Origin of the sequence: Kitasatospora sp. NPDC093806 (genome assembly GCF_040683335.1) — a bacterium.
In the GTDB taxonomy this organism is placed as follows: domain Bacteria; phylum Actinomycetota; class Actinomycetes; order Streptomycetales; family Streptomycetaceae; genus Kitasatospora.
On the sequence record NZ_JBFBDO010000028.1, the window covers coordinates 1 to 55,700 of the forward strand.

Here is a 55,700-nt window from a genome sequence, read left to right on the forward strand (position 1 = left end):
ACGTTGTCGAGGGCGACGACGCGGGTCTCCCCCTCCCCGTAGACCTTGTTCAGGCCGGTGGCGCGGGCGGCCGCCCGGCCGGTGCGGACGGCGGTTGCGGTCGACGTGGTCACGGGGGTGCTCCTCGGGGTCTGCGGGGAAGGGGGACGGTGCACCTCCATGCTCCGCGACGTGATCATGGTTTTCCGTCGCTCCGCCGGACGGTTGGCCTGACCACCGCTGGGCGTACGTCCAGGTGACGCCCTCCTCCTGGGGTATGACACCGCCCCTGATCGGAACCCCGGTGGCCGGATCGGAGGGGTTCCGTGGCCAAATCACGAACTGTTCGTCAGATGGCAAGGAAACATGACAACTTCCCTGGCTCGGAACATGCGAAAGGGGAGGCCGGGCGACTAGGCTCAGGGGTGGCCCGCACGGGGGCGGAGCTCCGTTCTCCGACCCGCCGACGCGGCCGGATCCACAGGACGCCCGGATGGTGGAACGCAGACACGGGCAGCTTAAAACTGCTTGGCCGTGAGGCCGTGCCGGTTCGAGTCCGGCTCCGGGCACCGAATGACCTGCGGGGACGCCGACCCGGCGTCCCCGCCGGACGTCTCCCGCCGGATCCTCCTCGCGGCGGATGTTGATTTTTTTGCCAAGCCATTACCCTTGTGGTTCGGGCGGTGCAGTGCCGCCACGGAGGGAATGAGCAATGAGAAGCAGCAACCCGGTCTTCTCGCGGGAGGGGTCCTTCACCCGCGAGTCCGGCTACGCGGGTTTCGGGACCACCCAGACCCCGCAGGCCGGGAGCCCGTACGCCGACAACCCGTACGGCAACAACCCGTACGGCAACAATCCCTACGCCAACAGCCCCTACGCCCAGCAGCCGCAGGGCCAGGCGCCGCTGACCGACGAGCAGCTGGCCGAGATGTACGCCGCGCCGTCCGCCGGTCCGCTGGCGACGGGTCGGATGACGCTCGACGACGTGGTCGCGCGCACCGCGATGACGCTGCTCACCCTGGTCGCCGCCGGCGGCCTGGCCTGGTTCGCGCTGCCGGACCGCGCCATCGGCCTCGCCATCGGCGCCTCGCTGGTCGCCATGGTGCTCGGCCTGGTGATCTCGTTCAAGCGCAGCGTCAGCCCGCCGCTGATCCTGCTCTACGCGGGTCTGGAGGGCTTCGCGCTCGGCGCGATCACCAAGTTCTTCAACACGATCTGGCCGGGCATCGCGATCCAGGCGGTGCTGGGGACGGCGGCGGTTTTCGCGGCGATGCTGATCGCCTACAAGACCGGCCGGATCCGGGTCACCCCGCGGTACACCCGGATCGGCATCGCGATCGCCATGGGCTTCGTGCTGCTGCTGATGATCAACATGGTCGCGTCGATGTTCGGCGCCGACATGGGGCTGCGCTCCGGCCCGCTGGGCATCGTGGTCGGCCTGATCGGCATCGGCCTCGGCGCGTTCTTCCTCTCGCTGGACTTCGCGGCCATCGAGGAGGCGATCGCGCACGGTGCCCCGCAGAAGGAGTCCTGGCGGGCCGCCTTCGGGCTCACCCTCTCGCTGGTCTGGATCTACGTCGAGATGCTGCGGCTGATCGCGATCCTGCGCGGCGACGACTGACGTCCGCCGTCACCCGCGCCTCGCGCGCACACTGCCGCCGGGCCCCGGAGCCACCCGCTCCGGGGCCCGGCGGCTTTTGGCTAGGCTCAGCGGCATGTTCGAAGCAGAGCCCTTGACCGAAGCCGTCGACGCCCTGGCGGACCGGTTCCGCGCGATGCCGCAGAGCCGGCTGCTCGGCGCCGTCCCCGGCCACCCCTCGCGGGCGGCGGCCGGGCTGGCGCTGGCCCGCCGGCTGGCCGGGGCGGCGCAGGAGGCCGAGGCGGCCGCGGCCACCGGGGCGGCGGGCGGCGCCGGGCCGGTGCGGGAGCTGCCGGACGCCGGGGCGTTCGCGGTCGGCGACCAGCTCGCGGTGACCGGGCACGACCTGGCGGCGGCGCTGGCCGTCCGGCCGGCGGCGGAGGCCGCGGCGGTCCGGGCGGCGGCGGTGCGGTGGATCGCGGAGACGGCCGCGCTGCTCTGAGCGGCGGGCGCCCCGTCCGGTCCCGGACACGACGAAGGCCGGCCTCGGTAACCCCAGGGCCGGCCCTTGCGCGCGTCGGCGCGTCGGATCAGATGCTGGCCACCACCCGGTCGGCGAGCACGTACACGGCGTCGTCGTCGGTGGAGAAGGTCAGCGAGTAGGAGCCGGAGAACCGGGAGCCGCCGAGCAGCCGGACGTCCTCCCCGGCCCGGACGGCGTCGATCAGCCGGTACGCGGCCTCCCGGTCGCCCGGGGCCACGCAGAGCGTGGTGCCGTCGGCGAAGGCGTAGACGTCCAGGGTGCCGAGCGGGCCGGGGCGGACGTCGATCAGCGCGATGCCCTCCTCGGCGAGCGCGGACAGCCGGGTGTCGGTCCACTCCCGGGACGGTGCCTGGCTGGGCACGAAGTCGGGGTGCGAGGGGTGGCGGCGCGGGTCGGGGGTGGCCACCGGGGCCTCCTCGACGGCCGGCTCGGCGTCCAGCAGCCCGGCCTCCAGGCCGGTGGCCAGCAGGTCGGCCTCGCGGCGGGCGCGGGCGCCCTCGGCGGTCTCGCCGGCCGGGTGGCCGGCCGGGTGGCCGGGCCGCAGCGGGGCGCCGCCCTCGGGGCCGCCGTCGACACCGGCGTCGGCCGGGTGGACGCCGCCCTCGCTGATGAGGTCCTCCAGCGCGGAGCGCAGCGCCTCGCCGAACTCCGGGTCCATGGTGCCGGCGTTGTCGGCGGCCTCGTCCGGTCCGGTCGGCCGGGGGAAGAAGAGCGGCCACTCGTCGGTGGTGCTGAAGACGCTCGCGAACGGGGAGTCGAACAGCGGCGCGTCCTCGGCCGCGCGGGCCTCCTGCTCGGCCCAGAACGCCCGGGCCTCGGTGATCTCCCGCTCGCGGTCGGCGGCCAGCGCCTCGGCGACGGCCCGGCGTATCGCGGCCTCGTCGACGGCGGGGGCGGCGGCGTTCCGGGCCTCCTGCGCGTCCCGGGCGTCCCGGGCGTCCAACCGCCGGGAGATTGACCGGAGGTGGAGCAGTACGGCGGTCGACACGGCGATCAGGATCAGCAACAGGAAGGTGTAGACGGCGCTCACGGAACGTACTCCTAGCGAGGAGCGGAACGGGGTTACGTCTCCACACTGCCGCATCGGATGCTGTTACCGCAGTGGCGAATGTCCAATTTGTCTGTGACTTTCGCTCTTGTCCCCAAATTGTTAGGTAGCAACGCTCTACGCTGCGGAGTTGATCCGCTCCGCACCGTCGATTTCCGGTCCGGAAGCGAAAGAAAAGAGGGCCGGATCGACCTCTCGGTGTGATCCGGCCCTCAATTACGCTGCGTCACTCCAAATGGGTGGTCTGGACCCTTCGGGGTTGACGCGGCCGACCCCGGCCGGTCGGCCCGGGGTCAGCTGAGCCGCTCGATGACCATCGCCATGCCCTGGCCGCCGCCGACGCACATGGTCTCCAGGCCGAACTGCTTGTCGTGCCACTGCAGGGAGTTGATCAGCGTGGTGGTGATCCGGGCGCCGGTCATGCCGAAGGGGTGGCCGACCGCGATGCCGCCGCCGTTGACGTTCAGCTTGTCCAGGTCGATGCCCAGGTCGCGGTAGGACGGGATCACCTGGGCGGCGAACGCCTCGTTGATCTCGACCAGGTCGATGTCGTCGATGGTCAGACCGGCCCGCTTGAGCGCCTGCTTCGAGGCCTCGACCGGGCCGTAGCCCATGATCTCGGGGGAGAGCGCGCTGACGCCGGTGGAGACCACCCGGGCGAGCGGGGTGAGGCCGAGCTCGCGGGCCTTGGTGTCGGACATGATCACCAGGGCCGCGGCGCCGTCGTTCAGCGGGCAGCAGTTGCCGGCGGTCACGGTGCCGTCCGGGCGGAAGACCGGCTTCAGGCCGGCGACGCCCTCCAGCGTGACGCCGGCGCGCGGGCCGTCGTCCGCGCTGACCACGGTGCCGTCCGGCAGCGTGACCGGGGTGATCTCGCGCTGCCAGAAGCCGGCCTTGAGGGCGGCCTCGGTGAGGTTCTGCGAGCGGACGCCGAACTCGTCCTGCTCGGCGCGGGTGATGCCCTTGAGCGCGGCGAGGTTCTCGGCGGTCTGCCCCATCGCGATGTAGGCGTCCGGCAGCAGCCCGTCCTCGCGCGGGTCGTGCCACTCGCCGCCACCCTGCTCCGCGCGCTGCTTGGTGCGGGCCTGGGCCTCGTCGAACAGCGGGTTCATGGTGCCCGGCATGCCGTCCGAGGAGCCGTTGATCGTGCGCGAGACGGTCTCCACGCCGGCGGAGATGAAGACGTCGCCCTCGCCGGCCTTGATCGCGTGCAGCGCCATCCGGGTGGTCTGCAGCGAGGACGCGCAGTACCGGGTGATGGTGGCGCCGGGCAGGTAGTCCATGCCCATCTGGACGGCCACGATGCGGGCCAGGTTGTGGCCCTGCTCGCCGCCGGGCAGACCGCAGCCGAGCATCAGGTCGTCGATGTCGCGCGGGTCGAGCTCCGGGACCTTGGCGAGCGCGGCCTGGATGATGTGCGCGGTCAGGTCGTCCGGGCGGACGTCCTTGAGGGAACCCTTGAAGGCCCGGCCGATCGGCGAACGGGCGGCGCTGACGATGACGGCTTCGGGCATGAGGTGCTCCTCGCTGGGTGACGACGGACTGGCGTCCGGGAGGAAAGTTACCGTCTGGTAGATCAGGCGTCACCGGCCCCAGCGTGTGAGCTGGCCGACGTATTCCCGGCACCCGGCGCGGACTCCCCGCCGGACTCCGCACCGGGCGTCCCAGCTGCCCCGGGCGGCTCCTCCGCCACCCCCGGACCGGCCACCCAGGAGCCCGGCAGGCCGACCCGCAGCCGGTGCCGCAGCAGCGCCCAGCGCCGGCCCGCGCCCTCGGCGCCGACCGCCGCCACCTCGGTGCCGGAGCGGCCCGCCGCGGCCGCCGCGGCCACCTCCACCGGCAGCACCGTCCCGCCGGGGGCCGGGCCGGCCGGCCGCTCCTCCTCCGGCCAGAGGTCCAGCGCGGCGCAGAGCGAGGGCAGCACGGCCATCGCGGCCGTCGCGTAGCCCTGGGCCGAGGGGTGGTAGCGGTCGGCGGCGAACATCTCCGGGCGGGCCGCGAACTCCGGTCCGAGCAGCGAGCCCAGCGAGACCGTCCGGCCGCCCGCCTCGACCACCGCGATGGTCTGGGCGGCGGCCAGCTGGCGGCTCAGCCGGCGGGCCACCCAGCGCAGCGGCGGGCGGACCGGCTTGATCGTCCCGAGGTCCGGGCAGGTGCCGACCACCACCTCGCAGCCGTTCGCGCGCAGCGCGGCGACCGTCTCGCCGAGCTGGCGCACCGCGAGCTGGGCCGGGCTGTGCCGGGTGACGTCATTGGCGCCGACCATGATCACGGCGATGTCCGGCCGCTGCCGCAGGGCCGGCTCCAGCTGTCCGGCCAGGTCGCCGGAGCGGCCGCCGGAGAAGGCCACGTTGACCAGCCGGACCGGGCGCTCGGCCACCGAGGCGAGGCCGGCCGCCAGCAGCGCGCCCGGGGTCTCGCGGGCCCGCAGCACGCCGAGGCCGGCGGCGGTGGAGTCGCCGAGGAAGGCCAGCACCAGCGGCGGCTGCGGCTCGGCGGTGGAGTCGGCGAAGGCCTCGCCGTAGACGCCGTCGGCCTTCGGCGGGTCCCCCTCCAGGACGCCGATGGCCTGCACGGCCAGTTTGCTCTCGGTCAGCAGCAGGCCCACCAGGCCCACCCCCAGTACGCCGAGCCCGCCGCCGCCGTACGCCGCCGCGGTGGCGATCCGGCGGGCGACCCGGGCCCGCGACTCCTGTGCCCCTGGCATCCGGTGCCCCCTTCGCGTCCTCGTGCCGCCCCCGCGGGGCGCCGTTCCCGATGCGTGTACACCCCTAGTACCCGCGATGGCGCCGGCCTACGACGGGGGTGGGCCGTTCGTGGGGCGCACGGGCCAGCCGGGGCCATTGGTACGGCCTAGGCTTTGCAGTACCGAATGCACTCGCATGCCCACAGACCGGGAGGACCCCCGTGCGGTACCACAACTCGATCATCGACCTGGTCGGCAACACGCCGCTGGTCAAGCTGAACAAGGTCACCGAGGGGATCAGCGCGACCGTGCTCGCGAAGGTCGAGTACTTCAACCCCGGCGGCTCGGTGAAGGACCGGATCGCGATGCGCATGATCGAGGCCGCCGAGGCCTCGGGCGCGCTGAAGCCCGGCGGGACCATCGTCGAGCCGACCTCCGGCAACACCGGTGTCGGTCTGGCGATCGTGGCCCAGCAGAAGGGCTACAAGTGCATCTTCGTCTGTCCCGACAAGGTCTCCACCGACAAGATCAACACCCTCCGCGCGTACGGCGCCGAGGTGGTCGTCTGCCCGACCGCCGTCGCCCCCGAGCACCCGGACTCCTACTACAACGTCTCCGACCGCCTGGTCCGCGAGACCCCGAACGCCTGGAAGCCGGACCAGTACTCCAACCCGGACAACCCGGCCTCGCACTACCACTCCACCGGTCCGGAGCTGTGGGAGCAGACCGAGGGGAAGATCACCCACTTCGTGGCGGGCGTCGGCACCGGCGGCACCATCTCCGGCACCGGCAACTACCTGAAGGAGGTCTCCGGCGGCAAGGTCAAGGTGATCGGCGCCGACCCGGAGGGCTCGGTCTACTCGGGCGGCACCGGCCGGCCGTACCTGGTCGAGGGCGTCGGTGAGGACTTCTGGCCGACCGCCTACGACCGCGGCGTCGCGGACGGCATCGTCGCCGTCTCCGACAAGGACTCCTTCCAGATGACCCGCCGCCTGGCCAAGGAGGAGGGCCTGCTGGTCGGCGGCTCCTGCGGGATGGCGGTCGTCGCCGCGCTGGAGGTCGCCAAGGGGCTCGGCCCGGACGACGTCGTCGTCGTGCTGCTGCCGGACGGCGGCCGCGGCTACCTGTCGAAGATCTTCAACGACGACTGGATGGCCGACTACGGCTTCCTGCCGTCCGCCACCGACGAGGCGCACATCGGCGAGGTGCTGGCCCGCAAGGACGCCATCGAGCACGAGGGCATCCCGCAGTTCGTCCACATGCACCCCAACGAGACGGTCGCCGAGGCGGTCCGGGTGCTGCGCGAGTACGGCGTCTCGCAGATGCCGGTGGTCTCGCCGGGCGCCGGGCACCCCGACATCATGGCCGGCGAGGTGATCGGCTCGGTGGTGGAGAAGCTGCTGCTGGAGGGCGTCTTCGCGGGCGACATCCAGCTGACCGACACGCTGGACAAGGTGATGTCCAAGCCGCTGCCGGTGGTCGGCTCCGGCGAGACCGTCACCAACCTGATGTCGGTGCTGGAGAAGGCCGACGCCGCGGTGGTGCTGGTGGAGGGCAAGCCGCAGGGCATCGTCACCCGCCAGGACCTGCTCGGCTTCCTCACCGGCAGCCGCGCCGGCCACTGAGGCCACGCCGGTCACTCCCCCCGACCGGGTGGCTGAGGAACCGTACCGCCCCGGTTCCGTTTCCGGGCGAACTGGTACACCGGCGTCACCTGCGCGCAGCACGCGCTTAACAACGCTGCGGCATCGTGGTGGTCACGGCAAGACGCCGAGCGAGGCGACGGTGACCGTCCGGGAGCGGCTCCCCGGCGGGTACGGATCGCCTCCGGGCACGACGGCCGGCCCTGACCCGGCCGGCGGTGTCCCTTGTCGTGGGAGGCGCCGTCGTCCCGCCCCTGCCCGGCCCCGGCCGGTCGTCAGGGTGCGGCGGCTCCCGCGGCAACCGCGCCGCTTGGCGCGTCTCCGCGGCTCCCGGGTGGGGGAGCCGGCGGAGGCGGCAGGGCCGGTCCTTCATCGAAGGGCCGGCCCTTCCCGTACGCTCGCTCGCATGACCAGCACTGACACGACCGACCAGGACGCCCCGCGCTACGTCCGGCTCCACATCGAGCTCATCGCCGAGATCACCGACGAGGGTGCGCTCAAGGCCGCGGCCCTGGAGCAGGTGGCCGCGGACGAGTACCTCGACGACGACGAGCGCGCGCAGTCCGTCGAGGCCATCGAGGTGGACCCGGCGGGCTCGCTCGCCCACTTCATCGACCCGGTGGCGCTGCTCGGCGACGTCCCGGGCGTCGAGCTCGCCTCGGCGACCTGGGAGTCGGCGAAGACCGACTTCGACCCGGAGGGTGACGAGTGGGACGAGTACGCGGTGGAGGAGCCCGCCGAGTAGGGCTCGTCCGAGCGGGGTTCGTCCGCGACAGCCTGTGACCGCCCGGTCTGCTTTCCGCAGGCCGGGCGGTTTGTCCTATTTGGCGGTAGCTTTCGTCTTCTCATACGATCGCTAGCCGTTGGTGATGGAACCGTGAACGCACGGATTGCGTTTCTCTATCCGTAATGCCCGGATGATCAGCAGGGAGTGGGCGACGTGACGGCACGGGAAGGTCAGGGCCGGGCGACCGGAGGCAGCTGGAGCCGGCGCGGGGTACTGGCGGGCCTGATCGGGGCCCCGGTCCTGCTGCTGGCCGCCTGCAACGACACCAAGGGCACCGAGAACGCCGGCGGCGGCAACGGCGGCTCGGGTAACCCGGGCGGCGGAGCGACCGGCGGCGCCGGCCAGGCCACGCCCAGCGTCACCGCCACCCCGAAGACCTCGGCCGCCGTGATCACGGTCACGCCCGCCGACGGCGCCGCCGCCGCCAGCTTCAGCGACCCGGTCCGGGTCACCGTCACCGGCGGCACGCTCGGCACGGTCAAGGTCACCGACTCCACCGGCAAGGCGCTGGCCGGCGAGCTCTCCGCCGACGGCACCTCCTGGGCCTCCGCCGCGGCCCCGGCCAGCGGCACCAAGTACACCGTCGCGGCCGCCGCCACCGACAAGGACGGCCTGGAGGCCGACGCCAACGCCGTCTTCACCACGGCGACCCCGGCCAACACCTTCGTCGGCTACTTCACCCCCGAGGACGGCTCGACGGTCGGCGTCGGCATGCCCGTCTCGATCAACTTCAGCAAGCCGGTCACCGACCGCAAGGCCGTCCAGCAGGCGATCACCGTGATAGCCGAGCCGGGCGTCGAGATCGTCGGGCACTGGTTCTCCAGCACCCGCCTCGACTTCCGGCCGCAGCAGTACTGGGCCAAGGGCACCAAGGTGACCGTCAAGCTCCGGCTCAAGGACGTCCAGGGCGCGAAGGGCGTCTACGGCACCCAGTCCAAGGACGTCCGCTTCACCGTCGGCCGCGCCCAGACCAGCGTCGCCGACCTCGCCACCAAGAAGCTCACCGTCACCACCGACGGCCAGGTCAGCGCCGTCTACGCGATCTCCGGCGGCTCGCCCGAGTTCCGCACCTGGGGTGGCAAGATGGTGATCACCGAGCAGTACCAGCAGACCCGGATGAACTCGCAGACCGTCGGTCTGGGCAGCGAGTACGACATCCCGGACGTGCCGCACGCCCAGCGGCTCAGCACCTCCGGCACCTTCATCCACGGCAACTACTGGTCCCCGGCCTCGACCTTCGGCAGCCAGAACACCAGCCACGGCTGCGTCGGCCTGCGCGACGTCAAGGGCGGGCAGGACCAGAACGCCGACGGCTACAAGTTCTTCAAGAGCTCGATGATCGGCGACGTGGTCGAGGTCGTGAACTCCGGGGACAAGACCGTCGTCCCGTCCAACGGCCTCAACGGCTGGAACATGGGCTGGGCCGAGTGGAAGGCCGGCAGCGCCCTCTGACGCTCCGGCCCCGGGCTCCTCGACGCCCGCGGGGTCCCGGGCACGGGCCACAACGCGACGGCCGAAAACCGCCGGACTCGCGGCGGCCGCGGCGGGAGGGTGGAGGCATGACCACGACCTCCACCGCACCGTCCGCCCCGTCCGCCCCGCCCGTCCTGACCGTCCGGCCGATCGACCCCGCCGTGCACCGCGCCCTGCTGGTCCGCGACGACGCCGGCCGCCCGCCGGTGCGCTCGGTCGACGAGACCGGCGGCGCCCCGCTGCGCTGCTGCCTCACCCGGGCCCTGCCCGGCGACCGGATCGCCCTGGTGGGCTACGCGCCGCTGCGCCGCTGGGCCGCCGAGACCGGGGCCGACCCGGGCCCGTACGACGAGCTCGGCCCGGTCTTCGTGCACGACGGCCCGTGCGCCGGGCCGGCCGGCGCGGGCGACTGGCCGGACGGCTTCCACGGCGCCGAGCGGGTGCTGCGCGCCTACGACCGGCACGGCCACATCCTGGGCGGGGTGCCGGTCCTCCCGGAGACCGCCGAGGCGGGCGCGGCAGCGCTGCTCGCCGACCCGGAGGTGGCGGTGGTGCACGTCCGCGCGCTGCACTTCGGCTGCTTCATGCACGAGGTGCGGCGCGGCTGAGCGGCTGGCGCCCGGGGCGGTCGGTGCCGGGGCGGTCAGCGCTTGGCGTAGTCGACGTAGCCCTGCCAGTCCAGGACGACCGCCGGCTCGTCGCCGACCACCCAGGCGTCGTGACCGGGCGCGCAGAGCATGAAGTCGCCGGGGCCGAACTCTTCCTCCTGGCCGTCGTCCATGACGACCTTCAACCGTCCGGACAGGACGTAGCCGGCGTGGGAGGCCTGGCAGCTGTCCGTCCCGGCGAGCGGCTTGACGTGCTGCGACCACTGCCAGCCGGGCTGGAACACCGCCCGTCCGACGCCCCCGCCGTCCAGGTGGACCAGGCGCATCTCGCCCTTGTCCGCCTCGAACGGGCGGACCTCGTCGGGATCGGTGTCGAAGTTCCTGCGGATGAGACCGGCCATGAGGGGCTCCTCGGGGACGAGGGCGGCCGCGCCACCGGGACAGGTGGCGCGGCCGCCCAACCGGTCCTTCCAGTCTGCGCCCGCCCGCGGTTCCCGGAAACCCGGGGGCTCAGCCCTCGGCGGGCGTGCGGGCCACCCCGATCGGGCAGCTGGCGCCGGTGCCGCCGAGGCCGCAGTAGCCGTTCGGGTTCTTGGCGTCCGAGAGGTACTGCTGGTGGTACGGCTCGGCCGGGTAGAACGGGCCGGCCGGCGCGATCTCGGTGGTGATCGCGCCGAGGCCGAGCGCGCGCAGCTCCGGCTGGAAGGCGTCCCGGGTGGCGGTCACGGCGGCGGCCTGGGCCGCGGAGTGGGTGTAGACGGCGGAGCGGTACTGGGTGCCGACGTCGTTGCCCTGGCGGTTGCCCTGGGTCGGGTCGTGCGCCTCCCAGAAGGTCTTCAGCAGCCGCTCGTAGGAGACCACCGCCGGGTCGAAGACCACCCGGACCGCCTCGGTGTGCCCGGTCAGCCCGCTGCACACCTCCTCGTACGTCGGGTTCGGGGTGTACCCGCCCTGGTAGCCGACCAGCGTCGTCCAGACGCCGGGCAGCCGCCAGAACGTCCGCTCGGCGCCCCAGAAGCAGCCCAGCCCGAAGTCGGCCACCTCCAGCCCGGCCGGGTACGGGCCGGTGAGCGGGTGGCCGAGCACGGTGTGCGGCTCGCGCAGGGTGAAGGACGGGGTCTCCCGACCGGGCAGCGCCTGGTCGGCGGGGACGAGCGAGGTCTTGTGGCGGTTGAACAGCACGGCCTGCTCCATCGGTTCGGGGGCGGTTGCGGGAGGTTGCGCAGGGTTCAACGCGGTCGGCCGCCCGGGGATTCCAGGCCGTTCCCGGCCGTTCCCGGGCTTGCGCGCGGCACCCCGCCGTTCGCCGACTACGCTCGGAGCATGACCGAGCACCAGCTTCCCCAGGGCTTCGAGACCCTCGCCATCCACGCGGGTCAGGAAGCAGACCCCCAGACCGGGGCCGTCGTCACGCCGATCTACCAGGTGTCCACCTACAAGCAGGACGGGGTGGGCGGCCTGCGGGGCGGCTACGAGTACAGCCGCAGCGCCAACCCGACCCGCACCGCGCTGGAGGAGTGCCTCGCGGCGCTGGAGGGCGGTTCCCGCGGCCTCGCCTTCGCCTCCGGCCTGGCGGCCGAGGACACCCTGCTGCGCACCATCCTCAAGCCCGGCGACCACATCGTCATCCCCAACGACGCCTACGGCGGCACCTTCCGGCTCTTCGCCAAGGTGCTGACCCGCTGGGGCGTCGAGTTCTCCGTCGCCAACACCCAGGACCTGGCGACCGTCCGCGAGGCGCTGCGCCCCAACACCCGCGCGGTCTGGGTGGAGACCCCGTCCAACCCGCTGCTGGGCATCACCGACCTGACCGCGCTGGCCGAGATCGCGCACGGCGCGGGCGCGCTGCTGGTGGTCGACAACACCTTCGCCAGCCCGTACCTGCAGCAGCCGATCGCGCTCGGCGCGGACGCGGTCGTGCACTCGACCACCAAGTACATGGGCGGCCACTCGGACGTCGTCGGCGGCGCCCTGGTGCTGGCCGAGGCCGGCCTGGGCGAGGAGGTCGCGTACCACCAGAACGCGATGGGCGCGGTCGCCGGCCCGTTCGACTCCTGGCTGGTGCTGCGCGGCATCAAGACCCTCGGGGTCCGGATGGACCGGCACAGCGCGAACGCCGAGAAGGTCGCCGAGCTGCTGGTCGGCCACCCGAAGGTCAGCCAGGTGCTGTACCCGGGCCTGGCCGAGCACGCCGGCCACGACATCGCCGCCAAGCAGATGAAGGCCTTCGGCGGGATGGTGTCGTTCCGGGTCGACGGCGGCGAGGAGGCGGCGGTCGAGGTCTGCAACCGGACCGAGCTGTTCACCCTCGGCGAGTCGCTGGGCGGCGTCGAGTCGCTGATCGAGCACCCGGGCCGGATGACCCACGCCTCGGTGGCCGGTTCGGCGCTGGAGGTGCCGGCCGACCTGATCCGGGTCTCGGTCGGCATCGAGTCGATCGACGACCTGCTGGCCGACCTCAAGCAGGCGCTGGGCTAGCTCGCCGTCACGCGCCCTGCCGGCCCGCCGTGTACGACTCCATCGAGTGGTTGAAGCGGGCCAGCAGGGCGCAGAACGCCTGCTGCTCCTCGCGCGGCCAGTCGGCGACCAGCTGACGCGTCAACTCGGTGCGTCCGGCCCGGACTTCGGCCAGCCGGTCGGCGCCGAGCGGGGTCAGCGCGAGCCGGACGGCGCGCCGGTCGGCCGGGTCCTGCACCCGGCCGACCAGGCCCGCCGCGACCAGCGGGGCGACCTGCCGGGTGACGGTGGAGGAGTCGACGCCGAGCGCGTCGGCCAGGGCCTTGACGTTGGCGGGCCCGAGCCGTTCCAGCCGTTCGAGCAGCAGATAGGCCGCCCGGACCAGGGCGGCCACCCCGTCGGAGCCGCGGACCTGTTCCATGCGGCGGGCGAACACCGCCAGTTGGTACTGGAGCTGGGTGTGCACGGGGTCGGTGAGGCCGGAGGCCTGGGGCGAGGTCGTCGTCATCGTGGCTCACGATCGTCGTGCGGTGAGAGAGACACGCCCTAGCAGCGTACGCGGGCCGGGCGGGCCCGGGAACAGGTCCGACGCCCCGGCGTCCGAGCGCCTACGCTGCTGCCATGCAGAGCTGGCCGATCACCCTCGACGACGTCCGCGGTGCCCAGAAGATGCTCGTCGGGGTCGCCCGGGTGACGCCGATGGAGGGCAGCCGGCACCTGTCGGCGACGGTCGGCGCGCCGGTCCACCTGAAGTGCGAGAACCTCCAGCGCACCGGCTCGTTCAAACTGCGCGGGGCGTACGTGCGGATCGCGGGCCTCTCGCCGGTGCAGCGGGCCGGCGGGGTGGTCGCGGCGAGTGCCGGGAACCACGCCCAGGGGGTGGCGCTGGCCGCCGCGCTGCTCGGGGTGCGGTCGACCGTGTTCATGCCGGTGGCCGCGCCGCTGCCGAAGATCGCGGCGACCCGGGAGTACGGCGCCGAGGTCCGGCTGCACGGGGCCACCGTGGACGAGGCGCTGGCGGCGGCGCAGCGGTTCGCCGAGGCGAACGGCGCGGTGTTCATCCACCCCTTCGACCACCGGGACGTGGTGATCGGCCAGGCCACCGTCGGGCTGGAGATCCTGGAGCAGTGCCCCGAGGTGCGGACCATCCTGGTCGGGGTGGGCGGCGGCGGGCTGCTCGCCGGGATCGCGGCGGCGGTGAAGCCGCTGCGGCCGGACGTGCGGGTGATCGGGGTGCAGGCGGCGGGCGCGGCGGCGTACCCGCCCTCGCTGGCGGCCGGGCGCCCGGTGTCGCTGGAACGGTTCGCCACGATGGCGGACGGGATCATGGTCGGCCGGCCGGGGGACATCCCGTTCGAGATCGTCAACACCCTGGCGGACGGCGTCCGGACGGTCTCCGAGGACTCGCTCTCCCGGGCCCTGCTGCTCGGGCTGGAGCGGCTGAAGCTGGTGGTGGAGCCGGCCGGGGCGAGCCCGGTGGCGGCGCTGCTGGAGCGGCCGGACTCCTTCGAGGGGCCGGTGGTGGCGGTGCTGTCCGGCGGCAACATCGACCCGCAGCTGATGCAGCGGGTGCTGCGGCACGGGCTGGCGGCGGCCGGCCGCTACCTCTCGCTGCGGGTGCGACTGGCGGACAAGCCGGGTTCGCTGGCGGACCTGCTCGGGGTGCTGACCAGGGTGGACGCCAATGTGCTGGACGTGGCGCACGTGCGGGTCGATCCGCAGCTCGGGCTGACCGAGGTCGAGGTGGACCTGCACCTGGAGACCAAGGGGCCGGAGCACTGCGCGGCGGTGCTCGGGGAGCTGCGGGACGCGGGGTACGTGGTCTCCCGGTAGTGGTCTCCCGGTAGCGGCCTCCCGGTGGCGGCCTCCCGGGACGGCGGCGAGGGTTCTCCCGGGGTTCCGGTTTTGATTCTTGACGCGATATATCGCGTACTGCCATCCTCGCGATACATCGCGTTCCGCCACGGTGTGGCGACAACCGGGTCGCTTGCGTGCCCGAAATCTGGGCAAAGTGTGACAGAACGCCCATATCGTCCGAGGAGATGAGGCAGGCCCATGGCGCCAGCCATCCAAGCCGAGAACCTGGTGAAGACCTTCGGAGACGTCCGCGCCCTCGACGGCGTGAGCCTCGACGTCCCCGAGGGCACGGTGCTCGGACTGCTCGGCCCGAACGGGGCCGGCAAGACCACCACCGTGCGCGTCCTCACCACCCTGCTCCGCCCCGACTCCGGCCACGCGGTGGTCGCCGGCGTCGACGTCCTCAAGCACCCCAACCGGGTCCGCAGCCTGATCGGGCTCTCCGGCCAGTACGCCGCGGTCGACGAGTACCTCACCGGCTTCGAGAACCTCCAGATGGTCGGCGAGCTCTACCAGATGCCGGTCCGCGAGGCGAAGACCCGGGCGCTCGAACTGCTGGAGTGGTTCAACCTCACCGAGGCCAAGGACCGCATCGCCAAGACCTACTCCGGCGGCATGCGGCGCCGGCTCGACCTGGCCGCCGCCCTGGTGGTCCGCCCGCCGGTGATGTTCCTGGACGAGCCCACCACCGGCCTCGACCCGCGCAACCGGCTCGCCCTGTGGGAGGTCATCGAGACCCTGGTCGAACAGGGCACCACGCTGCTGCTCACCACCCAGTACCTGGAGGAGGCCGACCGGCTCGCCCACGACATCGCCGTGGTCGACCACGGCCGGGTGATCGCGCGCGGCACCGCCGACCAGCTCAAGGCGCAGATCGGCGGCGAGCGGATCGAGGTCGTCGTGCACCGGCCCGACCTGGTCGCCGACGCGGTCGCGGCGCTCTCCGGGTACGCGCTCGGCGAGCCCGCCGTCGAGAAGAACACCCGCCGGATCACCGTGCCGGTCAGCGGCGGCGCCCGGGTGCTCGCCGACGTGATCCGCGAACTCGACGCCCGCTCGATCGAGATCGACGACATCGGCCTGCGCAGACCGACCCTGGACGACGTCTTCCTCTCGCTCACCGGCCACCACACCGAGGCCGACGAGGAGGGCAACGGCGCCGCCGCGGGCAAGGGCAGACCCGGGGCCGGCGGGGACAAGCAGGCCGTCGCGGCCGGACGGGAGCGCTGAGATGACGACCGCCACCGAGCACGCCATCGGCGGTGCGGTGCCCAAGCAGCGCCGGGGCGCGGCCGCCACCCTGCACGACTCCTGGGTGGTCGCCAAGCGCAACCTGCGCCGGATGACCCGGATACCCGAGATCGTGGTGTTCGGCCTGATGCAGCCGGTCATGTTCGTGCTGCTGTTCTCGTACGTTATGGGCGGGGCGATCCAGATCCCCGGGACGCAGGCCAGCTCCTCGACCTACATCCAGTTCCTGATGGCCGGCATCTTCGCCCAGACCGTCACCTTCGCGACGGCCGGCGCCTCGGCCGGCATCGCCGAGGACATGTCCAAGGGCCTGGTGGACCGGTTCCGCTCACTGCCGATGGCCCGCTCCGCGGTGCTGGTCGGCCGCACCCTGGCGGACCTCTGCCAGACCGCGTTCACCCTGGTGGTGCTGGCGCTGGTGGCGCTCGCGGTCGGCTGGCGGATCCACGAGGGGCTGCTGTCCGCGCTGGGCGCGTTCGGGCTGCTGCTCCTGCTCGGCTACGCCTTCTCCTGGATCGGCGCGCTGATCGGCCTCTCGGTGCGCAGCCCCGAGGCGGCCACCTCGGCCGGGCTGATCTGGCTCTTCCCGCTGACCTTCATCTCCAACGCCTTCGTGCCGGTCAGCTCGATGCCGGGCTGGCTGCAGGGGATCGCCTACTGGAACCCGTTCAGCGCCACCGTGCAGGCCTGCCGGGACCTCTTCGGCAACCAGGTGGGGCCGGTGGACGACGTCTGGTCGATGCAGCACGCGGCGCTGACCTCGGTGCTGTGGTCGATCGTGATCATCGCAGTGTTCGCCTGGCTGTCGGTGCGCAAGTACCGCTCGGCCGCCGCCTGAGCCTTTCGGCGGGTACGCGCGAGGGCGGCCGTGGATGTGCTCCACGGCCGCCCTCGGTGCGTGCGGGGGTGATCAGCCGCCGTAGGGCTTGACCTCGACGATCTTGACCATGGCCTGCTTGCCGTTCGGCAGCTCGTAGGTGGCCTCGTCGCCGATCGTCTTGCCGTCGATCGCGCGGCCCAGCGGCGACTGCGGCGAGTAGATGTCCATCTCGTCGTCGCCGGCCACCTCGCGCGAGGCGAGCAGGAACTTCATCAGGTCGTCCTCGTCGCCGTCGAAGGCGACCGTCACGACCATGCCGGGGGCGACCACGCCGGAGTCCGCGGGGGCCTCGCCGACCTTGGCGCGCTCCAGGAGCTGGGTGAGCTGGCGGATCCGCAGCTCGTACTTGCCCTGCTCCTCCTTGGCCGCGTGGTAGCCGGCGTTCTCCTTGAGGTCACCCTCCTCGCGCGCGGCCTCGATCTTCTGGGCGATCTCGATCCGCCACGGGCCGGTCAGGTGATCCAGCTCGGCCTTGAGCTGGTCGTAGCCGGACTGAGTGAGCCAGGTCACGTTCTCGCTGGTCTGGGTCACGGGTGCTCCTCGTAGGTGCTGGGGCTGTGCTGAGGGTGTGAGTCGTCAGCGCGTCGGGTGGTGCTGATATCGGTCTTAACTACAAAGCAACGCCCGCTCCCGTACCAGCTGGTGCGGAAGGGGCGAAACCACGAGCCTAACAACTCCGGCCGACAATCGGGAGGGTCGTTGGCGCGCCATTGACGACAGCGTTGCGCCAAGGTGTACAGGTCCGGTGGCCGGGCCTCCCCTACGGATGCCCGCTCGCCCCGGCGAATATGCGCGGCTACTTCGGGGTGCAGCCCAGCAGCTCGGCCGTGGTGCCGCGGGCGGTCGTCCGCAGGCTCACCACCGCGTCGTAGCCGGAGCCGTCCGCCGGGACGGGGAAGTCGGCCACGCCGACCACCGCGCCGTTCTCGGCCTGCGAGCGGACGGTGCAGCTGCCGGCCGTGCCGTCGGTCTTGCGCACCGACAGGTGCAGCTGGACCTCGGTGTCGGAGACCGCCTGGAAGGTCGGCACCGCGCCGTTGATCTTCGTCTCGCGGATCAGGTAGGAGCCGCCCAGCCAGGCGATCAGGCCCAGGCCCAGCACCGCGCAGACCACGCCGATCACCTTGAGCCGGCGGTCGGTCTCGCGGTCGCCGCGCCGGCCGTAGCGCCCCTCGGGCAACTGCGGAACCGTGGTGCCAGCGGTCATCGGGCTCAGTCCTCTCGTGGGGAGGGGGCCGCGCGGGTGGTGCGGGGGAATGCGGTGCTCCTCCAGTCCGTCACTATAGGAGGGGCACGCCCGCGGCCGGTCCGGCGGGGGCGGGGCTCGGCCGTGTCGGCGCCGCGCGCGGCGGCCCGGCTCCGCGGCGACGCGGCCCCATGAGCGGATCGGACAGTGGGCGGACCGGCTTGCGCGGGACGCCCGGACATTGTGGAAGGAACGCACGCGTTGACTGAGCAGTTGCGACTGATGGCGGTGCACGCCCACCCGGACGACGAGTCCAGCAAGGGCGCGGCGACCATGGCCATGTACGTCGACCGGGGGGTCGACGTGCTCGTGGCCACCTGCACCGGGGGGGAACGCGGGTCGGTCCTCAACCCCAAGCTGCAGGGTGATCCGGCGATCGAGGAGAACATCCACGAGGTCCGGCGCAAGGAGATGGACGAGGCCCGCGAGATCCTCGGGGTCAAGCAGGCCTGGCTGGGCTTCGTCGACTCGGGCCTGCCCGAGGGCGACCCGCTGCCCCCGCTGCCCGAGGGCTGCTTCGCCCTGGTGGACCTCAAGGAGGCGGCCGAGCCGCTGGTCCGGCTGATCCGGGAGTTCAAGCCGCAGGTCATCACGACCTACGACGAGAACGGCGGCTACCCGCACCCCGACCACATCATGACCCACAAGATCACCATGCTGGCCTTCGACGCCGCCGGCGACCCCGACGCGTACCCGGAGGCCGGCGAGCCCTGGCAGCCGCTGAAGCTCTACTACAACCACGGCTTCCCGATGGGCCGGATCCGCGCCCTGCACAAGTACCTCAGCGAGAACGGCCACGACTCCCCGTACGGCGAGTGGATCGAGGGCTGGGAGAAGAGCGGCCGCAAGGAGCGCGAGATCACCACCCGGGTCCGCTGCGACGACTGGTTCGAGACCCGGGACCGCGCGCTCATCGCGCACGCCACCCAGATCGACCCGGACGGCCCGTGGTTCCGCGTCCCGCTGGAGGTCCAGCGCGAGGTGTGGCCCACCGAGGACTACGAGCTCGCCCGTACCCTGATCGACGTGGACCTGCCCGAGGACGACCTCTTCGCCGGCCTGCGCACCCCCAGCCTGGCGGCCGAGGCCGCCGACACGCGCGACTGAACCACCCCCCGACGGCCCGGCTCCCCGTGAGCCGGGCCACCATAGAGATATGAGCGCCCCCGTGAACCTCACCCACCTCGCCGCCGAACTCGCCGTCGACGACGCCAAGGTCACCCCCGGCCTGCTGGGCTTCCTCGTCTTCGCCGTCCTCGGCGTGGCCACCTGGTTCCTGGCCAAGTCGATGAACCGGCAGTTCAAGAAGGTCGACTTCGTCGAGGAGCCGGAGCCCACCAAGGAGTGAGGTCCCGCCCCCTCCCGCCGCGCCGATGCGCGAGGATGGGGGCATGCCGAACCGCCTCGCCGACGCGACCTCGCCGTACCTGCTGCAGCACGCCGACAACCCGGTCGACTGGTGGCCGTGGGGCCCCGAGGCGTTCGCGGAGGCGGCCCGGCGCGGGGTGCCGGTGCTGCTGAGCGTGGGGTACGCGGCGTGTCACTGGTGCCATGTGATGGCGCACGAGTCCTTCGAGGACGCGGGGGTGGCGGCGTACCTGAACGAGCGGTTCGTCGCGGTGAAGGTCGACCGGGAGGAGCGGCCGGACGTCGACGCCGTGTACATGGAGGCGGTGCAGGCGGCGACCGGGCAGGGCGGGTGGCCGATGACCGTCTTCCTCACCCCCGACAAGGAGCCGTTCTACTTCGGCACCTACTTCCCGCCCGAGGCCCGGCACGGCATGCCCGCCTTCCGGCAGGTGCTGGAGGGGGTCCACGCGGCCTGGCGGGACCGGCGCGAGGAGGTCGGCGAGGTGGCCGCCCGGATCCGGGCCGACCTCGCCGAGCGGGCCTCGGTGTACGCGGTCGGCAGCGGTGTGCACCAGCCGCCCGGGGAGGCCGAGCTGCACCAGGCGCTGGTCGCGCTCAGCCGCGACTTCGACGAGCGGCGCGGCGGCTTCGGCGGGGCGCCCAAGTTCCCGCCGGCCATGGCGATCGAGTTCCTGCTGCGCCACCACGCCCGGACCGGTTCGGCGGCGGCCCTGGAGATGGCCGCCCGCACCGGCGAGGCGATGGCCCGCGGCGGCATCCACGACCAGCTCGGCGGCGGCTTCGCCCGGTACGCGGTCGACGCCGGCTGGGTGGTCCCGCACTTCGAGAAGATGCTGTACGACAACGCGCTGCTGCTCCGCACCTACCTGCACCTGTGGCGGGCGACCGGCTCCGCGCAGGCCCGCCGGGTCGCGCTGTCGACGGCCGACTTCCTGCTCCGCGAACTGCGCACCCCCGAGGGCGCGTTCGCCTCCGCGCTGGACGCGGACAGCCTCGACGAGGAGACCGGCGCGAGCGCCGAGGGCGCCTACTACGTGTGGGAGCCCGGCCAGTTGGTCGACCTGCTCGGCCCGGCCGACGCGGCCACCGCCGCCCGGCTGTTCTCCGTCACCCCCGGCGGCACCTTCGAGCACGGCACCTCCGTCCTCCAACTCCTCGCCGACTCCGAGGACTTCGCCGAGTGCGAGGCCATCCGCACCCGCCTGTTCGAGGCCCGGGCGGCCCGCCCGGCCCCCGCCCGGGACGACAAGGTGGTCGCCGCCTGGAACGGGCTCGCCATCGCCGCCCTCGCCGAGACCGGCGCCCTGCTGGAGCGGCCCGACCTGGTCCGGGCCGCCGAACGCGCCGCCGACCTGCTGCTCGCCGTCCACCTCACCCCCGACGGCCGGCTGCTGCGGACCTCCCGGGACGGCCGCCCCGGCACCAACGCGGGCGTGCTGGAGGACTACGCGGACACCGCCGAGGGCTTCCTCGCGCTGTACGCCGTCACCGGCGAGTCCGAGTGGCTCCAGCTGGCCGGCGGGCTGCTCGACACCGTGCTCAAGCACTTCGCCGACGAGGCGACCGGCGCGCTGTACGACACCGCCGACGACGCCGAGGAGCTGATCCGGCGCCCGCAGGACCCGACCGACAACGCCACCCCGTCCGGCTGGACCGCCGCCGCCAACGCGCTGCTCACGTACGCCGCGTACACCGGTTCGGCGCGCCACCGGACCGCCGCCGAACGGGCGCTCGGCATCGTCGGCGCCCTCGCCGGCCGCGCCCCGAGGTTCATCGGCTGGGGCCTGGCCGCCGCCGAGGCGCTGGCCGACGGGCCGCGCGAGGTCGCGGTGATCGGCCCCGCCGGGCACCCGGCGACCGCCGCCCTGCACCGGGCCGCGCTGCTGGGCACCGCCCCCGGCGCGGTGGTCGCGTTCGGCGAGCCGGGCGCGGGCAGCGACGACGTCCCGCTGCTGGCCGGCCGGCCGCTGGTCGACGGGGCGCCCGCCGGGTACGTCTGCCGGCACTTCGCCTGCGACGCGCCGACCACCGACCCGGCGGCGCTGGCCGCGAAGCTGGGGGCAGCGGTGGAGCAGGCGGGGTAATTCGCTGGTGGGGGCGCCGGGCGGCGGGCGAGGATGGGACATGACCTGGACCATCGGCACCTCCCTCGACGACTTCCGGGCCCGGGCCGGCGACTTCCTCGCCGCCAGTCCGGCCGAGAACACCGTGCTGCTCACGATCGTGAACCAGCTGGCCCGGCGCGGGCCGCACTACTTCGGGGAGGGCGCGCCGGTCTTCGGCTGGTGGCGCCGGGAGCCGGGCGGGCCGGTGGAGGGCGCCTTCCTGCAGACCCCGCCGTTCGAGCCGCGGCTGGGGCGGATGCCCGCGTCGGCCGCGGCCGAGCTCGCCGCCGAGTTGGCGGCCGGGGGTGTGGAAGCGGCCGGCCTCGGCGGGGTCGCCGGCGGCGAGGCGCAGGTGCGGGCCTTCGGCGCGGCCTGGACGGCCGCCACCGGGGTCACCGGCACCGTCAAGGTCAGCGAACGGCTCTACCGGCTCGGCGAGTTGACCGGACCGCCGCGGCCGCCGGCCGGCTCGTCCAGGATCGCCGGGGCGGCCGATCGCGCGCTGCTGATCGAGTGGATCGAGGAGTTCGCCGCCGAGGCGGACGTTTTGATTCCCAAGGTCGCGACCGTGGTGGACAACCGCACCGCCGCCGGTCAGCTGCACCTGTGGGAGGACGGGGGCCGGCCGGTCGCGCTCGCCGCAGTCAGCTCGGTGCTCGCCGGGATGGCCCGGATCGGCCCCGTCTACACCCCGCGCGAGTGCCGCGGCCGCGGCTACGCCAGCGGCGTCACCGTCGCGGCCTCCGCGGCCGCGCTCGCCGGGGGAGCGGCGGAGGTGCTGCTCTACACCGACCTCGCCAACCCGACCAGCAACTCGATCTACCAGCAGATCGGGTACCGCCCGGTGGAGGACTGCCTGAAGTTGGAGTTCGGGGTGCACCCGGGCTGAGCCACCCGGCACGTGCTACTCCCAGTCCCAGCGGATGCCGAGGATGCACGGGTGGATGGCGGTGGCGACGAGGTGGACGCAGTGGTGGCCGTCGAGGGTCAGCTCCTCGGTCTCGTGCGGCTTGTCGGCGGGGGAGCGGCGGGCGAAGCGGCGGCAGCGGACCGGGAGGGCGGCCGGGTGGAAGGTGATCTGGAGGACGTACTGGCCGGCGCCGGAGTGGAAGCCGCGGACGTACTCGTTGCTGGGCGCGGGTGACGGGGCGTCGTCGAAGCCGTAGCCGAGCAGGTGGGTGTCCCCGGCCCGCAGTCTGCGGTCGAGGAGGAGTTCGGCGACCAGCAGGTCGTGGGCCTGGTCGCGGCGGATCCGGCCGGGGCGGCAGTTCTCCTCGGCGCGGACCCCGACCCGGGTGATGTCGCTGCCGGGGTCGCCCTGGTGGATGGCGAGGTAGCGGTCGACGCCGTCGCGGTGGGCGCGCAGGGCGTGCTGGGAGTCGCGGCGCTGGAGCTGGCGGTCGGCGCCGATCCGGATCCGCTCGATGTGGGTGATGGTGTGCAGCCCGGTGTCGCGCGGGCTGGCGAGGGTGGTGAGCAGGCGGTCGACGGCGGTGGGCGGGGTGATGAGGTCGCGGTAGGGGCGCACCGGCGGGCCGGCCGGGTCGGCGGGGGTGCCGCGGCGGGGGCCGAGCAGCCGGGTGAGGGAGTGCGCGGGGAGCTCCAGGACCTGCTCCAACTCGCGGACGGCGCGCAGCGATTCGGGGCGTTCGGGACGGCGGTGGCCCTGCTGCCAGTAGCTGAGGCTGGTGACGCCGATGTGGACGCCGCGCAGCGCGAGGTGTTCGCGGACCCGGTGGAGGGCGAGGCCGCGGGTGGCGATGGCGGTGCGCAGGGCGAGGTGGAACGGGCCGGTGCGCAGCGCGTTGGCGAGGTCGGGGTGGTCGGTCCGCTGCATGGCGGCCTCCTCGGGGGGCGGACGGGGCGGGCCCGGTTGGTCGTGAATATTCACATGTGGAGGGGGGTTTGTCACCGGTCGGGGCGTTGCGGGCGGGGGTTCCGGGGCCGGTGTTCACATCGGGGGCGGCCCGTTCACACCCGGGTGGGCGGGGTGCCGAGGGGCGTTGACCGGCCATGTCAACGGCGCGATGCTCGGTGACGCGATCCGGACCGCACCCCCACACCTCACGACTCCTCTGCCTGTCGCAAGGAGGAAATCCCCCATGTCAGTCGCACGGACACGCCTGCGCCGCACCGTCTCGGTGCTCGCGCTCGGCGTCCTCGGCCCGGCGCTCAGCGTCGCGGCCGTCAGCCCGGCCCAGGCCACCCCCACGGCCCTCGCCGGCACCACCGCCCTCGTCGGCAACAGCGCCCCCGCCGGTACGACCGCCCAGGTGCGGCCCGCCGCCGCCCCGGGTGCCACGGCCGATCTGGCCGGCACGTTCAAGAAGCTCAACATCACCATGCAGCAGCAACAGCAGACCAACTGGTGCTGGGCGGCGAGCGGCAACACCATCGCCACCTGGTACGGCTACAGCTACAGCCAGAACCAGTTCTGCAACGCCGCGTTCGGCCGGGCGACCAACTCCGGCTGCCCCAACAACCAGGCCACGCTGGGCGACGTGCAGAACGCGCTCAGCTGGATCGGCATCAACCCGGGCTCGTACGTCTCCGGGTACCTGCGCTACAACACGGTGCAGACCGAGGTGAACGCCGACCGGCCGGTCGAGACCCGGATCCAGTGGAGCTCGGGCGGCGGCCACATGCACGTCCTGTACGGGTACGACACCGGCAACAACTGGGTCTACTGGGGCGACCCGTGGCCGTCCAACTACCGCTACAACTGGGCGGACTACAACTACTACGTGTCGAACGGCACGTTCTCCTGGACCCACTCCCTGTACCGGATCGGCGCGTGAGGGGCGACATGAGCAGCAGCATCCGCAACCGCGCCGCCGTCCGGGGCCCCCTGGTCCGGAGTGCCGCCGCCGTCCTGCTGGCCGCCGGGCTCGGCCTGGCGGTCGCCCCCGCCGCGTCCGCCGCCGACCCGGCCGGTACGCCGGCGCCGGTGCCCGCCGCCGAGCTGGCGCAGGCCCGCGAGGCGGTGCAGAGCCCGGCCGTGCTCGACCAGTTGGGCCGCTTCTTCGCCCGCAAGGGCGTCCCGCCGACGGCGAAGCTGACCGTCGGCGCGGACGAGGAGGCGCGGGCGGCGAGCGCGGCCGCGCCCCGGCTGGCCGGGGACACCGTGCCGGTCTACACGCTGGACGCGGCCTTCGTGGCCGGCAGGCCAGGCGCCGCGGTGGCCCGGGCCGAGTTCACCGCGAGCCGGGTGGTCGCGGCGGACGGCCAGGTGGCCTCGGTGTGGACGGTCAAGCAGGGTGACGCCTGGCGGGTCGTCAACATCGCCACCGGTGGCGACGAGAGCGACTACGCGGCACGGGCGGCGAGCGGCGGCGGGACGGCGTTCCGCGAACCGCAGCTCAACGCCTGGTACGTGCTGCGGGACGGCCGGGTGCTGCCGCTGGACGAGGAGGCGCGCCGCTCGGTGGGCGACGCCGGGGTGACCCTGGCCGCGTACCAGCGGCTGGTCGGCCAGCGGTATGGCGACAAGCTGCCCGGCTCGGCGTACGACCGGGCGGGCAAGGGTGGCGGCTACCAGGCGGACGCCGCCGGGGAGCGGCCGACGGGCGGCGGTGGCGCGCTGCCCGCCGTGACGGCGGCCGCGGCGCTGGGCGTCACCGCGCTGGCCGGCGCGGGTGCGGCGCTCCGCCGGCGGACCGCCCTGCGGCGCGGGTAGCGCGCGGCGGGGTGACGGCGGCGGGGCCCGGTGCGGCGACCGGGTCCCGCCGTCCGGCTGTCGCGGGCCGTCCCTGCGACGTCGGCCCTACAGCTCGGTGAAGCCCTGCTCCAGGATGGTGAAGGTGCGCTCGACCAGGTCGGTGATGTCCTCGGTGCCGTCGCTCTCGGCCCAGCACAGCACGGTCTCCGTGGTGGCCGCGCTGAGGGCGGCGGCGGTGATCCGCATCGCGTAGGTGGGTTCGGCGAGGCCGGCGCGGCGGGTCAGCACGTGGAGGAAGAGCTGCTGCGGGTCGTTGGCGGTGTCGCGCATCCGGGCGCGCAGCGCGGGGACCTCGGTGATCAGCCGCATCCGGGTCAGCAGCTCGTCGCGTTCGTGCTGGAGCAGCTCCCGGATCAGGCCGATCATGGCCTCCCGGCAGGAGCGCAGAAACGGTTCGTCAGAGGGTCGGGCCAGCAGCGCCTCGATCATCGGCGGGTCGTACTCGTCACTGAGGACGAGGTCCTCCTTGGTGGCGAAGTACCGGAAGAAGGTCGACTGGGACACCTCGGCGGCGGCCGCGATCTGGTCCACCGTGGTGTTGTCGTAGCCCTGCTCGGCGATCAGCCGGTACGCCTCGCGGCGGATCGCCTGGCGGGTCTTCAGCTTCTTCCGCTCGCGCAGCGACAGCGGCGCCTCCAGCATCGCCTGGACCGGGTTGTCCGGACCAGCCGGGGGTGCCACTGTCGGCCGCGTTGCGCTCATGTCTTCGATTATCCGTGATCGGCCGCGGGCTCGACGGGGGCCACCGGCCCGGCCCCGGCGTCCGTCCCGCTCTCGCTCCCGGCCTCGGCGCTGGTTGCGGCCTCGGCCCCGGTCGTGGACCCGGCCCCGGTCGCGGCCCCGGCCTCGGCGCCCGGTTCGACGGACGGCATCCGGAGCGCGACCAGCACCGCCGACAGCACCGCGATCACCCCGGCGGCGAGCAGCACCACCGTCATCCCGTGCACGTAGGCCGAGTGCGCGGACGCGCTCAGCGCCGGGTTCCCGCTCGCGGCGGCGACCGCGTCGGCGGCGACCACCGACTGTCCGGCCCGGTCGGCGGCCCCGGCCGGGAGCCCGCCGGTCTCCAGCGCCCCCCGGTAGGAGCCGGCCAGCAGGCTGCCGAAGACCGCCACCCCGATCGCCCCGCCGACCTGGCGGAAGGTCTGCATCAGCCCCGAGCCGACGCCGGCCCGGGCGGGCGGCAGCGTGAGCAGGGCGCTGGCCTGCGCGGTGATCAGCGACATCCCCATGCCGACGCCGAGCAGGACGAGCCAGACCGCCGCGAGGCCGTAGCCGTCGGAGACCTCCGTCCGGCTGCCGAGCAGCAGGGCGGCGGCCAGCAGGGCCAGGCCGAGGACGATCACCGGCCGCGGGCCGGTCCGGGCGACCAGCTTGTCGCTGAGCCGGGCGGCCACCATCAGGCCGAGCATCATCGGCATCAGCCGCAGGCCGGTGCCGAAGGCGTCGGCGCCGAGCACGCTCTGGAAGTAGAGCGGCAGCACGAAGAACGCGCCGAACAGCACCACCGACACCAGGGTCGCGGCCAGCACCGACCAGCGGAAGGTGCGGTCGGCGAGCAGGCCGAGGTCGAGCATCGGATCGCGCCGGCCGCGGCTGCGCAGGACCAGCGCGGCGAGCGCGACCAGCGAGCCGCCGATCGTGCCGAGCACCAGCGGGTCGGCCCAGCCGCGCTCGGGGCCCTCGATGATGCCGTAGGTGAGCGCGGACAGGCCGCCCGCGCCGAGCAGGGTGGCGGGCAGGTCGATCCGGGGCGCGGCGGGGTTGCGGGTCTCCGGCAGCAGGACGGTGCAGGCGGTGATGCCGATCGCGACCAGCGGCAGGTTGATCGCGAAGATCGCGCCCCACCAGTAGTGCTGGAGCAGGAAGCCGCCGATCAGCGGGCCGAGTGGGGTGCCGACGGCGAGCGAGGCGGCCAGGATCGCGGTGGCGCGGCGCTGTTCGGCGGGCGGGAAGAGGCTGGGGATGACCGCCATCGACATCGGCATCACCAGGGCGCCGGCCAGGCCCATCGCGGCGCGGGCGGCGATCAGGGTGTCCGGGCTGTCGGTGAGCATGCCGACGCCGGAGGCGAGGCCGAACAGCGCGAGGCCCAGGGTGAGCGTGAAGCGGCGGCCGAACCGGTCGCCGATCAGCCCGGCCGGGAGCATCACGGCGGCGAAGACCACGGTGTAGGAGTCGACGATCCACTGCTGCTGCCCGGTGGTGGCCTGTAGCTGCGAGGCCAGGGTGGGCAGCGCCACGTTGAGGACCGTCATGTCGAAGCTGATCACCAGGACGCTCAGCGCGACGGCGACCAGGGCGAGCCAGCGCCGCGGGTCGGGGGCCGAGGCGGATGGCCCGGCCGGTGGTCCGGTCGGTGGCCGGCTGGATGGCTGGCTGGATGGCTGGGTGGGCACGGAAACCTCCGGAAGCCTGCGAGGGAGTTCCTGTCAAATGACAGTAACTCCCAAAAGATGGCCACCGTCAATGACGAATGCGGGTACCAACTCGGCTACGCTCCGTGATGTGTCCTGGAAGTGCGCGTTCCGCACGGGGAATTGACGCAACGTTGATCTGTCGTTCGCCGCTTTCGGGCGGTTGCGGGTGACTGACGGTAGATACGATGTGGCGGTCGGTCAGTGCGGGCCGAAGCGTGCCGAGAGCGGAGAAGGGGTGGGGCGGCAGGAGCCGACCACGAGCCCGGCGCAGGAAGAAGGGGAAGCCGAGATGGCTGATCGGGAGTCGGGTGCCCAGGTCTGGGGTGCCGCAGTGGTGGTGGCCTCGGCGCTGGCCGTGGTCGCGGCGTATCTGATCAACGGCGCCGCGCTGGTGCTGGTGGTCGCCGGGGTCGAGGTGCTGCTGCTGATGGTCTACGTCGGCCGGCGCTGGCGGTTGCTCCACCAGTCGCCCGAGCCGGAACGCCGGCCCGCGCCGCGCGGGCACCGTACGGCCGCCGGCCTGGTGGACGCCGCGCACTGCGAGCGCTGCCGGCGGGCCCGGGCGGCGATCGACGCGCGGCAGGCCGGGCTCCACGCGCGCGGGCAGCGGACCCACGACCGGTTCGACCGGCTGCACGAGCGGCGCTCGGAGCGCCCGTACGAGCACCCGGTCCGGGAGTGGACGGCGGAACGGGCGGCCGTCCGGTCGCACGACCGGCCGACCGCCCGTCATGGGGCCCCGGGCTCAGCCGGCCGTGCTGTAGGCCACCAGTGAGACCCCGACGTACTGGGTGATGAACGCGCCGAGGGTGAAGGCGTGGAACACCTCGTGGAAGCCGAACCAACGCGGTGACGGGTTCGGCCGCTTGAGCCCGTACACCACGCCGCCGACGCTGTAGAGCACGCCGCCGACGATCATCAGCACCAGCACGGCGACCCCGCCGGCGTGCAGGAAGTCCGGCAGGAAGAACGCCGCGGCCCAGCCCAGTGCGAGGTACACCGGCGTGTACAGCCAGCGCGGCGCGCCCACCCAGAAGACCCGGAACGCGATCCCCGCCAGCGCACCGCCCCACACCGCCCAGAGCAGCACCTGCCGGGCGGCGCCGTCCAGCAGCAGGATGGTGAACGGGGTGTAGGTGCCCGCGATGATCAGGAAGATGTTCGCGTGGTCCAGCCGGCGCAGGATCGCGTCGCCGCGCGGCCCCCAGGTGAAGCGGTGGTAGACCGCGCTGACCCCGAACAGCAGCCAGGCGCTGGCCGAGTAGATCGCGCACGCGATCCTCGCCGGGCCCGGGTCGGCCAGGCAGATCAGCACGATCCCGGCGGCGACGGTGGCGGGGAACATCCCGGCGTGCAGCCAGCCGCGCCACTTCGGCTTGCTCTCGACGGGCTCCGCGCGCTCCAGGGACTCAGCAGTCATGAGCCGCATGCTACCCGCTACCTACGGATCCGTAGGTTACTGCGGCGTAGGAAGTGGCGCTCGTCACGACTTGGACGTTTTGGAGTGTTCGACGGGGGTCGGAAGGCTCCGGGGAGGGGCCCGGAGAGTCCTGTTACTCGCGAGTAGATATCCTTACTGTAGTAAAAGATGCGTCAATTTCGCCATGGCGCCGTATTCGGGCCCAGGGCCCGGAGCTACGCTGCAAGCACCCTCAACCCCCGCTACGCCGTCTCCCCGCCGGGATGGCGTGAAACGGAGCGATCGTGTCGAACGAGAACTCGGCTGCTCTCAGCGCCGCGCCCACCCGCCACCAGCGTCTGCTGGCCTGGGTGAGCGAGATCGCTGAGCTCACCCAGCCGGACCGCGTCGAATGGTGCGACGGTTCCGAGGCGGAGTACCAGCGCCTCGCCGACCTGCTCGTCGCCCAGGGCACTTTCAAGAAGCTCAACGAGGAAAAGCGACCCAACTCCTACTACGCCGCCTCGGACCCGACGGACGTGGCGCGCGTGGAGGACCGCACCTACATCTGCTCCGAGCAGGAGAAGGACGCCGGCCCGACCAACAACTGGAAGGCCCCCGCCGAGATGCGGGAGCTCTTCCAGGGGGAGCAGGGGCTGTTCCGCGGCTCGATGAAGGGCCGCACGATGTACGTCGTGCCGTTCTCGATGGGCCCGGTCGGGTCCCCGCTGGCCGCCTACGGCGTGGAGATCACCGACTCCGCCTACGTCGCCGTGTCGATGCGCGTGATGACCCGGATGGGTCAGGCCGTGCTCGACCAGCTCGGCGAGGACGGCGAGTTCGTCAAGGCGGTGCACACCGTCGGCGCCCCGCTGGCCGAGGGTCAGGCGGACGTCCCGTGGCCGTGCAACAGCACCAAGTACATCTCGCACTTCCCGGAGAGCCGGGAGATCTGGTCCTTCGGCTCGGGCTACGGCGGCAACGCCCTGCTCGGCAAGAAGTGCTACGCGCTGCGCATCGCCTCGACCATGGCGCGCGACGAGGGCTGGCTGGCCGAGCACATGCTCATCCTCAAGCTCACCCCGCCGTCCGGTGAGGTCAAGTACGTCGCGGCCGCCTTCCCGTCCGCCTGCGGCAAGACCAACCTGGCGATGCTCCAGCCCACCATCCCGGGCTGGAAGGTCGAGACGATCGGCGACGACATCGCCTGGATGCGCTTCGGCGCCGACGGCCGCCTGTACGCCATCAACCCCGAGGCCGGCTTCTTCGGCGTCGCGCCCGGCACCGGTGTCGACACCAACGCCAACGCGATCGACACCCTCTGGGGCAACACCGTCTTCACCAACGTCGCGCTCACCGACGACGGCGACGTCTGGTGGGAGGGCCTCACCGACGAGAAGCCCGCCCACCTGATCGACTGGCGCGGCAACGACTGGACGCCGGAGTCCGGCACCCCGGCCGCCCACCCGAACGCCCGCTTCGCCGTCCCGGCCGCGCAGTGCCCGACCATCGCCCCGGAGTGGGAGGACCCGGCGGGCGTGCCGATCTCGGCGATCCTGTTCGGCGGCCGCCGCGCCACCGCCGTCCCGCTGGTGACCGAGTCCTTCGACTGGCAGCACGGCGTCTTCCTGGGCGCCAACATCGCCTCCGAGAAGACCGCCGCCGCCGAGGGCACCGTCGGCGAGCTGCGCCGCGACCCGTTCGCGATGCTGCCGTTCTGCGGCTACAACATGGGTGACTACTTCGCCCACTGGCTGAAGGTCGGCGCCCAGGCGGACGCCGCCAAGCTGCCGAAGATCTACTACGTCAACTGGTTCCGCAAGAACGCCGAGGGCAAGTTCGTCTGGCCCGGCTACGGCGAGAACAGCCGCGTGCTGAAGTGGATCGTCGAGCGCCTGGAGGGCACCGGCAACGGCGTCGAGACCCCGATCGGCGTGCTGCCGACCGTCGAGGGCTTCGACCTGGACGGCCTGGAGCTGTCCAAGGAGGACGTCGACCTGCTCTTCACCGTCGACGCCGACATCTGGCGCCAGGAGGCCGCGCTCGTCCCGGCCCACCTGGAGCTGTTCGGCGAGCACACCCCCACCGAGCTGTGGGACGAGTACCGAGACCTGGTCGCCCGCCTCGGCTGAGCCTGAGCCTCAGCGAGTGCGCGACAACCGTCGGCGCGTGGCACGAACCGCGCGCCGGCGGGCGACCGGACGGCCGGAGCCCCGCCGGACGATCTTTCCCCGACCAAGGAGATCGCCCGGACCGGGACTCCGGCCGTAGCCTTTCCCCGGCCGCCCGCCCGCCCGTCCGTCAGGGCTGGGCGTAGCCGCTCAGGAAGGTGCCGATCCGGGTGACCGCGTCGGTGATCTCCTCCGCCCGCGGCAGGGTGACCAGCCGGAAGTGGTCCGGCTCGGGCCAGTTGAAGCCGGTGCCCTGCACCAGCAGGATCCGCTCGGCGCGCAGCAGGTCGAGCACCATCCGGGCGTCGTCCTTGATCTTGAAGACCTTCGGGTCCAGCCGGGGGAAGGCGTACAGCGCGCCCTTCGGCTTCACGCAGCTGACCCCGGGGATCTCGTTGAGCAGCCGCCACGCGGCGTCCCGGGACTCCAGCAGCCGGCCGCCGGGCAGCACCAGGTCCTTGATCGACTGCCGGCCGCCGAGCGCGGCGGCCACCGCGTGCTGGGCGGGCATGTTGGCGCAGAGCCGCATCGAGGCGAGCACCGTCAGACCCTCGACGTAGCTGCGGGCCCGGGTGCGGTCGCCGGAGAGCACCATCCAGCCGGAGCGGAAGCCCGCCACCCGGTAGGCCTTGGACATGCCGTTGAAGGTGACGCAGAACAGGTCGGGGGCCAGCGTGGCCAGCGGGACGTGCTCGGCGTCGTCGTAGAGGATCTTGTCGTAGATCTCGTCGGCGTAGATCACCAACTGGTGCCGGCGGGCGATCCCGACCAGCCCCTCCAGCACCTCGCGCGGGTAGACCGCGCCGGTCGGGTTGTTGGGGTTGATCACCACCAGCGCCCTGGTCCGGTCGGTGACCTTGGCCTCGATGTCGGCGAGGTCCGGGTACCACTCGGACTGCTCGTCGCAGCGGTAGTGGACGGCGGTGCCGCCGGCCAGCGAGACGGAGGCCGTCCACAGCGGGTAGTCCGGCGCCGGGACGAGCACCTCGTCGCCGTCGTCCAGCAGCGCGGTCATCGCCAGCTGGATCAGCTCGGAGACGCCGTTGCCGAGGAAGACGTCCTCGACCGTCAGGCCGTGCAGTCCGCGCTCCTCGTAGTGCATCACCACGGCGCGGCGGGCCGACAGCAGGCCCTTGGAGTCGCCGTAGCCGTGCGCGGAGGAGAGGTTGCGCAGGATGTCCTGGAGGATCTCCGGCGGCGCGTCGAAGCCGAACAGCGCCGGATTGCCGGTGTTGAGCTTCAGGATGCGGTGGCCCTGCTCCTCCAGCCGCATCGCCTCGTCGAGGACCGGGCCGCGGATGTCGTAGCAGACGTTGGCGAGCTTGCTGGACTGGATGACCTGCATGCCTGCCTACTTTAGGGGCACGAACGGGCGGCCCGGCGGGTGTTCCTGGACACCCGCCGGACCGCCCGGAGGTCACCGCTCAGCCGCCCCTTCGATCGGGAGGCGGATGGCTCAGCTCGCCTTCCAGATCAGCGGCTGGGTGTCCAGAACGCTGCCGAAGACGAGGAACTGCGGCGGCGTGCCGTCCGGCACGAGATACACCGCACACTGCTGCTGGCTCTGGCCGTCGGCCAGCGCGCCGGGCTTCTTGCCGGCGTCGCACTGCGGGATCGACTTCATGATGACCGGGGCCGGCAGGATGCCGGTCGACTTGGGGTCGACGCTGACCTTGAAGCGCATCATGAAGTACTCGTCGACCAGCGGGGCGCCGGTCTTGTTGGTGAAGTTCACCGTCACGTAGTACGGCGTCTTGCCGGCGGTGTCGGCCGGCTTCCAGTTGAACGGGGCGATCTCGGCGGCGGTGCCCTTGACCACCGAGACCGGGGTGACGTCGGCCTTGGTCTTGCCGAGGTAGCTGCCGGTGGTGGTGAGCGGCAGCGGGTTCTCGTAGGTGATCTTGCTGCCGCCGCCGCTCGCCCCGCCGATCGGGTTGCCGCTGGTGGCGGCGGTCGGGACGGCCGCGGGGGTGGTGCCGCCGGTGCCGCCACCGGTCGCCGCGCCACCGCCGGTGGCCGCACCGCCGGCCGCGGCCGGGGTGGTGGCCGGAGCGCCGGTCGGGGCGGCGGCCCCGGTCTCGGCCGCGGTCGGCGCCGCGGGCTGGGCGGCGGGCTGGGTGGCGACGACCGCCGGGTCGGAGTTCTCCGGCCCGCAGGCCGTCAGCGCCAGCGCCAGCGCCGCGACCGGGACGGCCGCGCGCAGAGTGTTCCGATACTTCGTCAAGGTGTGTCTCCCCCGTGGATGATGTGCTCGGTGCGGCGCCCGTTTCGACGGCGCCGCCAGTGTCGGACGCGGACGGTGCCCGGCCGGTTCCGCTGTGGAACCCGCGGGATCCTACCGTCACCGGGCGAGGAGGGGGAAAGCCGTGATCGCGAGCGCGGTCGGCGCGGTGCTGGCCGGACTGCTGGTGGCACCGGCGCTGCGCGGCCTGGTGGTGCGGTACGCCGTGCCCGAGGGCGAGCCGTGGTGCCGGGCCTGCCCGTCCTGCGGGCGGGAACTGCGCGGCCTGCCGCCGACCGGCGGCTGCCCGGGCTGCCGGACGCCGCTCGGCCCCGGTGCCTGGCGGGTGGAGGCGGTCACCGCGGCGGCGGCCGCCGCCGCGCTCGCCGCCGACCAGCCGGGCGACGCGCTGCTGCTGCTCTGGCTGGCCGGCCCCGGGGTGGTGCTCGGCTTCACCGACGCCCGGGTGCACCGGCTGCCGTACCCGCTCACCTGGACGCTGGCGGCGGGCCTGGCGGTGCTGCTGGCGGTGCTGGAGCTGTCCGACGGCAGCCCGGGCGGGCTGCTGCGCTCGCTGCTGGTGGCGCTGGCCGCCGGGGCGCTGTTCGAACTGCCGGTCTGGCTGGGGGTGATGGGACCGGGGGACACCGTGCTGGCGCTCGGCCTCGGCGCGCTACTCGGCCGCTACGGCTGGTCCGCCGCGCTCACCGCGCTGGTCGTCGCCGTCCTGCTGGCCGGGCTCTGGTCGGTCGGCGTGCTGCTGACCGCGCTGGCCCGCCGCCGCCCGGTGCGCGGCCGGGAGGTGCCGCTGGGCCCGTTCCTGCTGATCGGCACCCTGCTCGCGGTGCTCGCCCAGCCGTAGTTTCCCCTGGGGGAAAGCGGACGGGCCCGCCGTACCGGTCGGGTACGGCGGGCCCGGCGCCGGCGCGCAGGCCCCACCCTCAAGGAGCGGCGCGCCGTGGGGGATTACGGCATCTGGTGGACGAACGGGCCGACCGTGTTGGAGAAGGCGTTCCCGTTGACGGAGTCCCAGTTGGTGGACCAGGTCATCGCGCCGCGGATGGTCGGCCACTTGGCCGGCGGGACGAAGCTCCCGCAGTTCTTGCCGGTGGCCAGGCAGTCCAGCGCGTTGTTGACGACGCTCGGCGCGACGTAGCCGCCGCCGGCCGCCTTGCCGGAGGCCGGGACGCCGATGCCGACCTGGTCGGGCCGCAGGCCGCCCTGGATGTGGGTGCAGACCTGCGAGGTGATGAAGTCGATGGTGCCCTGGTTGTAGACCTTGCCGTCGCAGCCGTTCATGCCGCCCGAGTTGTAGAACTGGGTGTTGACGACGGTCAGGATGTCCTTGGTCTTCAGCGCCAGCTGGAAGTAGGAGCCGGCGGTGGAGTACATCCCGATGGTCTCCGGGGCCATCGTCAGGACGAAGTTCGGGCCGACCTTGGCCTGCAGGGCGTGCAGCGCGTCGGCGAGGTAGGTCGGGTTGAGGCCGTTCTCCAGGTCGACGTCGAGGCCGTCGAAGCCGTAGTCCTTGATCACCGCGGCGGCGGTCTCGACGAAGGCGGACGCGGCGGTGGCGTCGTTGACCTGGATGGCGCCGTTCTGGCCGCCGATGGAGATGACGACCTTCTTGCCGGCGGCCTGCTTGGCCTTCACGTCGGCGCGGAACTGGGCGTCGGTGTAGCCGCCGAGCCCGGCCGAGAGCTCGGCGTCCAGCTTGAAGGTGACGGCGCCGGGGCGGTTGGCGACGGAGTCGGCGAAGGAGACCGCGATGATGTCGTACGCGCTCTGGACGTCGCTCAGCTTCTGGAGGTTGTTGCCCTTGTTGTCGAAGTTGTGCCAGTAGCCGGTGACCACGTGCTTCGGCAGGCCGGTGACCGGCGGGTTGGTGCTGGTCGGGGTGGCCGTCGGGGTCGCGGTGGGGGTCGGGGTGGCCGTCGGCGTCGCGGTGGGGGTCGGGGTCGCGGTGGCCGTGGGGGTGGCGGTCGCGGTCGGGGTGGCCGTGGCGGTGGGCGTCGGCGTCGGGGTGACGGTCGGGCTCGGGGTGGAGGTCCCGCCCGGGCCGCTCAGCACGACGTCGTCGGCGAGGTAGGCGCTCTGGCCGTACCAGCCGTGCAGGTAGACGGTGACGCTGGTGGCGTTGGCCCCGGTGGTGAAGGTGGTGGAGAGCTGGTTCCAGCTGTTCTGGTTGGACCAGCTGCTCGGGTCGGTGCCGCCGGTGCCGCGCGCGCCGAGGTAGACGTACGGGCCCTGGACCCAGGCGCTCAGGGTGTAGCTGGTGTTGGGCAGCACGCTGATGGTCTGGGTGCACTCGGCGGTGTCCCCGGCGCCCGGGGTGGCCTGGAGGGCGCCGGTGCCGGAGTGGACCGGGGTGGTGACCGCGCTCGCGGCGCCGGTACAGGCCCAGCCGCCCAACGAGCCGTCGAAGCCGCCGTTGGCGACCAGATTCCCGGCGGCCGCGTTGGCGCCCCCGGCGAAGAGGGCGAGACCGGTACCCGCCAGGGCGAGTGCGGTGGCGCCGGCGGCGAGGGCCGGGACGGGGCCCCGCCGGCGCCGGTGCGCGGCGGACTGGTTCAGCGTACGGGCCATGGAGGTGCGCTCCTGTGGGGGAGGAGCGGCCGCCGCGGTGGGGGGCGCGGCGGCCGCGTGTGGGGGAGGGGAGTTCCGCGAAACCGGCTTGCTCGGGGCGGCGGTTCGGGTGTCCGTTCCGCCCTGGCACAAAAGCTGGACTAGACCATTGGCGGTCGTCAAGCATTGAACCGTCGGCTTACGGATTCTTTAAGGAATGAGACCGTTCCGTATCCTTGGCACCTGGCATGTGCCGGAGGCCTCCGCCGCGCCCTTCCGGCCACCTCCGGCGGGCCGGTCGGGACCGGCTCCGCACAGGACCGTGACCCTCCCGCGACCTGCGGCTTTCCCTGCCGAGACGACGCGGGAGTAGGCTGCGCCGGGGGTTCTCAAGCACCCGGTGAAGTGAGCACGGAGGGGCCGAAAACCATGGGTCTGCGCGATGTCGTCGAACGCACGCCGGGTCTGCGCGTCCTGCTGGACGGGATGTACGGCCTCTACGGGCGCCGGGTCGAGGTGCACCTCGCCCGCACCCCGCACCACATCGGCGTGATCCTCGACGGCAACCGCCGCTGGGCCAAGGCGACCGGCGGCTCCACCGCGTACGGCCACCAGCGCGGCGCCGACAAGATCAGCGAGTTCCTCGGCTGGTGCGACGAGACCCACGTCAAGGTCGTCACGCTGTGGATGCTCTCCACCGACAACCTCTCCCGCCCCGCGGACGAGCTGGTCCCGCTGCTGGGCATCATCGAGGACGCCGTCACCAACCTGGCCGCCGCCCGCCGCTGGCGGGTCAACCCGGTCGGCGCGCTGGACCTGCTCCCGCAGCACACCGCCGACGTCCTGAAGAAGGCCGCCGAGCAGACCGCCGGGATCGACGGCATCACCGTCAACGTGGCCGTCGGCTACGGCGGCCGGCACGAGATCGCCGACGCCGTCCGCTCGCTGCTCCAGGAGCACGCCGGCCGGGGCACCTCGATCGAGGAGCTGGCCGAGATCCTCGACGTCGAGCACATCGCCGAGCACCTCTACACCAAGGGCCAGCCCGACCCGGACCTGGTCATCCGCACCTCGGGCGAGCAGCGGCTGTCCGGCTTCCTGCTCTGGCAGAGCGCGCACAGCGAGTTCTACTTCTGCGAGGCGTACTGGCCGGCCTTCCGCAAGGTCGACTTCCAGCGGGCGCTGCGCGCGTTCGATCAGCGCAACCGGCGGATGGGCCTCTGACGGGGAGCCGGGGCGTCCCGGGACGGCGGGGCCGCCGCCCCGCGCGGACGGGACCGCGGCGGGATTGACCACCGTAGGGCTGGCCTACCCGGCGGCGGGGCGAGGCCAAACGTTCACCGGCAATGATCCGTCAGTTCGCCGGGGACGCGAATGCACCGCCCCCCGCCTGGGAATACTCCGATCAGACCGGCTCCGAGGCCACCGGGGCAGCGGGGGCCGGCATGCCGCGGATGACGCAGGGTCATCCGCCCTGGAGGCCTAGTGGTCAGTTCCAAGAGCCGCCGGACACCAGACCGGCGCACGTACGTTCTCGACACCAGCGTGCTCCTGGCGGACCCGCTCGCCATGACCCGCTTCGAGGAGCACGAGGTGGTCCTCCCGGTGGTCGTGGTCACCGAGCTGGAGGCCAAGCGGCACCACCCGGAGCTGGGCTACTTCGCCCGCCAGGCGCTGCGCCTGCTCGACGACTACCGGATCCGGTTCGGGCGCCTCGACGAGCCGATCCCGGTCGGTGAGCTCGGCGGCAGCATCCGGGTCGAGCTCAACCACTCCGACCTGTCGATACTGCCGGCCGGCTACCGGTCCGGCGGCGGCGAGGCCGACACCCGGATCCTGGCGGTGGCCCGCAACCTGCAGGCCGAGGGGTACGACGTCACCGTCGTCTCCAAGGACCTCCCGCTGCGGATCAAGGCGTCCTCGGTGGGCCTGCTCGCCGAGGAGTACCGGGCCGAGCTGGCGATCACCTCCGGCTGGACGGGCATGTCCGAACTGCACGTCCCGGCCGACGACGTGGACGCGCTGTTCGCGGCCGGCCACGACGCCGGGGTGCACGTCGAGGGGGCCGCCGAGCTGCCGGTGCACACCGGGCTGGTGCTCACCTCCGAGCGCGGCAAGGCGCTCGGCCGGGTCACCGGCGACGGCCGGGTCCGGCTGGTGCGCGGCGAGCGCGAGGCGTTCGGCCTGCGCGGGCGCAGCGCCGAGCAGCGGGTCGCGCTGGACCTGCTGCTCGACCCGGAGGTCGGCATCGTCTCGATGGGCGGCCGGGCCGGCACCGGCAAGTCCGCGCTGGCGCTGTGCGCCGGCCTGGAGGCGGTCCTGGAGCGGCAGCAGCACCGCAAGGTGATGGTCTTCCGGCCGCTGTACGCGGTCGGCGGCCAGGAGCTCGGCTACCTCCCGGGCAGCGAGACGGAGAAGATGAGCCCCTGGGCCCAGGCCGTCTTCGACACCCTCTCGGCCGTCACCACGCCGGACGTGATCGAGGAGGTCATCGCCCGGGGCATGCTGGAGGTCCTGCCGCTCACCCACATCCGAGGGCGTTCCCTGCACGACGCCTTCGTGATCGTGGACGAGGCGCAGTCGCTGGAGCGCAACGTCCTGCTGACGGTGCTGTCCCGGATCGGCCAGGGGTCGCGGGTGGTGCTCACCCACGACGTGGCGCAGCGGGACAACCTGCGGGTGGGCCGGTACGACGGCGTGGTGGCGGTGGTGGAGAAGCTGAAGGGGCATCCGCTGTTCGCGCACATCACGCTGACCCGCTCGGAGCGTTCGCCGATCGCGGCCCTGGTGACGGAGATGCTGGAGGACGTCCACCCCTAATCGGGGCATAGCGGACAAAACCATCAAATCCCCGGACGGGGCCCGTTCCTGACGGAGCGGGCTCCGTCCCTTTCATCACATCGCGTGTCTTTCTGTCCGGCGAACGCCGGTACGGTGAATGTGACATCCGCCACGCAACGGGGAATTGCGTCGACAGTGCCCCGTGCGGCATGGTGAGGGTTCTGTCAGGCCCCGCGTACGGCATGGCAGGGCTTCCGGGCGACCGGGGGTCCGGCCCGGACGGTCCACCAACTCCGGTCAGTGGACGCACAATTGAAGACGAGCCGTACGCCGCCCGATCACAACGCCCGGCCGCTTCACCTCGGCCGGACGCCGGGTCAGTACCTCCCGTGACCAGCACCGTACGGAGGGCAGTGCCAAGGGGCATCTTGCGTCCGTACGGTCACGCGTGGGCGATGCTGGAAGGAATCCATGTGACTCGGATCTCGGTCCGGGGAGTTGCTGTCGTCTCCGCCACCGCCGTCACCGCTGTCGGTGCCGTCGTGGGCATGGCGTCGGGCAGCGAGGGCAAGGCGACGCAGACGGTCGACGTCGCGGGCGCGACCCTGCTTGCCGAAGTCCCCTCCGGCGCCCAGGCGCAGACCATCAGCGACAACATCGGCACGCAGGCGTCCGCCCAGCAGGCCGCCGCCGACGCCGCCGCCAAGGCCGCCGCCGAGCAGAAGGCAGCCGAGGAGGCCGCGCGCCAGCAGGCCGCCGCCGAGGCCCAGGCGAAGGCCGACGCCGCCGCCAAGGAGGCCGCCGACAAGGCCGCCGACAAGGCCGCCAAGGCCGAGGCGGACAAGGCCGCGAAGGCCGCCGAGGAGAAGCGCAAGGCCGACGAGGCCGCCGCCAACCGCTCCAAGGCGCGCTCGGCGATGGCCGCCACCGACAGCGCTCCGTCCGCTCCGGCGGTCTCGGTCAGCCCTGGCTCGGTGCAGGAGACCGCCCAGCAGATCATCGGCAACGACGCGCAGTTCCAGTGCTTCAGCCAGATCGTGAAGCGCGAGAGCGGCTGGGACTACACCGCGACCAACAAGAGCTCCGGCGCGTACGGCCTGGTCCAGGCGCTGCCCGGCACCAAGATGGCCTCGGCCGGTGCCGACTGGCGGACCAACCCGGCCACCCAGATCAAGTGGGGCCTCAACTACATGAACAGCCGCTACGGCAGCCCCTGTGGCGCCTGGTCGTTCTGGCAGTCGCACCACTGGTACTAGGAACGCCCACCGCGGCCCCCGAGCACAACGTGCTCGGGGGCCGCGGTGTTTCTCGTCGGACGTTCGTCTACTCCGGCGGGCCGCCCCGCCCGGGCTGCGCTGACCAGTGCGCCCACGGGCGGTGCGGTCCTGGGTGCGGACGCGGGGACGGGGAGGGGTCCTGGTAGCTCCCCGCACCGGCCGGTCCGCCGACGGATGGCTCCGGTTCCCGACCGACTCCTCCCCGCTGGCCGACGCCTGAAACCACCCGGGACGTGCCGTTTTGTCCCGAAAACGGCCGTCGGACCGGTGGTCGCCACCGGGAAGATCCGGCTCGTGCGGCGGACTCACCGCGCCCCGGCCGGGTAGCGTCATCCCTGACGGCCGTGGCGCGACCCACGGCGTGCCGCCGGACCGGGCGGCTCCGGCGGGGAGAAGTGGTAGCGAGCATGGCGCGGGGCGGAAAGGCCTTCAAGGCCGTGGCCAAGGGAGTGGCCGTGGTGGCGAGTGCGGCCGCCGTGATCGAACGGCGCCGGCGCGCCGCGATGGCGGCCGACTTCCACGAACCCGCGCTGCCCGCGGACCCGTCACCGGTGCCCGCCGAGGCCCCGGCTCCCACGGCCCTGCCCGGCCCGCGCGAGGAGTCCGCTCCGGCCGCCGCGCCGGCCCCGGCTCCGGCCGCGGTCCCCACCGCCCCCGCCGTCCACACCTCGCACGGCCACTTCGGCCGGCCCGCCACCCCGGCCGAGGCGGTGCCCTGGGGACTGCGGGTCGCCGCCGAGTCCACCTGGCGGCTGCTGCTGCTCGGCGGCGCGCTGTACGTCGTCTTCTACATCGTCGACATGCTGCGGCTGGTCGCCTTCGCGGTGCTCGCCTCGCTGCTGATCTCCGCGCTGCTCGAACCCACCGTCTCCTGGCTGCGCCGGCACGGCGTCCCGCGCTCGCTGGCCGCCGGCGGGGTGTTCATGAGCGGCCTGGCCGGCATCGGCCTGGTCGGCTGGTTCGTGGTCTGGCAGGTCAGCACCAACCTGGAGACCGTCACCAGCAAGGTGAAGGCCGGTGTCGACCAGCTCCGGGACTGGCTGATCACCGGGCCGCTGCACCTGACCGAGCAGCAGATCACCGACTTCGCCAACCAGATCACCAAGGCGATCAGCACCAACACCGAGCAGATCACCTCCGCCAGCATCACCGGCGCGCAGATCGCCGTCGAGGTGCTGACGACCGTGCTGCTGGCCTTCTTCACCACCTTCTTCCTGCTCTACGACGGCGAGCGGATCTGGAACTGGGCGCTGCGCGGCCTGCCCCGGCACTCCCGCTACGCGATGGCGGGCGCGGGGCCGAAGGCCTGGGCGACGCTCACCGCCTACGTCCGCGGCACGGTCTGCGTGGCCTTCATCGACGCGGTCTGCATCGGCATCGGGATCCAGCTGCTCGGGGTGCCGATGGCGCTGCCGCTCGCGGTGATCATCTTCCTCGGCGCCTTCGTCCCGCTGGTGGGCGCGCTGGTCACCGGGACGGTCGCGGTCCTGATCGCCCTGGTCACCACGACCCCGTGGACGGCGCTGATGGTGCTGGTGGTGCTGATCGCCGTCCAGCAGATCGAGGGCCACATCCTCCAGCCGCTGATCCTCGGCCGCGCCGTCCGGGTCCACCCGCTCGGCGTCGTCCTCGGCGTGGCCGCCGGCTCGATCATCGGCGGCATCGGCGGCGCCATCGTCGCCGTCCCCCTGATCGCCGTCACCAACACCGTGGTCACCCACCTCCGCCGCCGCAACGAGGCCGGCCAGGCCGTCTTCACCGCCCTCGAAGCCGCCCGCGAAGCCGCCACCCGCACCCCACCCCCGACCCCCTAGCGCCCGAACACGCGAACGGGCCCCGGCCGCGGACTGGGGAGTCCGGGGAGCGGGGCCCGTTCGGGTGGGGCTGGGGGTCAGGCGGTGGCGGTGGCGAGGGCGGCCTCGGAGTCGAGGACGCCGGCCACGGCCTGGAGGACGGCGGCGATCTTCATCGAGGCCTGGATGACCTCGCGGTCGACGCCGGCCTTGCGGAGGACGGCCTCGTGCGAGTCGAGGCACTGGCCGCAGCCGTTGATCGCGGAGACCGCGAAGCACCACAGCTCGAAGTCGATCTTCTCGACGCCCGGAGTGCCGATGATGTTCATCCGCAGGCCGGCCCGCATGCTGCTGTACTCCTTGTCGGAGAGCAGGTGCAGCGTCCGGTAGTAGACGTTGTTCATCCCCATGATCGCGGCCGCGCCCTTGGCGGCGGTGTACGCCTCCGGGGAGAGGTTGGCCTTGGCCTCGGGCTCCAGCTCGCGCAGCACCGCGGGGCTGCGGGTGGCCATCGCGCAGGAGAGCACGGTGCCCCAGAGCTGCTGGGCGGGGAGGTCGGAGTTGCCGATGACCGAGCCCAGGTTGAGCTTGAGGTCCTTGGCGTAGTCCGGGAGGGCGGACTTCAGGTCGTCGAGGGCCATGGGTCAGCCCGCCAGGAGGGCCTGGGCGTCGAGGGTGTCCTCGCCCTTGTTCCAGTTGCACGGGCACAGCTCGTCGGTCTGCAGGGCGTCCAGCACCCGCAGGACCTCCTTGGGGTTACGGCCGACGGAGCCGGCGGTCACCATGACGAACTGGACCTCGTTGTTCGGGTCGACGATGAAGACGGCGCGCTGGGCGGTGCCGTCCGCGGCCTCGACGCCACAGGCGCGCATCAGGTCGTGCTTGATGTCGGCCAGCATCGGGAAGGGCAGGTCGGCCAGGTCCTTGTGGTCCTTGCGCCAGGCGTGGTGCACGAACTCGGAGTCGCCGGAGACGCCGTAGATCTGGGCGTCACGGTCGGCGAACTCCTCGTTCAGCTTGCCGAACGCGGCGATCTCGGTCGGACACACGAAGGTGAAGTCCATCGGCCAGAAGAAGACGACCGACCAGCCCTTCCGGTCCTCCGACGAGTAGTCCTTGAACTCCAGCTTGTCGGCGGACGGGCCTTCAACGCCCTTGAGGGCCCAAGCGGGGAACTGGTCACCGATCGTAAGCATGCGTGCTCTCCTGGTAAGGGGTTGGAAGGTTTGTCCGGTTTGCGGAGCAGGCTCAACCATTCCACATCGTGGACTGATCAGGGAAATAGCTACACTCGATGTGTCCGATCGGAGGTTGTTATCAATACCCCCACGCCCCCCTCCGGCCCCGCTCGTCGCAGGGCCCCCGCCCGTAAACCCGACGCGACTGTGGCGAGCGCCACGTCGCGCAGCCCCCGCACGCCCACCGTCGCCCAGCTCAGGGCCTTCGTCGCGGTGGCCGAGCACCGGCACTTCCGGGAGGCCGCGGCGGCCACCGGGACGAGCCAGCCGGCCCTGTCCGGGGCGGTCGCGGCGCTGGAGGAGTCACTCGGCGCGCAGCTGGTCGAGCGTACGACGCGGAGGGTGATGATCACTCCCCTGGGGGAGCGCGTGCTGGAGCACTCGCGCCGGGTGCTCGCCTCCCTGCAGGCCCTCACCGAGGAGGTGGAGGCCGCCCGCCGCCCGTTCACCGGGCCGCTGCACCTGGGCGTCATCCCGACCGTCGCGCCGTACCTGCTGCCGACCGTGCTGCGGCTGGTCCGCGACCGCTACCCGGAGCTGGAGCTGCACGTCCACGAGGAGCGGACGCCCTCGCTGCTGGAGGGGCTGGCCGCCGGACGGCTGGACGTGCTGCTGCTGGCGCTGCCGGCCGGCGGGTCCGCGCCGACCCGGGACGTCCCGCTGTTCGACGAGGACTTCGTCCTGGTCACCCCGCCCGACCACGAGCTGGCCGGCCGGGTCGACGTGCCGCGCGACGTCCTGCTCGACCTGGACGTGCTGCTGCTGGAGGAGGGCCACTGCCTGCGCGACCAGGCCCTCGACATCTGCCGCGAGGTCGGCGCCGACCCGGGCGGCTCCACCACCCGGGCGGCCGGGCTCTCCACCCTGGTGCAGCTGGTGGCCGGCGGCCTCGGGGTGACCCTGCTGCCCGCCACCGCGCTGGACGTCGAGGCGGGCCGCACCGACCGGCTGGCCGCGGTGCGGTTCGCCGCCCCGTCGCCGGGCCGCCGGATCGGGCTCGCCACCCGGCCGGGGTCGGCCCGCGGCGGCGAGTACGACCGGTTCGCGGCCTCGCTGCGCGAGGTGCTGGCCGAGCTGCCGGTCCGGATCGTGCACCCGTAGGACCGGCCCCGGGGGGTCAGGGCTGCGCGGCGGTGCCCAGGCAGAGGCCGATCGTGGTGGCCACCAGCAGGTCGAGCGCCCGGAGGGACTCCTCCCGGGACTGCTCGCCGGTGGCCTTGAACACCAGGTAGCGCTCGGTCAGCCCGTCGAACCCGGCCAGGAAGTGCACCGCGATCTCGTGCGCGGGCAGCGCCAGCGGCTGCGCGTGGGCGGCGGAGAGCCCGGTGAGCAGTTCGGTGGCGGTGGACTCCATCTCGTGCTGGAGCGCCCGCATGATCTCCTGCAGGTCCGGGTCGCGCATCGCCAGCGCGGCGAACTCGTTCATCAGCGCGCACTTGTCGCTCTCGCCGACGGTGCTGTCCCAGAGCGCGTAGACCATGGTCCGGATCTGCTCGCCGAACGGGCCCTCGGCCGGTGCGGAGGCCCGCACCTGGGCGATGACCTCGCTGGTCAGCTGCTCGATGACGGCCCGGTAGAGGTCCTTCTTGGTGCCGAAGGTGTAGTGCACCGTGGCCTGCGCCACGCCCAGCTCGGCCGCGATCGCGCGGGTGCTGCCCGCGGCGATGCCCTCGCGGGCCATCAGGTCGATGGCGGCCTGGACCAGTTGGGGGCGCCGTTCGGAGGCGGGGACGTGAGCCATTGGGCCAGGGTATCGCCATGTTCGGGCAACCAGATCGAACGATCTCGTCGAACGTTCGCGTCGTTCGACTTTGTCACCTGACAATGTTGCGCGTACGGTGGTGGGACGACGGTGGGACGACCACCGGGGACGACCGCGTCCCGCACCACCGCCTGCCCGAACGACCCGATCGAAGGTGCACGCATGGCCACGTACCTGTACCGCCTGGGCCGCCTCTGCTTCCGCCGACGGCGGACCGTCCTCGCCGTCTGGCTCGCCCTGCTGATCGCGGTCGGCGGTGCCGCCGGGGCCTTCGCCGGCAAGACCAGCGACGAGTTCAAGGTCCCCGGCACCGAGGCCCAGGCCACCCTGGACCGCATCCAGGGCACCTTCCCCGAGCAGGGCCACGGCTCCGCCCAGGTGGTCTTCGCCACCGACGGGCCCGGCGGCATCACCGCCCCGGAGACCGCCAGGGCCGTCACCGAGGCGGTCGGCCGGATCGCCGCCGTCCCCGGCGTCGCGGCCGCCCCCGACCCGTACGCCACCCAGGCGCTCTCCCCGGACGGCAAGGTCGCGCTCGGCCTGGTCTCCTTCGACCGCAAGCTCGGCGACATCACCGACGAGCAGCGCGACGCGGTCAAGGCGGCCGCCGAACCGGCCCGCGCGGCCGGCCTCACGGTCGCCTTCGGCGGCGACGCCTACAACAAGATGGCGCAGGTCGAGGGCGGCGAGGCGGTCGGCCTGGTGGTGGCCGGCCTGGTCCTGGTGATCACCCTGGGCTCGCTGGTGGCCGCCGGACTGCCGCTGCTCACCGCCCTGGTCGGGGTCGGTGTGGCGATGGCCGGCCTGCTCGCCCTGTCCGGCTCGTTCGAGATCATCTCCACCGCGCCGGTGCTGGCGCTGATGGTCGGCCTCGCGGTCGGCATCGACTACGCCCTGTTCATCGTCTCCCGGCACCGCCGCCACCTCGCCGAGGGCCTGGAGCCGGACGAGGCCGCCGCCCGGGCCAACGCGACCGCCGGCAGCGCGGTGGTCTTCGCCGGCCTCACCGTCGTCGTCGCGCTGGCCGGCCTGGCCGTCGCCGGCGTGCCCTTCCTCACCGTCATGGGCCTGGCCGCCTCCGGCGCCGTGGTGGTCGCGGTGCTGGTCGCGATCACCCTGCTGCCCGCCCTGCTCGGCTTCGCCGGCCGCGCCATCGACCGGCTGCCGGTCTGGCGGCGCGCGCTGACGGCCGCGGGGCCGAAGACCCCGGGACGCGCCACCCTCGGGGAGCGCTGGGGCGCCTTCGTGGTGCGCCGTCCGCTCGCCGTGCTGCTGGCCGGCCTCGCCGCCCTGGTCGCCCTCGCGGTGCCCGCCGCGAGCCTGACCCTCGGTCTGCCCGGCGGCGGCTCACAGGCCAAGGGCACCGACGCCCGCACCGCCTACGACCTGGTCGACCACAGCTTCGGCCCCGGCTTCAACGCCCCGCTGGTGGTCGTCGTCGACGCCACCGGCGCCGAGCGGCCGGACCAGGCGGTCGAGGGCGTCGCCGCCAAGCTGACCGCCCTGCCCGGCGTGCGGACCCTGCTGCCGCCGACCGTGGACCAGGCGAGCCGCACCGCGCTGCTCCCGGTCATCCCGAAGACCGGCCCGGACCACGCCGACACCCGGCAGCTGGTCACCGACATCCGCGACCAGCGCGACGCCCTGAAGGCCGAGACCGGCGCGCGGATCGACGTCACCGGCACCACCGCCGCCAACATCGACGTCTCCGCCAAGCTCGGCGACGCGCTGCCGCCGTTCGTCGCGGTGATCGCGGGCATCGCGATGGTGCTGCTGGCGCTCGCCTTCCGCTCGATCCTGGTGCCGCTGAAGGCGGTGGCCGGCTTCCTGCTCTCCATCACCGCCTCGCTCGGCGCCGTCGTCGCGGTCTACCAGTGGGGCTGGCTGGACGGCCTGATCGACGTGCCGAAGGTCGGCCCGGTGGTCAGCTTCGTGCCGATCCTGCTGATCGGCGTGCTGTTCGGGCTGGCGATGGACTACGAGCTGTTCCTGGTCTCCGGGATGAAGGAGCACCACGTGCACGGCATGGCGCCGCGCGAGGCGGTGGTGGCCGGGGTGCGCAACGGCGCCCGGGTGGTCACCGCGGCCGCGCTGATCATGATCGCGGTGTTCGGCTCCTTCGTCTTCGGCCACGACCCGATCGTCCAGCCGATCGGCTTCGCGCTGGCCGTGGGCGTGCTGGTCGACGCCTTCCTGGTGCGGATGGCCCTGGTGCCGGCCGCGATGGCGCTGTTCGGCAAGGCCGCCTGGTGGTTCCCGAAGAGCCTGGAGAAGGTGGTGCCGCGGGTGGACATGGAGGGCGAGCAGCTGATGGCCCGGCTGGAGCGGTCGGCGGCGGAGGAGCCGTCGGCGAAGGTGCCCGAGCGGGTCTGAGTACGGGTCGAGCGTCCGACGGCTCCCGGCCGGAAAGCCGGGAGCCGTCGGACGTCGTCACGGCAGCCGCTGCTCGAACCAGACCACCTTGCCGGTGCCCAGCCGGGTCGCGCCCCAGCGCTCGGCGCACCGGGCCACTATCTGCAGCCCCCGCCCGCGCTCGTCGTCCGGCCCGGTCCGGCGCGGCCGGGGCAGCAGCGGGCTGTCGTCCCCCACCTCGCAGCGCAGCCGGGTGGTGCGGACCAGGCTCAGCGTCACCGGGCGGGTCGCGTGCTGGACGGCGTTGGTGACCAGCTCGCTGACCATCAGTTCGGTGGCCTCGGTGAGCTCCTCCAGCCCCCAGCGGCGCAGCGTGTGCGCGGCCAGCCGACGGGCCCGTCCCGGCGTCTCGTTGCGCGGCTGGAGGTACCAGTGCGCGACGTCCCCGGCCGGGATGCCGTCGAAGCAGGCGGCCAGCAGGGCGATGTCGTCGCCCCGGTCGCCGGGCGGCAGGATCCGCAGCGCCTCCTGGCAGAGGTTCTCCGGCGAGTGCCGGTGGGCGTTGGCCAGCCGGGCGCGGAGCAGTTCGAGCCCGTCGCTGAGCGGCCGGTTGCGGGTCTCCACCAGGCCGTCGGTGAACAGCAGCAGGGCCGAGCCGGGCGGCGCGGGCAGCTCGGCGGAGGTGAAGTCGACCCCGCCGACGCCGATCGGCGCGCCCGCCTCCAGGTCGAGCAGCTCGGCCGTGCCGTCCGGCTGGACCAGCACCGGCGGCACGTGCCCGGCGTTGGCCAGCACCACCCGGTTGGCGATCGGGTCGTACACCGCGTACACGCAGGTCGCCAGGTGCTGTTCGCGGCCGAGTCGCTGGGCCTGCTCGTCCAGGTGGTAGAGCACCTCGTGCGGCGGCAGGTCGAGCGCGGCCAGGGTCTGCGCGCTGGTGCGCAGCTGGCCCATGATGGCGGCCGAGGTGAGCGAGTGGCCCATCACGTCGCCGACGATCAGCGCCACCCGGTTGCCGGGCAGCGGCACCGCGTCGTACCAGTCGCCGCCGACCTGGGCGCCGCGCTCGCCGGGCAGGTAGCGCTGGGCCAGCCGGACGCCGTGCGGCTGGGGCAGCCGCAGCGGCAGCATGCTGCGCTGGAGCTCGTTGGCTATCTCCCACTCGCGGGCGTACCGCAGGGCGGTGTCGATGGCCAGCCCGGCCTGGGTGGCGAGGTGGGCGGCGGTCGCCGTGTCGGTGGCGTCGAAGCCGGGGCGGCCGGTCTTCTCGGGCGGCCGCCGGATCAGCACCAGCAGGCCGAGGACGGTCTTGCGGCCGCGCAGCGGCAGGGCGAGCACGGACGTGCCCGGGCTGAGCCGGGCCAGGCCGCGGGCGCCGTACAGCTCGCGGAGCAGTTCGGTGGTGCGGGCGCTGCCGCTGTCGCCGGCGGTGCCGAGGACGACCGGTTCGGCGGGGCGGCGGCTGAGCAGGGTGTGCGCGAGCGCGCCGCCGCGGGTGACCGGGGTGGGCGGGCCGGTGTCGGCGGTGGAGCGGGCGCCGTACCGGCTGCCGTAGCGGTCGCCGTACCGGTCGCGGCGGTCGTCGCCGGCCGGGCGGCCGCGGCGGCCCAGCCGGGTGCCGTGGCTGTGGTGGATCCGCAGCTGCTCGGGGAAGCCGGGTTCGCGTTCGACGTTGGGCAGCGGGTCGCGCAGGTGGACGACGGCGGCGTCGGCGAGGGCCGGCACCAGGACGCGGCAGATGTTGCGCAGGGTCGCGGCGAGGTCGAGCGCGCTGTTGACCCGGCGGGTCGCGGAGTCGAGGTAGGCGAGCCGTTCGGCGACCCGGTCGGGTTGTTGCCGTTCCGGCTGCTGCTGCTGCTGCTGTGGTGGCGGTGGCGGTGGCGGTGGCGGTGGCGAGGGTGGTGGTGGGGGCGGCTGGCGCGGGGTGGGCAGGGCAGGCGGCTGTCCGGCCTCGGGTTTGAGCTGGTCGCGCACGGGTGCCTGTCCTGGGATCGGTACGGTCTGATCGGTACGGTCTGTGGTCTGGCTGTCTTCTGGCTGGCTGTCGCCTGTCGGTCCGTCCGGCGGTCAGCCGACCCGGCGGCAACAGAGGAACAGCTGTTCCTCCGGCGGTAGCGAGGTACTGGCCGGCGCGTACGGACGCCCCTCCTGCTCCTCGACGGCGAATCCGGACGCCACCAGGACCCGTTCGAGATCCTCCCGCAGATACCCGCTGATCCGCAGCTCCCGCCCGAGGAACGGCAGCGGAACGTGGTCCAGATCGGCCTCGACCATACCGAGCGCCAGCAGCCCGCCGGGCCGCAGCAGGGCGCGCAGCCGGGCGAGCACGGTGGGGACCTCGTCCTGGGGGAGGAGGATCAGCGAGAAGAACGCGGTCACGGCGTCGAAGGTGCCCCGGCCGGCGGGCCCGAGCTCCGGCGCGTTCCAGGCCCGGTCGGCGCGTTCGGTGGCCAGGTCGTACATGTCGATGCGGTGGAGGACCGGCGGGTACGGCCCCGGGTGGCGGGCCTCCCGGGCCAGCGTCAGCATGACGTCCGACAGGTCCACCGCGGTGACCCGCATCCCGGCGGCGGTCAGCTGCCGGACGGTCGGCTCGCCGCTGCCGCAGCCGACGTCCAGCACGGCGGCGCCCGGTTCCAGCGCGGCCAGCAGACGGCGGCCGCAGGCCAGCTGGCCGTCCTTGGCGGGGAACGCCTCGGCGTAGCCGGTGCCGATGGTGTCGAAGGCGACGGCCTGGAGGGCGCGTTCGGCCCGTCGGCGCAGGACGTCGGACCCGCCGTCACCGCCCGCGTCCTCGTCGATGGGGAACGGGTCGGATATCTGTCCGGTCGTCACGATTGAGAGGCACCTTTCCACCCGGGCCTCCGGTCGGCCGGACGAAGCGCGAGGCCGGGCCGCCGTCCTCCCGGCGCCCGCGCTGCCCCGCCGGCCCGCTGCCGGTGGCGGTACGTCACGCTCCCCGCGTCACACTGACTGCACTGTCACGCTGACTGAACTGACGGCACTGATTGCTCTGACTGCACCCTGACACTTTGCACAGACTCTTTGCACAGAGACACTCTGCACCGTGGGAGCGCGGCCGCGCGGCCTTTTCCCGATGCTCCGCCGGAGAAGTGCACTCGTGTGTGTACTGGCATCCGAGAATAAGCGTGATCACTCCACCATGGGGTCCGTTTCCGGCCAACTCGTGACGCTTGGCCGACGCCACCCCCCTCCCCGGAAGCACGGGGCGCGGCCCGGGGTGGTGCGATCAGCCCCCGCACGCCGCCCGATCGGCTACCGTGACCGTTCCGACCTGCGGTTTCATCGATCTGCGGGCTGACAATCCGACGTTTATCGAACGTCAATCGGCGCGGTGCACAGTGGAGTCCAGCGCCGGGGAAGCGTTGAGGGTGCTCCCGCAGCCGGGGGGCTGCGGGAGCACCGAACGCTCACGGGGGAGGGCCTCCAGGGGGGAGCACGGGGGACGGGGGCCTACGGCGCGGGGGGAGGGAAGGGCTCGGTGTGCTGCTGGGAGATGAGGTCCGCAACGGGGGAGGCCTCCGGCACACCGAGCCGCGTGAAGACGGCGTGGGCTTCCCGCAGACACGCCAGGCCACGTGCGGGCTGGGCGAGGCCGAGCAACGCCTCGCCCAGCGCGGCATTGGCCAGGCCCTGGCAGTAGGCGGAGTCCATCTCCAGGCCGATCACCAGCGACTCCTCCGCCGCCTCGGCCGCTTCGGCCTGCTGGCCGGCGGCGAGCAGCGAGGAGGACAGCCGGGCGAGCGTGTAGCCCTCGCGCAGGCGGTTCTGCTGCGACTGGTAGAGCCGGTGGGACTCGCGCAGGTGCTCGACGGCGGTACCGGGGGCGTCGGCGGAGGAGAGCACGACGCCGAGCTGGTAGAGGGTGTCGGCGAGGCAGGGCCCGTTCTTCGACGCGCGCGCCGTCGCGACGGCCTCGGTGACGGACCGGACGGCGGTCTCGATCATGCCGAGGCCGAGCTGTGCGCGGGCCATGTTGCCGAGCAGCCGCGCCTCGCCGATGGGGGCGCCGACCACCCGGCTGATGGCGAGGGCCTGTTCGAAGAAGGGCAGCGCCTCGGCGGGCCGGTTGCCGAGGCTGAGGACGATCCCGAGGTCGTTGGCCGCCATGGACTGCAGGACGGTCATGTCGTCCGCGTCCTGGAGACCGAGGCTCTTGCGGAGCGACTGCTCGGCGCTCTGGAAGTCGTTGGTGATCGACTGGAGGGTGCCGAAGGCGAAGTGCACCCGGGCGAGCGCCGCCGAGTCCTGGTACTCCCCGGCGTTCTGCTCGGCCGCCTCCAGCATCTGGCGGACGCGCGCCCCGTGGGTCGGGTCCTCCACCAGGCTGCCGAGGATGATCAGCAGGTCGACGGCGGGCCGCAGCAGGCAGCCGGGGCCCTGGACCGCGGCCTCGACCGTGCTGAGCAGCAGGGCGGTCTCGGCCCGCAGCCACTTCCGGGCGTACCCGTTGGTGATCAGCGCGATGCCGTCGGACTCCGGGGCGATCAGGGGTTCGGGCAGCTGGTCGTCGGGCTCGATGGCCTGGGCCGCGTTGCGGACGGTCGCGAGCAGCACGTCGAGCACGCGCCGGACGGCGGCCTGCTGCTCCTCGATGTCGCCGGTCCGCTCGTTCTGCCGCTGCGCGTACAGCCGGAGCAGGTCGTGGTAGCGGTAGCGCCCCGGCGAGAAGGTCTCCAGCATGTTGGCCTCGACGAGCGCCTCGGCGAGGTCCTCCGCCTCGTTCTCGTCCACGCCGAGCAGCGCCGACACCGCCGCCAGCGGCAGGTCGGGCGAGTCCACCACCGAGAGCAGGCGGAAGGCCCGGGCCTCGGTGGGGGAGAGCTGTCCGTAGCCGAGCCCGATCGTGGTCTCCACGGCGAGGTTGCCCAGCTGCAGTTCGTCGAGGCGGCGCCGTTGATCGGCTAAGCGCCGGGCGAGGTCCGAGACGCTCCAGCGCGGCCGGCTGGCGAGCCGGGCGGCGGCGATCCGGACGGCGAGCGGCAGGAAGCCGCAGGCCGTCACCACGGCCATCGCCGCGTCGAGTTCGGCGGCCACCCGCTGCTCGCCGACGATGGCGGAGAAGAGCGCCAGCGCCTCCTCCGGCGTCAGCTCCTCGACGTCCACCAGGTGGGCGCCGGGGATGCCGGCCAGCCGGGAGCGGCTGGTGGCGAGCACGGCGCAGCTGGAGACCCCGGGGATCAGCGGCCGGATCTGGTCGGCGTCCTGGGCGTTGTCGAGCAGGATCAGCATCCGCCGGCTGGCGAGCAGCGAGCGGTAGAGGGCCGCGCGCTGCTCCAGCGAGTCGGGGTTGTCGGTGACGCCCAGGGCGTGCAGGAAGTCGCCGAGCACCACGGCCGGGTCGGCCGGCGAGGCGCCCGCGCCGCGGAGGTCGACGTACAGCTGACCGTCCGGGAACTCCGCGCGGACCCGGTGGGCGACGTGCACGGCGAGCGTGGTCTTGCCGACGCCGCCGATGCCGGCCAGCGAGGTGACGACCACGGCCTGGCCGGTGGCGTTCATCAGGACGGCGGAGAGGTCGGCCACCATCTCGTTGCGGCCGCTGAAGTCGGAGACGTCGGCGGGCAGCTGGGCCGGGGCCGGCGGCGCGGCCGGCCCCTCCTCCCGGACGGCGGCCGCGGGCGGGGCGACGACCGGGAGGGTCAGCTTCGGGTCGGCGGCGAGGATCCGCGAGTGCATGGTGGAGAGCCCGGTGCCCGGCTCGACGCCCAGCTCGTCGATCAGCAGCTTGCGGGTGTCGGTGTAGACGCCGAGCGCCTCCGCCTGCCGTCCGCAGCGGTAGAGCGCGAGCATCAGCAGTTCGCGCAGCCGCTCGCGGAGCGGGTGCTCGGCGGTGAGCGAGTTCAGCTCGCCGACCACCTCGGCGTGCAGGCCGATCTCCAGGGCGACCGCGCACCGCTCCTCGGCGACCGAGACCTGGCGCTCCGCCAGCCGGAGCCGCTGGGCGTCCGCGTACGGGCCGGGGACGCCGGTGAGCGGGCGGCCGCTGAACAGGCCCAGGGCGCGGACCAGCAGCCGGTGCGCGTTGTCGAGGTCGCCGGCGCCGCGGGCGGTCGCGGCCTCGGCGGCGAGGTGCTCGAAGACCGTCACGTCGAGGGCCTCACCCGGGATGTGCAGGGCGTAGCCGTCGGCGACCGAGACCAGCAGCTCGGCGGGCGCGCGGACCTCGCGGCGGGGCTCGATCACCGTCCGCAGCCGGGAGACGTAGGTGCGCAGCGCGGCGATGGCCTGGGTGGGCGGGCGGTCGCCCCAGAGGCCGTCGACGAGGTCCTGGGTGGTGACCGGGCGGCCGGCGTGCAGCAGGAGCGTGGTCAGGATGGCCTGCTGCTGCGGTGATCCGAGGGCGAGCTGCTTGCCGTCGAGCCAGGCCTGGACCGGACCGAGTACCTGGAAGCGCAGCGCCGACGCGGGCGGCGTCTCCCGAAACTCCATGAAGTCCCCCGATGGCCTGGTGTCGATTTCCCGGTAGGGCGCTCGGCGGTCCCGCCGTTGTGTGGTGGCTTCAGCTTAGGCGGGGGGCCGACTCTGCCGGACGGCACGGTCAGCCGCACGATGTTTATCGGACATTTAATCAACCCTACGATACTGACCGCGCGCCCCCGCCAAGCCGGTGGGGCAGAAGACATTTCATGACCGAAAGGCGGCCGTCCATGGCCAACGACCAGAGCGAGACCACCACGGCGACCACGCCGGCCGCGGAGGCCGCCGCCGTGGAGGCCGGCAAGGCCGTCGAGGGCGCGGTCGCCGCGACCCCGACCGAGTACGCCGAGCCCACCGCCGACCGCAAGGCGGACCTGGAGGACGACCTCTTCGGCGACGAGGGCGAGTACCTGGTCGAGCCCGCCGCCCCGGCCGGTGGCGAGCACGGCACGGAGCGCGAGCCGCAGGGCGTCATCTCCAGCCACCCGTAAGCACGTCGCACCCGCGGTTCCAGGGGGGAACACCTGAACAGGCTCCGTCGTCTCGCGGTCGTCGCCGTCTCGACGATCGTGGTGACCACCGGCTACCTCGTGACCGCCACCGGCGCCGCCGCCGGCGTCATCGGCAGTCACCCGTAGCCCACACAGCACAACGAGTGCCCCGCACCCCGCATTCGGGAGTGCGGGGCACTCGTCGTTTGCGGCCGTGCCAGGAATAGAGGCGCACAAGCTGTCGTAAATACGCGGAAAAGGGGCGGAGTAAGCCGATAGCCATTGCGGAGGACGGGCGTCCGCGAATGATTGCGGCTTCAGGTGGGGGTGTGGGTGGGTTCGGGATCTCGGCCCCGCGGCCCGGTGGCGGGTTCGGTGGCCGGTTTTCGCCGCCGGAGTTGCCGTCATGCCGTCGTGGCCGGGGCCGGGCCGACGTGCTCGGGTCGGGCGGTCCACTCGCAGCCGCCGTCCGGTGGCCGCAGGTAGTGCTCCCCGCCGATGGTGTCCATGTAGATGCCGGTGCGTCCGGTCCTGGTGTCGAGGACGAGTTCACCCACCTGCGGCCGGTAGGCCGAGGCGGAGCGCTTTCGGATGCTCACCGCACTGCTCCTTGCTGCTCCGGTGCGGGCGCGGCGACGGTGGTGGCCGGCCCTGGTCGCTGTCGTGGCTTGGCTTGTGATTCGGCTCTGCTCGGCGACTACCCAGCATCTCTAGAGAAGCTAATATCTCTAGAGATGTCAACGGTCGAACCGGTCCTATCGGCTTACCGGCGGCCGGAATCGCGCCTACGATTTCTGGCGAGGGACGAGGGAGACGGCGATGGTCGGCAGCAGTGGCGGCGAGCGGCAGCCCAAGTACCAGCGGATCGCCGACACGCTGAAGGCGGCCATCGACTCCGGCGAGTACCGCGCGGGCGACCGGCTGCCGGGCGAGAACGACCTGATGGACGTGTACGGCGTGGCCCGGATGACCGCCCGCCAGGCGCTGGGCGTGCTGCAGAGCGAGGGCATCGCCGAGGCCCGGCGCGGGGCGGGGGTGTTCGTCCGGGACTTCCGGCCGCTGCGCCGGCGCGGGATCCAGCGGCTCGCCCAGGGGCAGTGGGGGTCGGGCCGGTCGATATGGTCGGCGGACACCGACGGGCGCACCCTGGTGGTCGACCAGGTCGCGGTCACCGAGCAGGGCGCGCCGGACCACGTCGCCCGGGTGCTCGGGGTCGAATCGGGCGCGCCGATGTGCGTGCGGCACCGGCGGTTCGTGCTGGACGGCAAGCCGGTCCTGCTGTCGACCTCCTACCTGCCGGCCGGCCTGGTCGCGGGGACGGCCATCACCCGCGAGGACACCGGCCCGGGCGGCACCTACGCCCGGCTGGCGGAGATCGGCGCCAAGCCGGTGCACTTCCGCGAGGAGGTCCGCTCCCGGATGCCGAGCGCCGAGGAGACGACCCGCCTCGAACTCTCGGCCGGCACCCCGGTGATCCTGATCTGCCGCACCGCCTTCGCCGACGAGGGCCAGGTCGTCGAACTGAACGAGATGATCCTGGACGCCGCCTCCTACGTC

The 55,700-nt window shown here is 73.0% G+C and carries 49 protein-coding genes, 1 tRNA gene and 1 pseudogene (1 of these 51 running past the window's edge); 28 read left to right on the forward strand and 23 right to left on the reverse strand.

From position 1 onward, the window contains the following. A pseudogene (locus tag AB0N76_RS16415) lies at window positions 1-161 on the reverse strand (ABC transporter ATP-binding protein); the annotation flags it as partial. Window positions 162-466: 305 nt separating this feature from the next. Between AB0N76_RS16415 and AB0N76_RS16420 the strand changes: the two are divergent. The 3 genes from AB0N76_RS16420 (at window position 467) to AB0N76_RS16430 (ending at window position 2,060) form a co-directional block, all read left to right on the forward strand. Continuing rightward, window positions 467-548 (forward strand) — tRNA-Leu (locus AB0N76_RS16420). Between the two features lie 143 nt (window positions 549-691). After that, complete coding sequence (locus AB0N76_RS16425) at window positions 692-1,600, forward strand: Bax inhibitor-1/YccA family protein (protein ID WP_363557566.1); 909 nt, start codon at window positions 692-694, stop codon at window positions 1,598-1,600. A gap of 94 nt (window positions 1,601-1,694) precedes the next feature. After that, window positions 1,695-2,060 carry a hypothetical protein gene (locus tag AB0N76_RS16430; protein ID WP_363557568.1) on the forward strand — a complete coding sequence of 122 codons (366 nt, stop codon included), beginning with the start codon at window positions 1,695-1,697 and terminating at the stop codon, window positions 2,058-2,060. 88 nt (window positions 2,061-2,148) lie between these two features. On the opposite strand, the gene AB0N76_RS16435 is transcribed toward AB0N76_RS16430, so the two are convergent. The 3 genes from AB0N76_RS16435 to AB0N76_RS16445 form a co-directional block, all read right to left on the reverse strand. Next, window positions 2,149-3,132, reverse strand: a complete 984-nt coding sequence (locus AB0N76_RS16435) for a hypothetical protein (protein WP_363557570.1) — start codon at window positions 3,130-3,132, stop codon at window positions 2,149-2,151. Window positions 3,133-3,443: 311 nt separating this feature from the next. Continuing rightward, window positions 3,444-4,664, reverse strand: coding sequence for an acetyl-CoA C-acetyltransferase (locus AB0N76_RS16440; RefSeq protein ID WP_363557572.1), 1,221 nt, complete (start codon window positions 4,662-4,664; stop codon window positions 3,444-3,446). Window positions 4,665-4,726: 62 nt separating this feature from the next. Continuing rightward, window positions 4,727-5,857 carry an SGNH/GDSL hydrolase family protein gene (locus AB0N76_RS16445; protein WP_363557574.1) on the reverse strand — a complete coding sequence of 377 codons (1,131 nt, stop codon included), beginning with the start codon at window positions 5,855-5,857 and terminating at the stop codon, window positions 4,727-4,729. A gap of 200 nt (window positions 5,858-6,057) precedes the next feature. On the opposite strand from AB0N76_RS16445, the gene AB0N76_RS16450 reads away from it, so the two are divergent. The 4 genes from AB0N76_RS16450 (at window position 6,058) to AB0N76_RS16465 (ending at window position 10,347) form a co-directional block, all read left to right on the forward strand. Further along, window positions 6,058-7,461: a cystathionine beta-synthase gene (locus tag AB0N76_RS16450; protein ID WP_363557576.1), complete on the forward strand. Its 1,404-nt coding sequence runs from the start codon at window positions 6,058-6,060 to the stop codon at window positions 7,459-7,461. A gap of 424 nt (window positions 7,462-7,885) precedes the next feature. Beyond that, window positions 7,886-8,224, forward strand: a complete 339-nt coding sequence (locus AB0N76_RS16455; protein WP_363557578.1) for a hypothetical protein — start codon at window positions 7,886-7,888, stop codon at window positions 8,222-8,224. Window positions 8,225-8,419: 195 nt separating this feature from the next. Next, window positions 8,420-9,718: an Ig-like domain-containing protein gene (locus AB0N76_RS16460; protein WP_363557580.1), complete on the forward strand. Its 1,299-nt coding sequence runs from the start codon at window positions 8,420-8,422 to the stop codon at window positions 9,716-9,718. 107 nt (window positions 9,719-9,825) lie between these two features. Next, a complete protein-coding gene (locus tag AB0N76_RS16465) occupies window positions 9,826-10,347 on the forward strand; it encodes a DUF1203 domain-containing protein (protein ID WP_363557582.1) in 522 nt (173 codons plus the stop codon). A 35-nt stretch (window positions 10,348-10,382) separates the two neighbouring features. On the opposite strand, the gene AB0N76_RS16470 is transcribed toward AB0N76_RS16465, so the two are convergent. Then, window positions 10,383-10,748, reverse strand: coding sequence for a cupin domain-containing protein (locus tag AB0N76_RS16470; protein WP_363557584.1), 366 nt, complete (start codon window positions 10,746-10,748; stop codon window positions 10,383-10,385). 109 nt (window positions 10,749-10,857) lie between these two features. Continuing rightward, a complete protein-coding gene (gene msrA, locus AB0N76_RS16475) occupies window positions 10,858-11,541 on the reverse strand; it encodes a peptide-methionine (S)-S-oxide reductase MsrA (RefSeq protein WP_363557586.1) in 684 nt (227 codons plus the stop codon). A 129-nt stretch (window positions 11,542-11,670) separates the two neighbouring features. Here msrA and AB0N76_RS16480 point away from each other — a divergent pair, with 129 nt between their 5' ends. Then, the gene (locus AB0N76_RS16480; RefSeq protein ID WP_363557588.1) at window positions 11,671-12,825 is read left to right on the forward strand and encodes a cystathionine gamma-synthase; all 1,155 of its coding nucleotides are present in this window, start codon (window positions 11,671-11,673) and stop codon (window positions 12,823-12,825) included. A gap of 7 nt (window positions 12,826-12,832) precedes the next feature. On the opposite strand, the gene AB0N76_RS16485 is transcribed toward AB0N76_RS16480, so the two are convergent. Further along, window positions 12,833-13,312 (reverse strand): MarR family transcriptional regulator, encoded by a 480-nt coding sequence (locus AB0N76_RS16485; protein ID WP_363557590.1) that lies wholly within the window; start codon window positions 13,310-13,312, stop codon window positions 12,833-12,835. Between the two features lie 113 nt (window positions 13,313-13,425). On the opposite strand from AB0N76_RS16485, the gene ilvA reads away from it, so the two are divergent. The 3 genes from ilvA to AB0N76_RS16500 all read left to right on the forward strand — a co-directional run bounded on the left by ilvA (window position 13,426) and on the right by AB0N76_RS16500 (window position 16,750). Then, complete coding sequence (ilvA, locus tag AB0N76_RS16490; RefSeq protein ID WP_363557592.1) at window positions 13,426-14,637, forward strand: threonine ammonia-lyase; 1,212 nt, start codon at window positions 13,426-13,428, stop codon at window positions 14,635-14,637. A gap of 222 nt (window positions 14,638-14,859) precedes the next feature. Beyond that, window positions 14,860-15,891, forward strand: a complete 1,032-nt coding sequence (locus tag AB0N76_RS16495; protein ID WP_363557594.1) for an ATP-binding cassette domain-containing protein — start codon at window positions 14,860-14,862, stop codon at window positions 15,889-15,891. A 1-nt stretch (window position 15,892) separates the two neighbouring features. Continuing rightward, on the forward strand, window positions 15,893-16,750 hold the full coding sequence (locus AB0N76_RS16500) for an ABC transporter permease (protein ID WP_363557596.1): 858 nt from the start codon (window positions 15,893-15,895) through the stop codon (window positions 16,748-16,750). 72 nt (window positions 16,751-16,822) lie between these two features. Here AB0N76_RS16500 and greA read toward each other — a convergent pair whose 3' ends face one another. Both greA and AB0N76_RS16510 read right to left on the reverse strand, forming a co-directional pair. Further along, window positions 16,823-17,323: a transcription elongation factor GreA gene (greA, locus tag AB0N76_RS16505; RefSeq protein ID WP_363557598.1), complete on the reverse strand. Its 501-nt coding sequence runs from the start codon at window positions 17,321-17,323 to the stop codon at window positions 16,823-16,825. A 265-nt stretch (window positions 17,324-17,588) separates the two neighbouring features. After that, on the reverse strand, window positions 17,589-17,999 hold the full coding sequence (locus AB0N76_RS16510; RefSeq protein WP_363557600.1) for a DUF4307 domain-containing protein: 411 nt from the start codon (window positions 17,997-17,999) through the stop codon (window positions 17,589-17,591). Between the two features lie 240 nt (window positions 18,000-18,239). Here AB0N76_RS16510 and mca point away from each other — a divergent pair, with 240 nt between their 5' ends. The 4 genes from mca to AB0N76_RS16530 are packed head-to-tail and all read left to right on the forward strand — an operon-like array spanning window position 18,240 to window position 22,403. Continuing rightward, a complete protein-coding gene (gene mca, locus AB0N76_RS16515) occupies window positions 18,240-19,145 on the forward strand; it encodes a mycothiol conjugate amidase Mca (RefSeq protein ID WP_363557602.1) in 906 nt (301 codons plus the stop codon). Between the two features lie 49 nt (window positions 19,146-19,194). Next, window positions 19,195-19,386 (forward strand): hypothetical protein, encoded by a 192-nt coding sequence (locus AB0N76_RS16520; protein ID WP_363557604.1) that lies wholly within the window; start codon window positions 19,195-19,197, stop codon window positions 19,384-19,386. A 43-nt stretch (window positions 19,387-19,429) separates the two neighbouring features. Beyond that, window positions 19,430-21,493, forward strand: a complete 2,064-nt coding sequence (locus tag AB0N76_RS16525) for a thioredoxin domain-containing protein (protein WP_363557606.1) — start codon at window positions 19,430-19,432, stop codon at window positions 21,491-21,493. A gap of 40 nt (window positions 21,494-21,533) precedes the next feature. Then, window positions 21,534-22,403 (forward strand): GNAT family N-acetyltransferase, encoded by an 870-nt coding sequence (locus tag AB0N76_RS16530; protein ID WP_363557608.1) that lies wholly within the window; start codon window positions 21,534-21,536, stop codon window positions 22,401-22,403. A 15-nt stretch (window positions 22,404-22,418) separates the two neighbouring features. On the opposite strand, the gene AB0N76_RS16535 is transcribed toward AB0N76_RS16530, so the two are convergent. Continuing rightward, window positions 22,419-23,351 carry a hypothetical protein gene (locus tag AB0N76_RS16535; RefSeq protein WP_363557610.1) on the reverse strand — a complete coding sequence of 311 codons (933 nt, stop codon included), beginning with the start codon at window positions 23,349-23,351 and terminating at the stop codon, window positions 22,419-22,421. Between the two features lie 265 nt (window positions 23,352-23,616). On the opposite strand from AB0N76_RS16535, the gene AB0N76_RS16540 reads away from it, so the two are divergent. Beyond that, window positions 23,617-24,312, forward strand: a complete 696-nt coding sequence (locus AB0N76_RS16540) for a papain-like cysteine protease family protein (RefSeq protein WP_363557612.1) — start codon at window positions 23,617-23,619, stop codon at window positions 24,310-24,312. 8 nt (window positions 24,313-24,320) lie between these two features. Beyond that, on the forward strand, window positions 24,321-25,190 hold the full coding sequence (locus AB0N76_RS16545) for a hypothetical protein (RefSeq protein ID WP_363557614.1): 870 nt from the start codon (window positions 24,321-24,323) through the stop codon (window positions 25,188-25,190). 87 nt (window positions 25,191-25,277) lie between these two features. Here the strand turns inward: AB0N76_RS16545 and AB0N76_RS16550 are convergent, their stop codons facing one another. Then, the gene (locus AB0N76_RS16550; RefSeq protein ID WP_363557616.1) at window positions 25,278-25,934 is read right to left on the reverse strand and encodes a TetR family transcriptional regulator; all 657 of its coding nucleotides are present in this window, start codon (window positions 25,932-25,934) and stop codon (window positions 25,278-25,280) included. Between the two features lie 8 nt (window positions 25,935-25,942). Then, window positions 25,943-27,631 carry an MFS transporter gene (locus AB0N76_RS16555; RefSeq protein WP_363557618.1) on the reverse strand — a complete coding sequence of 563 codons (1,689 nt, stop codon included), beginning with the start codon at window positions 27,629-27,631 and terminating at the stop codon, window positions 25,943-25,945. A gap of 310 nt (window positions 27,632-27,941) precedes the next feature. Here AB0N76_RS16555 and AB0N76_RS16560 point away from each other — a divergent pair, with 310 nt between their 5' ends. Further along, a complete protein-coding gene (locus AB0N76_RS16560) occupies window positions 27,942-28,427 on the forward strand; it encodes a hypothetical protein (protein WP_363557620.1) in 486 nt (161 codons plus the stop codon). On the opposite strand, the gene AB0N76_RS16565 is transcribed toward AB0N76_RS16560, so the two are convergent. Beyond that, window positions 28,398-29,081, reverse strand: a complete 684-nt coding sequence (locus AB0N76_RS16565) for a hemolysin III family protein (protein WP_363557622.1) — start codon at window positions 29,079-29,081, stop codon at window positions 28,398-28,400. The two genes, AB0N76_RS16560 and AB0N76_RS16565, sit on opposite strands and share 30 nt — an antisense overlap. 275 nt (window positions 29,082-29,356) lie before the next feature. On the opposite strand from AB0N76_RS16565, the gene AB0N76_RS16570 reads away from it, so the two are divergent. Further along, window positions 29,357-31,183: a phosphoenolpyruvate carboxykinase (GTP) gene (locus AB0N76_RS16570; RefSeq protein WP_363557624.1), complete on the forward strand. Its 1,827-nt coding sequence runs from the start codon at window positions 29,357-29,359 to the stop codon at window positions 31,181-31,183. Between the two features lie 169 nt (window positions 31,184-31,352). On the opposite strand, the gene AB0N76_RS16575 is transcribed toward AB0N76_RS16570, so the two are convergent. Together AB0N76_RS16575 and AB0N76_RS16580 are read right to left on the reverse strand one after the other, a co-directional pair. Beyond that, window positions 31,353-32,567 (reverse strand): pyridoxal phosphate-dependent aminotransferase, encoded by a 1,215-nt coding sequence (locus tag AB0N76_RS16575; protein WP_363557626.1) that lies wholly within the window; start codon window positions 32,565-32,567, stop codon window positions 31,353-31,355. Window positions 32,568-32,678: 111 nt separating this feature from the next. Beyond that, entirely contained in the window at window positions 32,679-33,446 is a 768-nt protein-coding gene (locus AB0N76_RS16580; protein ID WP_363557628.1) for a hypothetical protein, read from the reverse strand. Window positions 33,447-33,588: 142 nt separating this feature from the next. Here AB0N76_RS16580 and AB0N76_RS16585 point away from each other — a divergent pair, with 142 nt between their 5' ends. Next, on the forward strand, window positions 33,589-34,305 hold the full coding sequence (locus AB0N76_RS16585) for a prepilin peptidase (RefSeq protein WP_363557630.1): 717 nt from the start codon (window positions 33,589-33,591) through the stop codon (window positions 34,303-34,305). A gap of 104 nt (window positions 34,306-34,409) precedes the next feature. Here AB0N76_RS16585 and AB0N76_RS16590 read toward each other — a convergent pair whose 3' ends face one another. Further along, on the reverse strand, window positions 34,410-36,029 hold the full coding sequence (locus tag AB0N76_RS16590) for a glycosyl hydrolase family 18 protein (RefSeq protein ID WP_363557632.1): 1,620 nt from the start codon (window positions 36,027-36,029) through the stop codon (window positions 34,410-34,412). A 408-nt stretch (window positions 36,030-36,437) separates the two neighbouring features. Between AB0N76_RS16590 and AB0N76_RS16595 the strand changes: the two genes are divergently transcribed. The 4 genes from AB0N76_RS16595 to AB0N76_RS16610 all read left to right on the forward strand — a co-directional run bounded on the left by AB0N76_RS16595 (window position 36,438) and on the right by AB0N76_RS16610 (window position 41,880). Next, complete coding sequence (locus tag AB0N76_RS16595) at window positions 36,438-37,232, forward strand: isoprenyl transferase (RefSeq protein ID WP_363557634.1); 795 nt, start codon at window positions 36,438-36,440, stop codon at window positions 37,230-37,232. A gap of 261 nt (window positions 37,233-37,493) precedes the next feature. Continuing rightward, window positions 37,494-38,828 carry a PhoH family protein gene (locus AB0N76_RS16600; RefSeq protein ID WP_363557636.1) on the forward strand — a complete coding sequence of 445 codons (1,335 nt, stop codon included), beginning with the start codon at window positions 37,494-37,496 and terminating at the stop codon, window positions 38,826-38,828. A gap of 434 nt (window positions 38,829-39,262) precedes the next feature. Further along, window positions 39,263-40,045, forward strand: a complete 783-nt coding sequence (locus AB0N76_RS16605) for a transglycosylase SLT domain-containing protein (RefSeq protein WP_363557638.1) — start codon at window positions 39,263-39,265, stop codon at window positions 40,043-40,045. Between the two features lie 428 nt (window positions 40,046-40,473). Then, window positions 40,474-41,880: an AI-2E family transporter gene (locus AB0N76_RS16610; protein ID WP_363557640.1), complete on the forward strand. Its 1,407-nt coding sequence runs from the start codon at window positions 40,474-40,476 to the stop codon at window positions 41,878-41,880. Window positions 41,881-41,957: 77 nt separating this feature from the next. Here the strand turns inward: AB0N76_RS16610 and AB0N76_RS16615 are convergent, their stop codons facing one another. Next, the gene (locus tag AB0N76_RS16615; RefSeq protein WP_363557642.1) at window positions 41,958-42,500 is read right to left on the reverse strand and encodes an alkyl hydroperoxide reductase; all 543 of its coding nucleotides are present in this window, start codon (window positions 42,498-42,500) and stop codon (window positions 41,958-41,960) included. Window positions 42,501-42,503: 3 nt separating this feature from the next. Beyond that, window positions 42,504-43,055 carry a peroxiredoxin gene (locus AB0N76_RS16620; protein ID WP_363557644.1) on the reverse strand — a complete coding sequence of 184 codons (552 nt, stop codon included), beginning with the start codon at window positions 43,053-43,055 and terminating at the stop codon, window positions 42,504-42,506. 189 nt (window positions 43,056-43,244) lie between these two features. On the opposite strand from AB0N76_RS16620, the gene AB0N76_RS16625 reads away from it, so the two are divergent. Next, a complete protein-coding gene (locus tag AB0N76_RS16625; protein ID WP_363557646.1) occupies window positions 43,245-44,198 on the forward strand; it encodes a LysR substrate-binding domain-containing protein in 954 nt (317 codons plus the stop codon). 16 nt (window positions 44,199-44,214) lie between these two features. On the opposite strand, the gene AB0N76_RS16630 is transcribed toward AB0N76_RS16625, so the two are convergent. Beyond that, complete coding sequence (locus AB0N76_RS16630; RefSeq protein WP_363557648.1) at window positions 44,215-44,838, reverse strand: TetR/AcrR family transcriptional regulator; 624 nt, start codon at window positions 44,836-44,838, stop codon at window positions 44,215-44,217. A gap of 183 nt (window positions 44,839-45,021) precedes the next feature. Here AB0N76_RS16630 and AB0N76_RS16635 point away from each other — a divergent pair, with 183 nt between their 5' ends. Then, a complete protein-coding gene (locus AB0N76_RS16635) occupies window positions 45,022-47,232 on the forward strand; it encodes an MMPL family transporter (RefSeq protein WP_363557650.1) in 2,211 nt (736 codons plus the stop codon). Between the two features lie 57 nt (window positions 47,233-47,289). On the opposite strand, the gene AB0N76_RS16640 is transcribed toward AB0N76_RS16635, so the two are convergent. The 3 genes from AB0N76_RS16640 to AB0N76_RS16650 all read right to left on the reverse strand — a co-directional run bounded on the left by AB0N76_RS16640 (window position 47,290) and on the right by AB0N76_RS16650 (window position 53,664). After that, window positions 47,290-49,185, reverse strand: coding sequence for a SpoIIE family protein phosphatase (locus AB0N76_RS16640; protein ID WP_363557652.1), 1,896 nt, complete (start codon window positions 49,183-49,185; stop codon window positions 47,290-47,292). Between the two features lie 93 nt (window positions 49,186-49,278). Beyond that, a complete protein-coding gene (locus AB0N76_RS16645; protein ID WP_363557654.1) occupies window positions 49,279-50,046 on the reverse strand; it encodes a class I SAM-dependent methyltransferase in 768 nt (255 codons plus the stop codon). Between the two features lie 639 nt (window positions 50,047-50,685). Continuing rightward, window positions 50,686-53,664, reverse strand: a complete 2,979-nt coding sequence (locus tag AB0N76_RS16650) for a BTAD domain-containing putative transcriptional regulator (protein WP_363557656.1) — start codon at window positions 53,662-53,664, stop codon at window positions 50,686-50,688. 218 nt (window positions 53,665-53,882) lie between these two features. Between AB0N76_RS16650 and AB0N76_RS16655 the strand changes: the two genes are divergently transcribed. Continuing rightward, window positions 53,883-54,143: a hypothetical protein gene (locus AB0N76_RS16655; RefSeq protein ID WP_363557658.1), complete on the forward strand. Its 261-nt coding sequence runs from the start codon at window positions 53,883-53,885 to the stop codon at window positions 54,141-54,143. Between the two features lie 404 nt (window positions 54,144-54,547). Here AB0N76_RS16655 and AB0N76_RS16660 read toward each other — a convergent pair whose 3' ends face one another. Then, entirely contained in the window at window positions 54,548-54,742 is a 195-nt protein-coding gene (locus tag AB0N76_RS16660; protein ID WP_363557660.1) for a hypothetical protein, read from the reverse strand. A gap of 220 nt (window positions 54,743-54,962) precedes the next feature. On the opposite strand from AB0N76_RS16660, the gene AB0N76_RS16665 reads away from it, so the two are divergent. Further along, on the forward strand, window positions 54,963-55,700 hold the 5' portion of the coding sequence (locus AB0N76_RS16665; protein WP_363557662.1) for a GntR family transcriptional regulator. The gene runs 24 nt beyond the window's last position; 738 of the gene's 762 nt are visible here — the first part of the coding sequence; it begins with the start codon at window positions 54,963-54,965; its stop codon lies beyond the right edge, outside the window.

Bases quoted from the DNA above. Each gene is read 5' to 3' on its own strand.
- AB0N76_RS16635 (WP_363557650.1), top strand. From the start codon at position 45,022: ATGGCCACGTACCTGTACCGCCTGGGCCGCCTCTGCTTCCGCCGACGG.
- AB0N76_RS16480 (WP_363557588.1), top strand. From the start codon at position 11,671: ATGACCGAGCACCAGCTTCCCCAGGGCTTCGAGACCCTCGCCATCCAC.
- AB0N76_RS16425 (WP_363557566.1), top strand. From the start codon at position 692: ATGAGAAGCAGCAACCCGGTCTTCTCGCGGGAGGGGTCCTTCACCCGC.
- AB0N76_RS16430 (WP_363557568.1), top strand. From the start codon at position 1,695: ATGTTCGAAGCAGAGCCCTTGACCGAAGCCGTCGACGCCCTGGCGGAC.
- AB0N76_RS16495 (WP_363557594.1), top strand. From the start codon at position 14,860: ATGGCGCCAGCCATCCAAGCCGAGAACCTGGTGAAGACCTTCGGAGAC.
- AB0N76_RS16630 (WP_363557648.1), bottom strand. From the start codon at position 44,838: ATGGCTCACGTCCCCGCCTCCGAACGGCGCCCCCAACTGGTCCAGGCC.
- AB0N76_RS16560 (WP_363557620.1), top strand. From the start codon at position 27,942: ATGGCTGATCGGGAGTCGGGTGCCCAGGTCTGGGGTGCCGCAGTGGTG.
- AB0N76_RS16545 (WP_363557614.1), top strand. From the start codon at position 24,321: ATGAGCAGCAGCATCCGCAACCGCGCCGCCGTCCGGGGCCCCCTGGTC.
- AB0N76_RS16565 (WP_363557622.1), bottom strand. From the start codon at position 29,081: ATGCGGCTCATGACTGCTGAGTCCCTGGAGCGCGCGGAGCCCGTCGAG.
- AB0N76_RS16590 (WP_363557632.1), bottom strand. From the start codon at position 36,029: ATGGCCCGTACGCTGAACCAGTCCGCCGCGCACCGGCGCCGGCGGGGC.
- AB0N76_RS16465 (WP_363557582.1), top strand. From the start codon at position 9,826: ATGACCACGACCTCCACCGCACCGTCCGCCCCGTCCGCCCCGCCCGTC.
- AB0N76_RS16470 (WP_363557584.1), bottom strand. From the start codon at position 10,748: ATGGCCGGTCTCATCCGCAGGAACTTCGACACCGATCCCGACGAGGTC.
- AB0N76_RS16575 (WP_363557626.1), bottom strand. From the start codon at position 32,567: ATGCAGGTCATCCAGTCCAGCAAGCTCGCCAACGTCTGCTACGACATC.
- AB0N76_RS16500 (WP_363557596.1), top strand. From the start codon at position 15,893: ATGACGACCGCCACCGAGCACGCCATCGGCGGTGCGGTGCCCAAGCAG.
- AB0N76_RS16520 (WP_363557604.1), top strand. From the start codon at position 19,195: ATGAGCGCCCCCGTGAACCTCACCCACCTCGCCGCCGAACTCGCCGTC.
- AB0N76_RS16510 (WP_363557600.1), bottom strand. From the start codon at position 17,999: ATGACCGCTGGCACCACGGTTCCGCAGTTGCCCGAGGGGCGCTACGGC.
- AB0N76_RS16615 (WP_363557642.1), bottom strand. From the start codon at position 42,500: ATGGCCCTCGACGACCTGAAGTCCGCCCTCCCGGACTACGCCAAGGAC.
- AB0N76_RS16440 (WP_363557572.1), bottom strand. From the start codon at position 4,664: ATGCCCGAAGCCGTCATCGTCAGCGCCGCCCGTTCGCCGATCGGCCGG.
- AB0N76_RS16525 (WP_363557606.1), top strand. From the start codon at position 19,430: ATGCCGAACCGCCTCGCCGACGCGACCTCGCCGTACCTGCTGCAGCAC.
- AB0N76_RS16455 (WP_363557578.1), top strand. From the start codon at position 7,886: ATGACCAGCACTGACACGACCGACCAGGACGCCCCGCGCTACGTCCGG.
- AB0N76_RS16550 (WP_363557616.1), bottom strand. From the start codon at position 25,934: ATGAGCGCAACGCGGCCGACAGTGGCACCCCCGGCTGGTCCGGACAAC.
- AB0N76_RS16655 (WP_363557658.1), top strand. From the start codon at position 53,883: ATGGCCAACGACCAGAGCGAGACCACCACGGCGACCACGCCGGCCGCG.
- AB0N76_RS16595 (WP_363557634.1), top strand. From the start codon at position 36,438: ATGGGTCTGCGCGATGTCGTCGAACGCACGCCGGGTCTGCGCGTCCTG.
- AB0N76_RS16620 (WP_363557644.1), bottom strand. From the start codon at position 43,055: ATGCTTACGATCGGTGACCAGTTCCCCGCTTGGGCCCTCAAGGGCGTT.
- AB0N76_RS16540 (WP_363557612.1), top strand. From the start codon at position 23,617: ATGTCAGTCGCACGGACACGCCTGCGCCGCACCGTCTCGGTGCTCGCG.
- ilvA (WP_363557592.1), top strand. From the start codon at position 13,426: ATGCAGAGCTGGCCGATCACCCTCGACGACGTCCGCGGTGCCCAGAAG.
- AB0N76_RS16445 (WP_363557574.1), bottom strand. From the start codon at position 5,857: ATGCCAGGGGCACAGGAGTCGCGGGCCCGGGTCGCCCGCCGGATCGCC.
- AB0N76_RS16530 (WP_363557608.1), top strand. From the start codon at position 21,534: ATGACCTGGACCATCGGCACCTCCCTCGACGACTTCCGGGCCCGGGCC.
- AB0N76_RS16650 (WP_363557656.1), bottom strand. From the start codon at position 53,664: ATGGAGTTTCGGGAGACGCCGCCCGCGTCGGCGCTGCGCTTCCAGGTA.
- AB0N76_RS16485 (WP_363557590.1), bottom strand. From the start codon at position 13,312: ATGACGACGACCTCGCCCCAGGCCTCCGGCCTCACCGACCCCGTGCAC.
- msrA (WP_363557586.1), bottom strand. From the start codon at position 11,541: ATGGAGCAGGCCGTGCTGTTCAACCGCCACAAGACCTCGCTCGTCCCC.
- AB0N76_RS16610 (WP_363557640.1), top strand. From the start codon at position 40,474: ATGGCGCGGGGCGGAAAGGCCTTCAAGGCCGTGGCCAAGGGAGTGGCC.
- AB0N76_RS16535 (WP_363557610.1), bottom strand. From the start codon at position 23,351: ATGCAGCGGACCGACCACCCCGACCTCGCCAACGCGCTGCGCACCGGC.